The 43,845-nt window shown below is 62.5% G+C and carries 44 protein-coding genes and 2 pseudogenes; 13 read left to right on the forward strand and 33 right to left on the reverse strand.

What is annotated here, in order from left to right; genetic code table 11:
• Positions 1–262: 262 nt before the first annotated feature.
• The 14 genes from TY51_RS11985 to TY51_RS12050 all read right to left on the reverse strand — a co-directional run bounded on the left by TY51_RS11985 (position 263) and on the right by TY51_RS12050 (position 13,887).
• Positions 263–1,759 (reverse strand): amidohydrolase family protein, encoded by a 1,497-nt coding sequence (locus TY51_RS11985; RefSeq protein WP_042249955.1) that lies wholly within the window; start codon positions 1,757–1,759, stop codon positions 263–265.
• Complete coding sequence (locus TY51_RS11990) at positions 1,756–2,412, reverse strand: aspartate/glutamate racemase family protein (protein WP_042249956.1); 657 nt, start codon at positions 2,410–2,412, stop codon at positions 1,756–1,758. Before TY51_RS11990 ends, TY51_RS11985 begins: the two co-directional genes overlap by 4 nt.
• Positions 2,409–3,302 carry a polysaccharide deacetylase family protein gene (locus TY51_RS11995; RefSeq protein WP_042249986.1) on the reverse strand — a complete coding sequence of 298 codons (894 nt, stop codon included), beginning with the start codon at positions 3,300–3,302 and terminating at the stop codon, positions 2,409–2,411. The genes TY51_RS11990 and TY51_RS11995 overlap by 4 nt, the downstream gene beginning before the upstream one ends.
• On the reverse strand, positions 3,299–4,198 hold the full coding sequence (locus TY51_RS12000; protein WP_042249957.1) for a polysaccharide deacetylase family protein: 900 nt from the start codon (positions 4,196–4,198) through the stop codon (positions 3,299–3,301). The genes TY51_RS11995 and TY51_RS12000 overlap by 4 nt, the downstream gene beginning before the upstream one ends.
• Positions 4,195–4,992 carry a BtpA/SgcQ family protein gene (locus TY51_RS12005; RefSeq protein WP_042249958.1) on the reverse strand — a complete coding sequence of 266 codons (798 nt, stop codon included), beginning with the start codon at positions 4,990–4,992 and terminating at the stop codon, positions 4,195–4,197. Before TY51_RS12005 ends, TY51_RS12000 begins: the two co-directional genes overlap by 4 nt.
• Positions 4,989–5,882, reverse strand: coding sequence for a carbohydrate kinase family protein (locus tag TY51_RS12010; RefSeq protein ID WP_042249959.1), 894 nt, complete (start codon positions 5,880–5,882; stop codon positions 4,989–4,991). The genes TY51_RS12005 and TY51_RS12010 overlap by 4 nt, the downstream gene beginning before the upstream one ends.
• A 79-nt stretch (positions 5,883–5,961) precedes the next feature.
• Entirely contained in the window at positions 5,962–7,068 is a 1,107-nt protein-coding gene (locus TY51_RS12015) for an SIS domain-containing protein (protein WP_042249987.1), read from the reverse strand.
• A 17-nt stretch (positions 7,069–7,085) separates the two neighbouring features.
• Positions 7,086–7,889, reverse strand: a complete 804-nt coding sequence (locus TY51_RS12020) for an ABC transporter permease (protein WP_042249960.1) — start codon at positions 7,887–7,889, stop codon at positions 7,086–7,088.
• A complete protein-coding gene (locus TY51_RS12025; protein ID WP_052650111.1) occupies positions 7,886–8,803 on the reverse strand; it encodes an ABC transporter permease in 918 nt (305 codons plus the stop codon). The genes TY51_RS12020 and TY51_RS12025 overlap by 4 nt, the downstream gene beginning before the upstream one ends.
• Positions 8,796–9,842: an ABC transporter ATP-binding protein gene (locus tag TY51_RS12030; protein WP_042249961.1), complete on the reverse strand. Its 1,047-nt coding sequence runs from the start codon at positions 9,840–9,842 to the stop codon at positions 8,796–8,798. The genes TY51_RS12025 and TY51_RS12030 overlap by 8 nt, the downstream gene beginning before the upstream one ends.
• Positions 9,842–10,699 carry a carbohydrate kinase family protein gene (locus TY51_RS20335; RefSeq protein ID WP_081994954.1) on the reverse strand — a complete coding sequence of 286 codons (858 nt, stop codon included), beginning with the start codon at positions 10,697–10,699 and terminating at the stop codon, positions 9,842–9,844. The genes TY51_RS12030 and TY51_RS20335 overlap by 1 nt, the downstream gene beginning before the upstream one ends.
• Positions 10,696–11,772: an SIS domain-containing protein gene (locus tag TY51_RS12040; protein WP_042249962.1), complete on the reverse strand. Its 1,077-nt coding sequence runs from the start codon at positions 11,770–11,772 to the stop codon at positions 10,696–10,698. The genes TY51_RS20335 and TY51_RS12040 overlap by 4 nt, the downstream gene beginning before the upstream one ends.
• On the reverse strand, positions 11,772–12,815 hold the full coding sequence (locus TY51_RS12045) for a PotD/PotF family extracellular solute-binding protein (protein ID WP_042249963.1): 1,044 nt from the start codon (positions 12,813–12,815) through the stop codon (positions 11,772–11,774). Before TY51_RS12045 ends, TY51_RS12040 begins: the two co-directional genes overlap by 1 nt.
• A 25-nt stretch (positions 12,816–12,840) precedes the next feature.
• The gene (locus TY51_RS12050; protein WP_042249964.1) at positions 12,841–13,887 is read right to left on the reverse strand and encodes a PotD/PotF family extracellular solute-binding protein; all 1,047 of its coding nucleotides are present in this window, start codon (positions 13,885–13,887) and stop codon (positions 12,841–12,843) included.
• Between the two features lie 548 nt (positions 13,888–14,435).
• On the opposite strand from TY51_RS12050, the gene TY51_RS12055 reads away from it, so the two are divergent.
• Positions 14,436–15,113 (forward strand): hypothetical protein, encoded by a 678-nt coding sequence (locus TY51_RS12055; protein WP_156118000.1) that lies wholly within the window; start codon positions 14,436–14,438, stop codon positions 15,111–15,113.
• Between the two features lie 48 nt (positions 15,114–15,161).
• Positions 15,162–15,419, forward strand: a complete 258-nt coding sequence (locus TY51_RS12060; RefSeq protein WP_042249966.1) for a hypothetical protein — start codon at positions 15,162–15,164, stop codon at positions 15,417–15,419.
• 19 nt (positions 15,420–15,438) lie between these two features.
• On the opposite strand, the gene TY51_RS12065 is transcribed toward TY51_RS12060, so the two are convergent.
• The 16 genes and pseudogenes from TY51_RS12065 to TY51_RS12135 all read right to left on the reverse strand — a co-directional run bounded on the left by TY51_RS12065 (position 15,439) and on the right by TY51_RS12135 (position 31,224).
• Complete coding sequence (locus tag TY51_RS12065; RefSeq protein WP_042249967.1) at positions 15,439–15,879, reverse strand: hypothetical protein; 441 nt, start codon at positions 15,877–15,879, stop codon at positions 15,439–15,441.
• A 142-nt stretch (positions 15,880–16,021) separates the two neighbouring features.
• A pseudogene (locus TY51_RS21930) lies at positions 16,022–16,152 on the reverse strand (IS3 family transposase); the annotation flags it as partial.
• 493 nt (positions 16,153–16,645) lie between these two features.
• Positions 16,646–17,416, reverse strand: coding sequence for a fumarylacetoacetate hydrolase family protein (locus TY51_RS12070; protein WP_231559030.1), 771 nt, complete (start codon positions 17,414–17,416; stop codon positions 16,646–16,648).
• Complete coding sequence (locus TY51_RS12075) at positions 17,413–18,342, reverse strand: sugar kinase (protein WP_042249968.1); 930 nt, start codon at positions 18,340–18,342, stop codon at positions 17,413–17,415. Before TY51_RS12075 ends, TY51_RS12070 begins: the two co-directional genes overlap by 4 nt.
• A 1-nt stretch (position 18,343) precedes the next feature.
• On the reverse strand, positions 18,344–19,264 hold the full coding sequence (locus TY51_RS12080; RefSeq protein WP_042249969.1) for a 2-hydroxyacid dehydrogenase: 921 nt from the start codon (positions 19,262–19,264) through the stop codon (positions 18,344–18,346).
• The gene (locus tag TY51_RS12085) at positions 19,261–19,992 is read right to left on the reverse strand and encodes an amino acid ABC transporter ATP-binding protein (protein ID WP_042249970.1); all 732 of its coding nucleotides are present in this window, start codon (positions 19,990–19,992) and stop codon (positions 19,261–19,263) included. The genes TY51_RS12080 and TY51_RS12085 overlap by 4 nt, the downstream gene beginning before the upstream one ends.
• A gap of 55 nt (positions 19,993–20,047) precedes the next feature.
• On the reverse strand, positions 20,048–20,836 hold the full coding sequence (locus TY51_RS12090) for a transporter substrate-binding domain-containing protein (protein WP_042249971.1): 789 nt from the start codon (positions 20,834–20,836) through the stop codon (positions 20,048–20,050).
• 24 nt (positions 20,837–20,860) lie between these two features.
• Positions 20,861–21,514, reverse strand: a complete 654-nt coding sequence (locus tag TY51_RS12095; RefSeq protein ID WP_373960692.1) for an amino acid ABC transporter permease — start codon at positions 21,512–21,514, stop codon at positions 20,861–20,863.
• Positions 21,515–21,518: 4 nt separating this feature from the next.
• A complete protein-coding gene (locus TY51_RS12100; protein ID WP_042249973.1) occupies positions 21,519–22,187 on the reverse strand; it encodes an amino acid ABC transporter permease in 669 nt (222 codons plus the stop codon).
• Positions 22,188–22,256: 69 nt separating this feature from the next.
• Positions 22,257–23,249: a LacI family DNA-binding transcriptional regulator gene (locus tag TY51_RS12105; protein ID WP_231559031.1), complete on the reverse strand. Its 993-nt coding sequence runs from the start codon at positions 23,247–23,249 to the stop codon at positions 22,257–22,259.
• 1,027 nt (positions 23,250–24,276) lie between these two features.
• Entirely contained in the window at positions 24,277–25,749 is a 1,473-nt protein-coding gene (locus TY51_RS12110) for a carboxypeptidase M32 (protein ID WP_042249975.1), read from the reverse strand.
• Positions 25,746–26,663, reverse strand: coding sequence for an ABC transporter ATP-binding protein (locus TY51_RS12115; RefSeq protein ID WP_231559032.1), 918 nt, complete (start codon positions 26,661–26,663; stop codon positions 25,746–25,748). Before TY51_RS12115 ends, TY51_RS12110 begins: the two co-directional genes overlap by 4 nt.
• 101 nt (positions 26,664–26,764) lie before the next feature.
• Positions 26,765–27,730 carry an ABC transporter ATP-binding protein gene (locus TY51_RS12120; protein WP_042249977.1) on the reverse strand — a complete coding sequence of 322 codons (966 nt, stop codon included), beginning with the start codon at positions 27,728–27,730 and terminating at the stop codon, positions 26,765–26,767.
• Entirely contained in the window at positions 27,727–28,653 is a 927-nt protein-coding gene (locus TY51_RS12125; RefSeq protein ID WP_081994957.1) for an ABC transporter permease, read from the reverse strand. The genes TY51_RS12120 and TY51_RS12125 overlap by 4 nt, the downstream gene beginning before the upstream one ends.
• Positions 28,653–29,627: an ABC transporter permease gene (locus tag TY51_RS12130; protein WP_042249978.1), complete on the reverse strand. Its 975-nt coding sequence runs from the start codon at positions 29,625–29,627 to the stop codon at positions 28,653–28,655. Before TY51_RS12130 ends, TY51_RS12125 begins: the two co-directional genes overlap by 1 nt.
• Positions 29,628–29,829: 202 nt before the next feature.
• The gene (locus tag TY51_RS12135) at positions 29,830–31,224 is read right to left on the reverse strand and encodes an ABC transporter substrate-binding protein (protein WP_231559033.1); all 1,395 of its coding nucleotides are present in this window, start codon (positions 31,222–31,224) and stop codon (positions 29,830–29,832) included.
• Between the two features lie 249 nt (positions 31,225–31,473).
• Between TY51_RS12135 and TY51_RS12140 the strand changes: the two genes are divergently transcribed.
• From TY51_RS12140 to TY51_RS12165, 7 genes are read left to right on the forward strand one after another with little or no spacing between them, the layout of a single operon-like run.
• Positions 31,474–32,478, forward strand: a complete 1,005-nt coding sequence (locus TY51_RS12140; protein WP_042249979.1) for a GntR family transcriptional regulator — start codon at positions 31,474–31,476, stop codon at positions 32,476–32,478.
• Positions 32,475–33,176: a creatininase family protein gene (locus tag TY51_RS12145; protein ID WP_042249980.1), complete on the forward strand. Its 702-nt coding sequence runs from the start codon at positions 32,475–32,477 to the stop codon at positions 33,174–33,176. The genes TY51_RS12140 and TY51_RS12145 overlap by 4 nt, the downstream gene beginning before the upstream one ends.
• Positions 33,173–34,195: a ketopantoate reductase family protein gene (locus tag TY51_RS12150; protein ID WP_042249981.1), complete on the forward strand. Its 1,023-nt coding sequence runs from the start codon at positions 33,173–33,175 to the stop codon at positions 34,193–34,195. The genes TY51_RS12145 and TY51_RS12150 overlap by 4 nt, the downstream gene beginning before the upstream one ends.
• Positions 34,186–34,434: an SDR family NAD(P)-dependent oxidoreductase gene (locus tag TY51_RS23460; protein ID WP_231559034.1), complete on the forward strand. Its 249-nt coding sequence runs from the start codon at positions 34,186–34,188 to the stop codon at positions 34,432–34,434. The genes TY51_RS12150 and TY51_RS23460 overlap by 10 nt, the downstream gene beginning before the upstream one ends.
• The gene (locus tag TY51_RS12155; protein ID WP_231559035.1) at positions 34,332–34,940 is read left to right on the forward strand and encodes an SDR family NAD(P)-dependent oxidoreductase; all 609 of its coding nucleotides are present in this window, start codon (positions 34,332–34,334) and stop codon (positions 34,938–34,940) included. The genes TY51_RS23460 and TY51_RS12155 overlap by 103 nt, the downstream gene beginning before the upstream one ends.
• The gene (locus TY51_RS12160) at positions 34,937–35,839 is read left to right on the forward strand and encodes a polysaccharide deacetylase (RefSeq protein ID WP_042249982.1); all 903 of its coding nucleotides are present in this window, start codon (positions 34,937–34,939) and stop codon (positions 35,837–35,839) included. The genes TY51_RS12155 and TY51_RS12160 overlap by 4 nt, the downstream gene beginning before the upstream one ends.
• Entirely contained in the window at positions 35,839–36,765 is a 927-nt protein-coding gene (locus TY51_RS12165; RefSeq protein ID WP_042249983.1) for an isoaspartyl peptidase/L-asparaginase family protein, read from the forward strand. The genes TY51_RS12160 and TY51_RS12165 overlap by 1 nt, the downstream gene beginning before the upstream one ends.
• 568 nt (positions 36,766–37,333) lie before the next feature.
• Here TY51_RS12165 and TY51_RS21935 read toward each other — a convergent pair.
• Positions 37,334–39,214 carry a hypothetical protein gene (locus TY51_RS21935; RefSeq protein WP_156118001.1) on the reverse strand — a complete coding sequence of 627 codons (1,881 nt, stop codon included), beginning with the start codon at positions 39,212–39,214 and terminating at the stop codon, positions 37,334–37,336.
• Positions 39,215–39,427: 213 nt separating this feature from the next.
• Positions 39,428–39,589 (reverse strand): annotated as a pseudogene (locus TY51_RS12170) (IS5/IS1182 family transposase); the annotation flags it as partial.
• Between the two features lie 469 nt (positions 39,590–40,058).
• On the opposite strand from TY51_RS12170, the gene TY51_RS21940 reads away from it, so the two are divergent.
• The 3 genes from TY51_RS21940 to TY51_RS20345 all read left to right on the forward strand — a co-directional run bounded on the left by TY51_RS21940 (position 40,059) and on the right by TY51_RS20345 (position 43,306).
• Positions 40,059–42,182 (forward strand): ATP-binding protein, encoded by a 2,124-nt coding sequence (locus TY51_RS21940; protein ID WP_156118002.1) that lies wholly within the window; start codon positions 40,059–40,061, stop codon positions 42,180–42,182.
• A 377-nt stretch (positions 42,183–42,559) separates the two neighbouring features.
• Positions 42,560–43,036, forward strand: a complete 477-nt coding sequence (locus tag TY51_RS20340; protein WP_373960694.1) for a tripartite tricarboxylate transporter permease — start codon at positions 42,560–42,562, stop codon at positions 43,034–43,036.
• Positions 43,037–43,048: 12 nt separating this feature from the next.
• On the forward strand, positions 43,049–43,306 hold the full coding sequence (locus TY51_RS20345) for a hypothetical protein (RefSeq protein ID WP_052650119.1): 258 nt from the start codon (positions 43,049–43,051) through the stop codon (positions 43,304–43,306).
• Positions 43,307–43,354: 48 nt separating this feature from the next.
• Here the strand turns inward: TY51_RS20345 and TY51_RS24540 are convergent, their stop codons facing one another.
• Complete coding sequence (locus TY51_RS24540; protein WP_373960691.1) at positions 43,355–43,507, reverse strand: DUF1778 domain-containing protein; 153 nt, start codon at positions 43,505–43,507, stop codon at positions 43,355–43,357.
• A 134-nt stretch (positions 43,508–43,641) separates the two neighbouring features.
• On the opposite strand from TY51_RS24540, the gene TY51_RS21945 reads away from it, so the two are divergent.
• On the forward strand, positions 43,642–43,845 hold a 204-nt coding region (locus TY51_RS21945), incomplete at its 3' end, for a hypothetical protein (RefSeq protein ID WP_156118003.1).

Genomic DNA, 43,845 nt, shown 5'->3' on the forward strand with positions numbered 1-43,845 from the left:
GACGCGAAGGGCGGAAAGCGGACCGATGGCGGTGCAGCATGCCGACGGCGGCACTGGGCTAAAGCAGACCCTCATCATGCCGGACGCTAGGTGAGCGCTACCAGCGAGAAAATGGGCGGAGAGCCGACCCACGGCAGGGCAGCAGGGCAGCAGAAGCATTGAGCCAGAGCGGTCATTCCTTTATCGCACAGCATTCCTGAGAAAGGACCAGCGGTGCCGTCCGGAAATCGACCGGTGCAGGTGTGGCCTGACCGGGGACGCGCTACCTCCAGGTGCTGTAGTATTCGCGAACCAGATCAAGCGCGGTGTCCGCCAGTTCGGCCATCTCATCGTCACTCTTTGTCCGGGGGCGGAGGTGCCACTGGCGCAAGCGCTCCAATTCTTCTTTATGATCGACCTTCATGAAGGCTCCATCCTTAAAGATCTGGCGACCCGCGACAAAAACCTGCACAACCGCCTCGGCTTTTGCGCGACGCAACAGCACATCCGTGAAGCCAAGTCGGGGGTCCTGCCAAGGATAGGTCACCCGGTCCCAGTCCAGCACAACCAGATCGGCGGCCTGTCCGACCGCCAGACCACCGATGCGGTTGCGGAAGGGCGTTGTCGCGGCACCATGCCGGGTTGCCATCCGAAGGATCTGAGCCGCACCGGGCGCGGGTGCGTCATGCCCCGCAGGGCGATGCAATGTCAGGGCAAGGCGCATTTCCTGAAGCATGTCGCGATCATCGTTGATGCCGGCCTCGTCGATCCCCAAGGCGACGGGAAGGCCCGTGGACAGGAAGGCGTTCAGATCGGCCGTTCCGCTTTTCAGGCGCAGGTTCGACGAGCAATTGTGGCACAGGCACGCGCCTTTTTGCTGGCATAGCGCCAGATCGTCAGCATCCAGCCAGACGCCGTGGCCAATGGTCAGGTCAGGCCCCAGCAAGCCAAACCTGTCGATCTGTGCAACGGCGCTGCCGTGGCCGCGGCGTGCAGCATAGTCGCGTTGATAGGGTGTTTCCAGCAGATGCATGTGCATGGGCGCACCGGTCGCATCATGCAGACGAGCGGCCATCTCCAGCGCGGCATCCGACAGCCAGTGCAGATTGGCAGGGGCGATCTGGATGGCCACGCGGTCGCGGTTTTGATACTGCCTGCGCAATTCGTGAAACACCTGTGCCTGATCGTCCAGGCTGAGGCCGAAGCCCGCCAGATACCGTGCCGCGATCGGACGCATCGCGGCGGGCAGAAGGTCCAGAAAAACCTGATCGTCGTCATAGAGCACGCGGTTCTGATCGCGCATTGCGAATGAATAGCTGACGCGCATGCCCAAACGATCATAGGCCCCGATGATCCGGTTCGCCCGGTCCAGCACCGCCGTGACATCGCCCGGCGCGCGGCTATGCAGATGCTGGACGGTGGTGACGCCCGATGCGACCATCTCGAACCCGGAATAGAGCGTGTCCAGTTCAGGCGGCACGTCGCGCAGGCGCAGGCGCTCGGCGAACCACAGCTCCAGCGGCTGATCCCGCGCGCCCATCTGAAAGGGCGTGACGCCGACATGGTGATGCGCGTTGATCAGGCCCGGGATGATCGCGTGACCCTCGCCGCCGGTCACATTCGCGTCAGGATGCTTGCGGCGCATGGCGACGTTGGTTCCGGCGTCGGCGACATGGCCGTCGCGGATCAGCAGTGCGGCCTTTTCCAGCAGGATCGGCGCTCCGTCCGGATCGAACCCGGTCAGGATCGTGTCGGCCGAGATCAGCATGGGTGAGGTCATGTCGTGATGTCCCTGTGGTCGATGCGCGACCGCACGAGGCGCATCGCGGCAGGAATAGGCTGGATGATCGGCACCGACAGATTGCCGGCCAGTGCCTGTGCCGCCTCTGCCAGGGGTCCGCCGCCGACGATCAGTGCGCCGATGGCGGGATCGGCGGCCAGCGCCGCAAGGGCCGCATCGCGTAGGGCGATGAGCAGGCGGTCGGGGTCGGCGGTCAGGTCCGCCGGATCGCCCTGCGTGATCCAGCAGCCGGCATAGGCGGGACCAAAACCAAGATCGCTAGCCCGCTGACTGATCCGCGCGGTCAACTCCGGGGTCGTGGTCACGACGGCAAAGCGGGGTGCCAGCGCATGCGCCTCGGCCATGGCTGCCTCGGCGATGCCGACGACCGGCACCTGCAGGCTGCGGGCCAGCACCCCCTGACCGGGATCGCCAAAGGCGGACACCACGATGCCGTCATACCTATTCAGTTGCGGCAGGAGAGCATGCACGGCCAGCGCGGCCCGATCCAGCGCGTCGGCCGTGGTGATCAGCGGCGCGCCAAAGGGGGCGGTCAGGCCATCGATCGCGCCGCGAAAATGCGGCGTGGCTATTTGGACCATCTGCCCCGTGGTGGCAGTGCTAGTGTTGGGGTTGATCAGCGCGATCCTCATGTCGGCACCTGATCGGCAAAGCTGCGGGCGATCTGCGCACGGGTGCCGATGAACAGCTCGTCGCGCCTGCGCGCCAGTTCGGCCAAAACCCCCGTGAAGGCCGGGAAACGACCCGGGCGTCCGCAGATGCGCAGGTGAAATCCGATGTTCAGCAGGCGCGGCTGCCCGGCGCGGCCCTCCTCCATCAGCACGTCAAGCGCGTCGCGGACGTAATCGACCATTTCAGAAGCGCGGACAAAACCGTTGGGATGAAAGAACTTCATGTCATTGCTGTCCAGCGCATAGGGCACAACAACCAGATCGGGATCGACCGCATCCCGATAGGGCAGATCATCGTCGAACCCGTTCGAAGCATAGAGATACCCCCTTCGTGCCAGCAGATCCCGCGTCCACGGGCTTTCGGCGCCGCGACAGAAAAAGCCCACCGGGCGCTGCCCGGTCGCGGCCAGGATGGCGTCTTCGGTGCGGATCAATGCGGCCTCTTCGGCCTCGGGACTGTCGTAATCGGCATGCGGGCGCCACAGCCAGCCGTGCGAGGCAACCTCGTGGCCGTCGCGGGCCAGTTGCGCCAGACCGAAAGGTGCGCGTTCAGCGGCCCGTCCGCAGGCGAAGATCGTTGCCGGGATGGCATGATCGCGCAGGGCCTTCGCCATCCGCCACAGGCCGGCGCGCGGACCATAGGCAAAGATCTGCTCCTGACCGGGATCGGCGCGACCGTCGGGCACGACGCTAAGGACTTCTCCCATCGCTTCGGACCTGGCGTCGCCATCTCCGACCTGCATCTCGGCACCTTCCTCATAGTTCAGGACGACCGAGACGGCGCAGCGGTGCCCGCCGGGCCAGCGGATATCAGGCCAGACGCCGCCATAGCCCTGCAGATCTCGGCTCATGCTGACGCGCTCCACAGTGGCAGGCCGTGAGACGCGCGCCAGTGATGGGCGATCTGGTCGCGCCGCGCGAACCAGACACCCTCATGCGCCAGGGCGTGGTCCAGGAACTGCTCCAACCCCGCGATGCGGGCGGGGCGACCGATGATGCGGGTGTGCAGGCCAATGGACAGCATGCGCGGCGAATGGGCGGATTCTGCCAGAAGCCGGTCGAAGGCCGCGATGCAATAACGCGAGAAATCCTCAGCAAAGACAAAGCCCCCACGGTTGAAGAACCGCATGTCGTTTGTGTCGAATGCATAAGGCAGCACGACATGCCGCCCGTCGAAATAAGGTATATCATCGTTGTAAGCGTTTGAATCATATAGAAACCCGCCCTGTTCCAGCAGCAGCGCCCGCGTTTGGCCCGAGGTGGCCGAACGGGTGTGCCAGCCGACCGGCGGCGTGCCCGCCGCCTGCGCGATGGCAGCTACAGTCTGCGCGATCACCCCGGCCTCGTGGTCGCGGTCCATGCCCACATGGCGTTCCCACCGCCAGCCGTGGGCCGAGACTTCGTGCCCGTCGTCCACCGCCTCGGCGGCGATCCAAGGGGTGCGGGCGATCGCGCGTCCGCAGGCGTTCAGGGTCGCGGGAATGCCGCGCGCCGCCAACACCGCACGGATGCGGGGCCAGCCCGCGCGGGGGCCATATTCGAAATGGCTTTCCATACAGGGATCGATGACATCATCGACCTGCTCGACCGCCTCATAGATCGCCTCGTTCGCCTCGTCGCCGTCGCCGATGCTCAGTTCGGCACCCTCCTCGATGTTCACGACCACCGAGACGGCCAGCCCAGCATCCCCCGGCCAGCGCATGCCGGGCAGCGGGGGCGCGGGTGTGAAATCGCGGCGGTCCGTCATGCGAGCGCCCTGTCGCGCACCGTATCCATCAGGCGCGCAATAAGGTCACGGTCCCACCGGGCCGACAGCCCCCCCTGACGCGACATCAGCGAGGTCGACACGATGGCCCCGTCCGCCGCCGCCAGCGCCTGCACGATGTTGCCCTGATCCACGCTGCCCCCGATCAGGATCGGACGGCTGACGCCTGCCTGCCGCGCCGCGTTCACCCGCGCCACGCTGTCGGCAAAGCTGGACCCGGTCAGCACCAGCGCATCGGCGCCGTATTTCTGTGCCGCGACGGCAGCCTCGGCCGGATCCACGTCAATCAGCGGGCGCGAGGTCCGGTCGAACACATCGGCCATGATCGCAATATCGTTTGCACGCAGGTGGTGGCGATAGGTCACCGCACGCACGGCCAGTGGATCGCGGGCACCCTCGAAGGTCATCGCGGCGCCCACGAAGACCTTCAGGCGCACGAAATCCGCCCCGGATGCACGGGCGATTGCAAGAGGCGCCTCGGCATCATGGGCCTGCACGATGATGCCAAGCGACATCTGCGGAAACGCCCGCTTGAGGCTGCGCCCGATGGCGGAGGTCAGGGCGATCGTCTCGGGAACGGCGGGACCGGATTGACGCGTCTGATCCTGCAGCATGAGGCGGCGCATGCCGCCCGCCACGAACGCCTCGGCATTCTGCAGGGCAAAATCCTCAAGCTGGGACAGGGTCAGGTCGCGATTTACGGACAGGTCGGGCAGGTGCAGCGCACCGATCACCAGAGGATCGTCTTTGGAGTGGGCAAGGGTCGCGTGGGTCATGGAAAACTCTTCGTGGTCGGAATGAAAGGAGGGTGCCCGATCTGGGCCACAAGATCGGCAAGCCGGTCGTTTCGCTGATCCGATGGTGCCGTCAGCAGGGTATCAGGGCCGAACCCCTCGACGGCAAAGGATGCGGCGACAGTGCCCATGCAGGCCGCCATCAGCGGATCATCGGTCAGCAGCAACCCTGCCAGAAAGCCGCCGCAAAAGCTGTCTCCGGCCCCGGTCGGGTCAAGGGCTGTCACGGTAAGTGCTGGAATTGGGGTCAGATGTCCGTCGGGCTGACGCAGCAGGATGCCATCGCCACCCAGCTTGACGAGGGCCAGGTGTGCGCCGGCGTGATGCAGGGCCATCAACGCGGCCTCGCGTGGTTGCCCGGGCATCAGGATCCGAAGCTCTTTCAGACTGGGGATCACCGCCGTGACGGCGGCCAGAACCCTAGCCATGTCGGGATGGGTGGCCAGATCGGCGGCCCTGGCGCCGGGGTCCAGCGTTACCCGCGCCCCGCGCATCGCAACTGCCAGGTCCAGCGTTGCCGCCGGATCGTTTCCGGCCAGATGCATCCCCTTGGCTGCGAGCCATTCATCCGGGACATGCGCGGGCAGGATCGGATGGCTGCGGCGAAAGATCGGGAAGTCGGGATCGGCATCACCATCATCGGGCGATGACACCTCGTCGCGGCGGGATCCGTCCTGCGCATAGAAGAACCATTCGGGGCCGCGCACCCGAACCTGCGATCTGCCGATACCTCCGGTCAAAATCCCGGCGTCCCGGAGCCGGTCCAGCAGATGCGTGGGGTAATTCGCGGGCACATGGCCCACGATGCCCACCTGTCCCGCCCCCAGCCACAGACGCAGGGCGGCGGCGGCATAGACGGCATTGCCGCCCAAGGCGTTCTCGTTGACCCTGCCGCAGGCGTCACGACATTGTCGATCAGGATCCCTCCACACGCGATGGCCAATGGGGCGGTCATGGCGTCGCGATCAGGTTCAGCGGTGCGCCCAGCCCCCTCTCGGCGCGGATCACCGCGAGATGATAGGCCAGCAGATGCAGCGGCGCGATCGAAACTAGCGGCTCGAATCCCTCGGGCAGGTTTGGCAGATGCAGGCACTGGGCCCGGGTTTCGATAGCGGGCGCGGCGCCGGACAATATGGCGATGACGGGGGCGTCCGCATCCTCGGCGACCAGCACCGTGTCCAGCGCGCGTTCACGCGCCGCGGGATCGGTGGCGATCACGATCACCGGATCGCCGCGCTTGAACGAGCGGTAATGATGCACCTCCTCCAGCGGCAGCGCAAAGGCGTGGATGGGGGACAGTTCGCGGATCTTGGCGGCACCGATTGACGCGGCCGCATAGTTGGGACCAAGGCCGGTCGTCAGCACCAGATTGGCGGACGCGATACCCCCCGCCAAAGACCGGCATTGGCTGTCCAGACCGTCAATCTGCGCGTCGATCACGCCCGCCAGTTCGTCCAGCAGTCCCGCGCGGCTGCCCGCTCGTCCGATCCGCGCCGCAATCTCGACCAGCAGTGCCATGGTCGCGGACGTCGCTTGCGTGGGCCAGCCGCGCCGGGTGGCTTGGACTATCAGCGACAGGTCACACGAGTGGGTGATCGGGCTGCCTTCGGTATTGGTCAGGCCAAGGGTGATCGCACCCTGCCGCGCCGCTGCGGCCACGGCTTGCATCACAGCAGGTGTGTTGCCGCCCGAACTGATGCCGATGGCCAGCGTGCCCTGACCGACCGCTAGAGAGGGATAATGCGCGTGGTCCAGCGCCTGCACGGTCAGAACCGGCAGGCTCGACGCGGTCTCCATCGCATGGCGCATCGCCATGCCCGCAAACCAGCTGTCGCCGCACCCAAAAACGGCGATGTGTCGGAACGGCGTGTCGGCAGCCATCCGGGCCAGCCCGTCAAGGCCTGGCGCCGCGCTGGCCAGCGTGTCGCGGATGGCCTTGCCCTGCCCACCCATCTCGTCGCGGGTGCGCTGGACACGGCCAAGCCGCGCCTCGTTGCGGGCATCGTCGCGTGACGGTTCGGCAGTCAGCGCCCGCAGGCGCGCAGTGAAATCTGTCATCTCGTCGTCCATGATTGTTATCGTCCGATCCGATCCAGCCCGATGGTGCGGGCAAGGATGACCAGAACGATCAGTGAGAACCCGATCTGCAGCGCAGAGATTGCCGCGATCATCGGGGTGCTTTCGAACTGCACCAGATAATACAGCTCGACCGGCAGGGGCCGTGCCCTGACATCCGATGTAAACAACGCCACCGTGACATTGTCGAAAGCCTCGATGAAGGTGAAGGCTGCGGCAGCGATGGCCGAGGGCGCCAGTTGCGGCAGTGTGATGCGAAAGAATGTCTGCGCCCGGCCAGCACCCAGATTGGCGCTGGCCTCGTCCAGACCGGGATCCAGAGCAGCCAGCCGCGCCATGACGATCCGCACCACGAAGGGCAGGCAGAACACCGACAGGCTGACCACCAGCATCAGGTCCGACTGGCGCCATGCGAAATAGGCGCCAAAGAACAAGGTGGCGATGCCGATCACCATCCCGGGCATCATCTGCGGTGACAGCAGAAAGGCGTTCAGCGCACTTTTGCCGCCGAACCGTCCCCGGATCGCGGCGAATGCCGCCGGGATGCCCAGGGCCAGACAGACGAGCATGACCAGCCCCGCCACCCGCAGCGACGTCAGGAAGGCATCCATCAGCTGGCGATTCTGGAACACCTCGCCATACCAGTGCATCGAAAACCCCGATGGCGGAAAGGCGATGTAGCCTCTGGGTTCGAACGAGATGGCGATCACGATCAGGCTGGGACCCACCAGCAGCAGAATGGAGAGACAGGCCAGTCCGATCAGGACCGCCTTGCCGATGCGGTCGAAAAGCGATTGGGTCATTTGGGAACCTCGCTCCACCGCGTCAGGTGCGCCCCAACCGCGGTGATCAACAGGATCATAAGGAAACAGCTGCCTAACAGCAGCGTGGCCAAGGCGGCCCCGCGCGACCAGTCCAGCACCACGATGGTCTGTTCATAGACCTGCACCGCCAGCGTTGAATAATTACCGCCGCCCAACAATTGCGGGATGATGAAGTTGGTATAGGATACCGCGAACACCAGCGCAAAGCCCGCGACGATGCCCGGCAGGCTCATCGGGACGACCACCTTGAAGAAAGTGGCAACCTGACCGGCGCCCAGGTTCAGCGACGCTTCCTCAAAGCGGCGGTCACGTTCGGCCAGAACCGCCAACAGCGGCAGGATCATGAATGGCAGGTGGATCTGCGTCATGCCGATCAGCACCGCCATCGAGGTGTTTAAGATCTGCAGAGGCTGGTCGATGATCCCTGTGGACAGCAGTGTCTGGTTCAGCAGGCCCCGCCGCCCGCCCAGGATCACGATCCACGCATAGGCCCGCACCAGCGCCGAGGTCAGCAAGGGAGAGATGATCGCCACCAGCAGCAACGTGCGCCAGATGCCCTGCAGATGGCTGAACGCATAAGCGACCGGATAGGCCAGAAACAGCGTCAGGGTCGTGGCCACGACAGCCACCCAGAAGCTGCGCCAGGTCAGCCGCCAGACCAGCGGATCGGTCAGCACCCCGGTCATGTGTTCCAAGGTAAAGCTGCCATCGGCGACCTGTCCGCGATCCAATGTGACAAAGCCGAAGCCCAGCAGCGTTACGATGGGCGCGACCAGGAAGACCGCCAGATAGACCAGTGCAGGCACGGCGGGCCATAGGCCTCCGCCTTCCAGGATGCGCCTGCGCCACGAAAAGCGGCGGGGCGGCAAGGCGTCAAGCGTGACATCAGACATGCGCGGCCCCCCTGCCCAGCACGATCGCGCCGTCGGTGGATCGCAGGCGCAGCGTCACGTCGGTGCCCTGTGCCAGCGGTCCAGAACCGGGCGCCCGCGCCATCGACACGCGCAGTGCCTCGGGCATACCGCAATCGACCTCGTATTCGATCGTCGCGCCGAGGGCAGTCGCAAAGCCGATGCGCCCCGGCCAGCCGGCGACGTTGCCGGGCACGACCTCGAAGTTCTCGGGGCGCACGATCATCACCGCGGGGCCGTCGGGGCGGGGTGTGGGCACGGGCTGGGGCGTGTCGGTCCGCCCGGCGCGGACCTGGACTGGCATGATATTGGCGCGACCGATGAAATCGGCCACGAAGGAGGTCGAGGGGCGGTCATAGATCTGCAGTGGCGGCGCCAGTTGCTCGATTTGGCCGCCATGCATCACCGCAACCTTGTCGGACAAGATCATCGCCTCGGCCTGATCATGGGTCACGAAAATCGAGGTGATGCCGATCCGGTCGATAAGCTTGCGCAGTTCGACTTGCATGGTCAGGCGCAGTTGCGCATCCAGCGCGTTGAACGGCTCGTCCAGCAACAGGACCTTGGGTTCCAGCACCAGCGCGCGGGCGATGGCCACGCGCTGTTGCTGACCACCCGACATCTGCTTTGGATAGCGCCCGCCGAAATCGGACAACGCGACCAGGCCCAATGCCTCGTCGACGCGGCGGGCGATCTCGGCCCGGGGGCGGCGGCGGACGGTCAGGCCATAGGCCACGTTCTGCGCCACGGTCAGATGCGGGAACAGGGCATAGTTCTGAAAGACGTATGCCACCTCGCGCCGGTTGGGCGGCAGCATCGAGATGTCGCGCCCACCCACCATCACGCGCCCCGCATCGGGTTCGACAAACCCCGCGATGCTGCGCAAAAGCGTGGTCTTGCCGCAGCCACTCGGCCCCAGCAGGGTTACCACGGACCCGCCCTCGGCCATCAAGTTGCAGTCGGTCAGCACCTGCAGCTTGCCATAACGCTTGGACAGTCGGTCGATTTCCAGATCGCTCATCAGATCTCCTCCGGAAGGGTTTGGTCGGGCACGCGCAGGCCAAGGCCGGATGGACCAAGCCCGGAAACAGCCATCGCTCCTATGGCCATGGCCGCCTGCGCGGCGGCAAAGGGGGTCAGGCCCCGGGCAAGGCCCGCGGCGATGGCCCCGACGACGGCATCTCCGGCGCCGGTCGGGTCCACGACCTGCGTCGGATGGGCGGGCAAGCGGTTCAGAACGGTTCCCTGCACGACCACCAGCCCCTGCGCACCACGCTTCTGGACGAGGCAGGGCCCTAATGCCGCCAGCGCCAGCGCAGCCTGATCGTCGTCAAGGCCGGGGCACAGCAGCCGCGTTTCCTCGCAGCTAGGCGCGAACACGGTCAGGCGGGACAAAAGCGCGTGCAGATCGGCGGCCTGATTGGCGGCCACCCATTCGGATGTATCCGCAACGACGGCTCGGTCACCGGCGGCGTCCAGAATGCCTGCAAGGGCGCTGACCGGCATCGGCGTCGCCACCAGCACCCGGCCGTCCGCGCCCGAAGGGTCAGGTTGATGCGCCCGCGTCGCCGCCAGCCAGTCTTCGCGGCCGAAATGAGGCGATTGACGCAGCCCCGGTCCATGCAAGATCTGCGTCCTACGAGTCGGATCGGCGCGGCGCGTCACGCGATGGGTCATGATGCCGCAACCGGACAAGGCACGGGTCCAGCCTTTGGGCCAATCCGGTCCAACGCTGGCCACAATCGCGATTGTAGCACCCGCGCGCCGTGCGCCAAGGGCCGCATACAGTGCCGCCCCGCCCGGTTGCTGAACAGCGGCACCATCGTGGTGCGACAGGCTATCAATCGACAGATAGCCCAGAATGGTGACGTCATTCATGTGCCGCTGCCCAGCAGGGAACGTCGCGTCAGCAGGCGGCTGGTGCGGAAGCGGGCTTCGTCCGTCTTGAGGTGTAGGCGGCGGTTCGGATCCAGACCGTCGGCGGTGCCCACCGCATAGGCCAGATGCTGCAGCCCCGGCAGATGGCACAGCCCCGCGGGACCTGCCTGCGGAACCGTCAGGCGCATCGTCGCGCGCGACACAGGCGCATCGTCGCAATCGAAGGCCAGCGTCTGCGTGCCCATCTGCGCCAGGGCGTCAGCCGAGGCATCGGCATAGGCGGCCTCGGTCGCCGAGGTGGCGATTAGCACCACCAGATCGTGCGGCGACATGGTCCAGAACTGGCTATGGGCGAACTCCTCCAAGTCGGCGCTCCAGACGGGGCGTGCGGCGACCTCGACGCATTTGGCCGCGCCATACCGGGCGAGACCAAGCGTGGCGCCCGATGCCAGAAAGCGCAGTCCGGTCACGGCGCCCAGATCCATCCCACTGAACAGCTTGTTGGCGGCATGGTCTGCGCGCGCAAGCGTCGCGGCGCTGTTCGCCAAATCGGGGATCGTCCTTCCCGACAGGCCCTCGATGACCGTCGATAGCGCGGCAATCGTGGCGGTGAAACTGGCGGTGCCGCACAGGAAAGGCGCCAGATCGGGCAGATCCATGGACCACCGGTCGTGAACCAGCTGCCCCAGTCGCCCGCCGTCGCCATTGACAATCGCCAGCAGGCTCAGGCCGCGGTCATGGACCAGTTGCGCCGCCTCAACCGTGCGATCGACATTGCCGGACATCGACATCAACACCGCGATATCGCCGGGGCGGACGCGATCCGGTTCAACCAGCAGCTCCATCGGACCGACGGAGCACCAGTCCAGACCCGACCGGCGTGCGATCTGGGCCACCGCCTCGGCAGCGAACAGACCGTCGCCACAGCCGATGACCCAGACCCGGTCCACCGGTGCCACAGCGGCTATATCCCTTGCGCAATTATGCAGGGCCGCCAAAGCCGGGGCGAGGTCACGCAGGACATCGGGCTGGCGCCCGATGTCCTCTTTCATGAACAGATCAGAAATGGGCATCAGGAATAGGTCCTGTCAAAGCGGTCCACGATCTCTCCGCGTTGCGGCGCGATCACGGACCAGTCCACGGTCTGCAGCCGAGCCAGCGCCTCGGGGGTGGTGGGGGTGTATTCGGCGGCAGCATCCGGCACCGGGACACCGGTGACGGTGGGACCGAAGAAATACGGCGCATCCGCCGCACGGGCCTGATATTCGGGCGACAGCAGGCGGTTCATCCAGTCATGCACAAGATCGGGATGCTGCGTGCCCTCGATCTGCGAGGTCATCGACAGCACGACGATTGGGCCCGGATCGGGCATTATGAAGCGGATCGGCAGCCCCTTTCCAGCCGCTCCCGCGGCATCGTTGTTCCAGATGGGGGCCATGGCGATTTCCTCGCGTTCCAGCATCTGGATTAGCTGCGAAGGCGAGCGGCCGATGACCGGCTGCAACTCCTCCAACGCGGCCCAACCCGGCTCCAGATCGGATTCCGATCCGCCACGCGTCCGCGCCAGTGCCACCAGCGCGCCAAGGCCAAGGTTTGAGGAGGCCCGCGGGAAGCCGACCATTCCGCGCAGTTCCGGCGCGAACATGTCCTCCCACGACGTCGGCGGCGTCTCGACCAGCGCCTCGTTGTAGGCGATGCCGATCAGCGAGTAGCTGGTCGGCACGCCAAACCCGTTCGCCAGTGCCATGAAGGTGGGTTCGACGTTGGCCGCATTGGGGACGGCGGCCGCGTCCAAAGGCACGATATAACCCTCGGTCTGGGCAATCAGGTGCGGAGGCTCGCCGTTGGGCATGACATCATAGGGCGAAAAGCCCTGCGCGGCCTTGATCTGGGCGACGATGTCCTGGCTTTCGCTGGGCACAAGGCGCACGGTCAGGCCGGGGATCTCGGCCTCCATCTGGTCCGCCAGCCAGCGGTGCGGTTCCTGCAGTTGGCCGGCGAAGCTGACGACGATCAGTTCGCGCGACGACTGGGCGCGGACAAGGCCGGGCATCGCGAAGCTGGCAGCGCCGAGGGCAGCGCCAGTGCCCAGGAAGTGGCGACGGGAAAGGGTCATGGGGTTCATCCTTTTGATATCGGGATCAGATGGAGAATTCGCGGTCGAACCGGTCGACCAGCTCGGATCGCTGCGGCACGATCTTGGTCCAGTCGATGGTCTGCAGCGCGGCGATTTCCTCGGCCGAACTGGGGGTGAAGGCAGCCGCTTCGGGCGGGACGGTGACCCCGGTTACCGTGGGGCCGAAGTAATAAGGTGCCGCGGCGGCATGGGCCTGATATTCCTGAGACAGGATCCCGTTCAGCCATTCGGCGACCAGTTCGGGTTGGGCCGAATTGGCAAAGCCCGAAAAGAAGGACAGGATCGCCACAGGTCCGTCCGAGGGCTTCACGAAGCTGATGGGCAGGCCCATCTGCGAAAGTCCGGCGGTGTTGTTGTTCCACAGGGGCGCGATGGCGATTTCCTCGCGTTCCAGCATCTGGGTCAGGGCTGCGGGCGACCGGGCGGCGCGGGGGGCCAGTTCCTTCAGCTTCTGCCAGCCGATCTCTAGGTCGTCTTCGGATCCGCCAAAGATCTTGGCGGCCTGCACCAGCGTCGCCAGCCCCAGGTTTGACGAGGTGCGCGCTATGCCCACCTGCCCAGCAAAGCGCGGCGACCACATGTCGGCCCAGCTTTGCGGCAACTCGGGCACGACATCGGTGTTGACGGCGAGCCCAACCAAAGAATAGGTCGCGGGCACTCCGGCGCCTTGGCTTTTGGCGACAAAGTCTGGCAGCGCGTTTGCCAGATTGGGAATCGCGGCATCATCCCTTTGCGCCAGATACCCTTCGGACAGGCCGATCAGATGCGGCGGCTCGTCATTGGGCCCGGCATCATAGGGGACATAGCCCTGCGCGGCCTTGATCTGGGCCACGATGTCCTGACTGTCGGACGGAACCAGCCGGATGCGCAGGCCGGGATGCCGCGCCTCCATCTGATCGGCAAGCCAGCGATGCGGACCCGAAAGGGCCCCGGGATAGGTGACGATGACAAGCTCTCGGCTGGCCTGCGCCAAGGCCGATGTTGCACCGCAATAGGCTATGGCGATGCCAGAGCCCGCCATGCCAAGCATGGTGCGACGGTTCAGGTCCATGCCTGAATACTCCCTGTTGAGGATGGAGGAGGAAAGGATGCGGAATCCTAAAGCCGTGTGACGGCCTGTCCGTTCAGGACTTATTTTGTGTCAGAATTCCGCAGGTCGGGGTTGCCCCGGTCAGTGTCTGTCGTTGCCGATCGTGTGCAACAGCGTGACATAGAGGCGGCAGGAACGCGATTTCCAGCTGGGAAGGCGACGCCGAGATTTGCATGCCGTCACCGGACTGCTGCAAGAGCCCCCCAAGACAGCGATTCTCATGGCGACGGAATGTTCCATAACCCGAGTGAAGCAAAGAAACCGCGCACGGGCAAGCATTCATCCCGAGGGTGACGCTGTTTGAACGCATCGGAGGCGTTCAGTGCGTGAATGATTGGCAGTATCGGGTCGGCTCGAACGCAGTTCTGTCCTTGGTGGCGGGGCGGATCGCCGCCGCATCGGGGACTGTCGTCTGCGTGCCAGCGTTCCAGCCTGCGCTTGACCCCTGCCTCTATACGAGGACTATGGCTGCTGCCGACCAACGCGGTCGAAGAGCGATAGGGCGGCATATGACGCAAGACAAGACGGTCATGCCCGCGGCGGTCGGTCAGGTGGCGACCCTATTGCGACTGCTCGGAGGGATCGCTTGCGGCCTGGCGGTTTCCGTATCCGCAGTTTCCGCACAGTCACCCGGGCCGGAGGCACCATTGACGACCGAGCAGACCCTCGCCTTGCTTCCGGATCCCGAACGCTATCGGCTGGTCATCCTGGACGATGGTCTGACACCTCAGGCGGTGCAGGACATCGGCACCATGATCATCGACGGGATTGGCGAGGACCATTTCTTCGGGGCGATTGCGGCGCACGTGCCCGCGAACTCTCAGCAGCTGGCGGTCAGCGTCCGCGCCAAGTTTCACTCGCTGGAAGCCGCCGAGCGGGCAGCGTTGAGCGATTGCGAGGAGGAGCGGACCGAGGAAGCCTCAGACTGTCGCCTGATCGGCCAGATCGAGCCGGAAGAGTGGGACGAGGATACGCCGCAACTGTCCCACGATGTGATGTGTGCGCTGGACCAAGGAGCTGGCGAGATGGACGGCCCTATCTTCGTCGCCCGATCGCGCAACACGGCGGCTTTGGCCATCTGGAGCGGCGATGACACCCGCCAGTCGGCATTGGACGAGTGCAATGATGCAGCGAGCGCCACAGGGGCCGAACCGGATTGCGACATCGTGGTCGATGATGCGCCATGACGATCGGACGGTTTCAGGTTAAAGGGCCATACAAATCGGGACCCGACCATGCCAAGCGGGCTGGCATCTGATTACCTGGGCAGCCTCGGGATCGTCGGTGCTGCGATCATCTCGGGGGCCGGTCTGGGTCTATACGGTGGTATGGTGGCGCTTGAGGTGGCCACGGGGGATGCGCGGGGCTGCGAGATGCTGTTCCTCGGACTGGTCATCATTTCCAGTATCGGTGCGAGCTTTGTCGTGGGGCTGGTCCTTGCGTTCCGCTGGCTGCGGTCCCGACCGCGCCGGCAGGGCGGAACCGCGACCTGACGCGGTCGTCAGGACAGGGTCAGCTGGCCTGATCATCATCCAGAAGGGTCTGGATCTCGACTGCCGTCGATATCAGATCTTCTGTCCTGATATCGACGCTGCCCGCGTCACCCATGCCCAACAGGGAAAACAGTTGCCCCGGCAGCATGGGCGGCCTGCCGTCCAGCGCCGATATCAGCGAGGTCAGGGCCGAACGGGTAAGCGAAAGACCGGCTGGAGCCGTCCCGATCGTTTCCAGATCATGCCGAACGCAGCCCGTGAAGGGAATTGCGGATGCCAGAAGCCACTGGTCCCGGATCGTTCTGCTGTCCTTTCCCTCCGACCCCGGCCATGGCTCGGGAAGATGCAGAGCCAGAAGCCGCAGCAACAGTTGCAGGATCGAGTCGTTGACCCAGATCCCGGTCCGGCGATCCGCCCCACCCGGATGGCCTGCAAGGACCGTGACGTAACTTGTTCCCATCGGATCCGATCCCTTTTGTCCTCTAACCCCTGAAGCCCAAGTCAGTAAAAAGACCTGATCCGCAACACATAGACCCATCCATGCCAGCGCTCGTGGGCAGGGGTGAACCGCTCCGGGTTTGTCGGAGGCTGATTACTGTTAGTCACGCTGCCATGATTTCGGTTTCCAGAGCCGCGTAGCAGTTTGCCTCTCTTCCGTCGGAGGGATGTTCCCGACGGGCCAGAGCAGGCGGCGGTTGTTGAACCGATCGACCCATTCGAGGGTGGCATGGTCATCCTCCCCGTTCTAGCGCGCCGCGACCGTAAGAACTTACGCGATCATTTTCAGCTTCATGACTGGGGTGAGCCCGCCGATGCCCAGGTTGGGGCATTAATTATTTTAGGTCCGGTGCCATTCACTGGCGATCTGCTGCCCCTCTGCGCCCTGCAGCAACGTCGGGTTTGGCGAACCTGCACCGCAGCATCTCGCGGCCACCGACCGTCCGCAAAAGGCCGAAGGCGCGGGTCGGAGGCTGCCCCGCATCCGTCCCGTCACCAAGGGCAGCGGATCAACGCACGAGGCCCTTTGCTCGATCACTCTTGCCAAGGCGAGGGGTCCCGTGAATGACGGTGCAAGAAGTCGAGCGCTTTCAGCGAGGTCGATATTCGTCATCTCAAGATAAATGACTCCCGCGTCTCCTGCTGAGCGAAAGTCGAGTCCAATGCCTTCACCTGCGCCGTCGCTGGCAATCATGATCAAACTTGGAAAGAACTTGGTAAAGGTGCCATCAGCTAAGGTAACAATGACTCGAGCTTTGCGGCATCCGAGAATGCGGCGCCAACCGCGAGCGGTCCTGCGCTGGCCGTTGCCTCCCGGGCGCTACCAAGCGGGATTGGGCCGAGACGGCGCCCGAGATGATCACCGTCCCCGCCACCAGCGGCAAGCCCATATCCGCCGCACGGGTCGAGAGCCAGGCCAGGAAATCGGCGGTCTGGGACAAGGTCGCGCCCTGCTCGGTCGCGGCGACAAGCTGTCCGTCCAGCGACAGGTTCAGGTCCAGCGGCCCGTTCAGCCGGTCCCGCCAGTCGGGAATGGCATCGCCCAACACGATCCCCGCCGAGTTGAAGCAGTCGGCCATCGCCTCCAGCGGATGCACGAGGGTCCGGTCCCGATAGCGTGACGACACGATCTCAAAGGCCAGTCGCACCTCGGCGACGGCCGCAAGTGCGGCCTCGGGCGTGCTTGCGGCGGGCAGGTCGGCGCCGAGGACGAAGGCTGTCTCGACCTCGATCGCGGCATCGGCGGGCAGCGGTGCCAGCGCCGCACCGCTGGCCACGACCTCGTTGGCAGGCATGGCGGCGGTGTGACGGTCACGGCCCGCCAGAAGCGCCATCTTCCAGCTGGCCGGTCCCGACAACTGGCGCATGACCGCGGCCTGCACGGCATAGGCTGCGTCGGGATCAGGGGGCGTGGCAGGCAGCCCTACAGGGCGCGCACCACCGCCGCGCACCTCCAGAAGCACCCGGGCGGCGGCTTCGGCGTCGAAGATGGGGGTCATGTAGCAGTCTCCTCGGGCGATAGCATGTCATGGCGCGGCAGGATCGCACCGGGATGAAGGACGACCTGCGCTGCAAGGGCCGCCGCGCGGGCGATGGCATCGGCGGGGGCCGCACCGGTCCGGCGCGCCGCCAGCCAGCCGGCGTTGAAGCTATCGCCCGCGCCGGTGGTGTCGACCGCCGCGCGGAGGGGCGACAGGGGCCAGCGGTCGACGCCCTCCCCCCCGGCCGTGCGGTGCATGACCGCGTCGCCGCCGGTGGTCAGGACGATCTCTGCCTCGGTCATCGCCATCAGCCGTTGCATCGCCGCAAGGGGATCGGCGACGCCGAAGCAGGCCGCCATGTCATCAAGCGACGGCAGGACCAGTGTGGCCAGCTGGGCGGCCCGTCCGATGATTGCCTGTGCCACCTCCACATCAGGCCAGAGCGCGGGACGGTAGTTCGTGTCCAGCACAATCCGCGCGCCCCGCGACCGGCAGCGCGCCAACGCCTGTAGCAGCGCCTCGCGCCCCTCAGGCAGCAATATCGCCAGCGTCACCCCCGACAGGACCAGCGTGCCCGCCCCATCCAGCGCAGCCAGCTCCTCGGGCACCGCGAACAGGCGGCGGGCCGGGGACTGGTCGCGCCAATAGGTGAAGCTGCGCTCTCCCTCTGCATCGGTGGTGATGAAGCTGAGGCCGGGACGCCCGCCCGGCTGTGTCGCGCACAAATCGGCGATGCACTCTTCGGCCAGCGTGGCCCTCAGAAAGCCGCTCATCGCGTCATCGCCAAGGCGGGACAGATAGCCGACCGTGCCGGAGCCGCAAAGCCGGGCGAGATAAACGGCAGTGTTCAGCATGTCGCCGCCGGCGCGGCGGTCGAAGCGTCCCGGTGTCACGGGATCGCCGGTGAACTCGACCAGCGGCTCGCCGATGCAGAGAAATTCCATTTCAGCCCCCATAAGGCGTCGGAAGCGGACGGCCCGCGACATGTGCCGCGATGTTCTCCAGCACCAACGCAGCCATGGCGGCGCGGGCCTCATCGGTGGCTGAGCCCAGATGCGGGGTCAGCACGCAGTTCGGTGCCTCGATCAGCGCGGGCGGCACGGTGGGCTCGTCGTCGAAGACGTCCAGCCCCGCCCCCGCGATGGTGCCAGTCTGCAGCGCCTCGGCCAGTGCCCCGGCGTCCACCACCGGGCCGCGCGCGACGTTGACGACGATGCCCTCGGGGCCAAGCGCCTTCAGGACGGCTGCATCGACCAAACCCCGCGTCTCGGACCCACCTGCGGCGGTTACGAACAGCAGCGAGCAGTCGCGCGCCAGCCCCTGCGCATCGGGGCTGAACGCGTCCGGCGCATCGAGCTTTTCGGCGCGAGCGGTGTAGAGGACCTCCATTCCCAGCCCGCGCAGCAGGTCGGCCAAGCTGCGCCCGATGCGGCCGTAACCCAGAATCCCTGCCCTGCCCCGGATCACCGGACGGCCCAGAGTAGGCTTTCCGCCCGCGGCCCATGACCCGGCCCGGATGAAGCGGTCACCCTCGGCGATGCGGCGCCCGACGGCCAGCGCCAGGCCAAGCGCCATCTCGGCCACGGCATCGGACAGCACGTCGGGCGTGGTGGTCACGCGGATGCCCCGGCGGCGCGCCTCGGCCAGGTCGACGGCATCGACGCCGACGCCGTTCACCGCGATCAGCTCCAGTGCGGGCAGCAGCGCCATCTGCGCCGCCGACAGCCCGAGGGCGCCTGAGGTCAGCACGATCCGCGCTCCGGCGGCGTCCTCGATCGCGGTCCGCAGGTCGTATTCGGCGGACAGCCGTTCCTGCATCGCGGCAGGCTTCAGCGTGGCCAGCGCCAAGACCGTGGGACGCCTCATGCGATCTGCCCGAGGAACGCTTGCAGACGTTCGTTGCACGGGTTGGTGAAGAAGGGCTCGGGCGCGTTCTCCTCGACGATGGCACCGCGATCCATGAAGATCACCCGGTCGGCCACGGCGCGCGCGAAGTCCATTTCATGCGTGACGCACAGCATGGTCATGCCATCGCGGGCCAGGTCGATCATGGTATCCAGCACCTCCTTGACCATTTCGGGGTCCAGCGCGCTGGTCGGTTCATCGAACAGCATGATGCGCGGCTTCATGCACAGGGCACGGGCGATGGCCACGCGCTGCTGCTGACCGCCCGACAGTTGGGCGGGATACTTGTCGGCCTGTTCGGGGATGCGGACACGCTCCAGATACTGCCGTGCGGTGGCCTCGGCCTCGGCGCGCGGGACCTTGCGGGTCTTCATGGGCGCCAGCATGCAGTTCTCCAGCACGGTCATGTGCGGGAACAGGTTGAACGACTGAAAGACCATCCCGACATCACGGCGGACCTTGGCCACATTCTCGGCCCCCGACAGCGCGATGCCGTCCACGACGATCTGGCCGGACTGGATCGTCTCCAGCTGGTTGATGGTGCGGATCAGGGTGGATTTTCCCGACCCGGACGGACCGCAGATCACGATCCGCTCTCCGCGGTCGACGGTCAGGTCGATATCGACCAGCGCATGATAGGCGCCGTAATACTTGTTGACGGCGCGCATGGTGATGGCGTGTTCGGTCATCGGGGCTCCCCTGAGGCGCAAGGGCGCCCGGCCGCGCGGGCCGGGCGCATCCGGGTCACTGGTCGGTCTTGACGAAGTCGGGCAGCGGCTCGCCCAGCCATTTCTCATGGATGGTGTCGAGCCTGCCGTCCTCGCGCGCGGCGGTGACGAAGGCGTTGATCTCCTCCAGCAGGGCGTCCGAGTCCGGCGCAACCGCGATGCCCTGCACCTGGCTGGACAGGTCGAACTTCTTGTCGAAACGGTCGCCCGCCACACCCGAGATCTGCGAGAAGACCACGTTCGACAGACCGATGGTCTGCACCTGCCCCGACATCAGCGCCTGCACGGCGGTGGCGTCATCGTCGAAGCGGCGGATCTCGGTCCCCTCGGGGGCGACCTCGGTCACGCCAGTGTCCTGGGTCGAGGCGCGGGCGACGGCGATCGACTTGCCGTCCAGATCCTCGGGTCCCGCGACCGCAACGTCGGTGCCTCCGTAGACGCCGATGGCGATGCCCGCATAGGGGATCGAGAAATCGACGCGCTCTGCCCGTTCGGCGGTGATCCCGAGCGATGCGACCAGCACGTCGACCTGGCCCGACAACAGATAGGGGATGCGGTTCGGTCCGGTCACGGGCACGATCTGCGCCTCGACGCCCAGATGTTCGGCCAGGGCCTTGGCCACGTCGGCATCATAGCCGTCCGGCGTGCCCGAGGCGTCCTGGATGCCGAAGGGCGGGAAATCGACTAGCATGCCGACGCGGATCGTCCCGGCGTCGCGGACCGCCTGCAGTTCGGTGGCAAGCGCCGGTGCGGCCAGAAGGGTCGTGGCGGCCAGGGCCGCGAACAGGCGACGGGTCAGTGTCATGGTATCCTCCTCCTCAGTGAAAACTCAGCGCGTGACGGCCAGGCGCATGCGCGCCTCCATCCGCCGGGCCAGCAGCGACAGCGGCCAGCACAGAATGAAGTAGAACACCGCGACCGTGCCGAAGACCAGGAAGGGCTGGAAGGTCGCGTTGTTGACGATCTGGCCCGCACGCGTCAGCTCGGTGAAGCCGATGATCGAGGCCAGCGACGTCCCCTTGATCAGCTGCACCAGGAACCCGACCGTGGGCGCGGTGGCGGTGCGCATGGCCTGCGGCAGCACGACATGGCGCATGCGGTCGCCATAGGACAGGGCCAGCGCGGTCGCGGCCTCGGACTGGCCCTGAGGGACGGCTTGGATGGCCCCGCGCCAGATCTCGCCCAGAAAGGCGCTGGCATGCAGGGTCAGCGCGACGGCCGCGGCCAGCAGCGGGTCGATGGGCAGGCCCAGCACCGCCAGCCCGAAATAGACCAGAAACAGCTGCATCAGCAGAGGCGTGCCCTGAAAGACCTGGATGAAGGCAATCGAGATCCAGCGCAGCGCCCGTGCCTGCGACGTGCGCGCCAAGGCCAGCGCCATGCCCCCCACCGCGCCGCCCGCGAAGGCGATGAGCGACAGGATCAGCGTCCAGCGGATGGCCATCAGGATGAACAGCACGTCGGCGGAGGAGAACTCACGGATCATGTCAGCGCCCCGCCGGATAATCGAAGAACACCCGCCGCAGCGTCGCGAACAGGGTCGAGAAGCCCAAGGCCAGCAGGAAATACAGGACCGTCAGCACCAGATAGATCTCGAAGCTGGCGAAAGTGCGGGCGTTCAGGTCCGCCCCCGCCGCAGCAAGGTCGGTCGCCGAGATGACGGACACCACGCTGGAGGTCAGCATCAGATAGATGAACTGGCTGGTCAGCGACGGATAGATGTTGCGCAGGGCGGGCTTCAGCACGACGTGGCGGAAGATCTGCACGGGGGACAGGGCCAGGGCGCGTCCGGCCTCGATCTGGCCCTGCGGGATCGATTCGATGCCTGCGCGGATGATCTCGGTCCCATAGGCGCCGACATTGACCACCAGCGCCACGAGGGCCGCGGTATTGTGCGACATGCTGATACCCAGGGCGGGCAGGCCGAAGAAGATAAAGAAGATCTGGATCAGGAAGGGCGTGTTGCGGATCACCTCGACATAGGCATCGACGATCCAGCGTAGCGGTTTGATACCAGACGTCTTGGCGACCGCCCCGAGGACCGACACAACCAGCCCGATGGCCATGGCCAAGGACGACAGCTGGACCGTCAGCCAGGCCCCGTGGGCCAGCATGTCCAGATTGTCGAACACCGGCTGAAAGTTGAAGCGATACATCTGCCCTCCCCTGCGGATGTGCTCGATCTCACGATTTAGAACGATCTAAAACGCAGCCATGCAGATGTGTCAAACGATTTTTGTCCCGGAACTCTCGCGCACCATCAACGTGGGAGCCTGAAGGAACCGTTCAATCGGGCGCCCCGGTTCTGCCAGACGTGTGGTCAGCAGCCGCGCAGCCTCTGCGCCGATCGCCGCCGGGCACATGGCGACGCTGCTCATCGGCGGATAGGTCAGTTCCGCCAGCGGCAGATCATCCAGGCCAACCACCGCGATGTCCCGTCCCGGCTGACGATCCGCACGGCGCAGCCCCAACATTAGTCCGGCCGCCAGAACGTCGTTGAAGCATAGGACGGCCGTTGGCCTTGACCGCAGGGCCAAAACCCCATCGGCGGCGAGAGCTGCACCCTCCCAAGTCAAGTCGGCCTCCACGATCCCCGCATCGATGGCGCCGGTCCGTGCCAAACCCAGTGAAAAGCCCTCCAGCCGTTCCGCCTTGGCCGAGGTCATGGCGCGCACCGACAGAAAGGCGATGCGTCGGTGCCCCAGATCCGAAAGATGCTGAAGCGCCAGGCCAACCCCGGCGACATAGTCGGCGCCTGCATAGTCCGTCTGTTGCGTGCCGACCTCACGCAGCGCCTGGACCATCGGCAACCCCCAACGCTGCATCCGCGCCGGCAACGCCGCATCCGTTCCGGCAGCGGGGCAAAGGATCACCCCGTCCACGCCATGACCCCGAAACCGCTGCAGGATCTCGTCTTGGCGCTGCGGCTCATCCTCGCTGTTGGCCAGCAGCACGACGCGGTCCTGCGCACGCATCACCTGCTCGACGCCGGTCAGGAACTCGGTGAAGAACGAGTTCACAAGATTGGGCACGATCACGCCGACTGTCCGGCTGCTGTTGTTGCGCAACCGGGCGGCGCCGATGTCTCGAACATAGTCGAGATCCGCCATGACCCTTTCGACCATCATCCGCGTGTGTTCGGCCACGAGAGGAGATTGTCGAACGACCAGGGAAACCGTCGCACGCGAAACGCCCGCGACCCGGGCTATGTCTTCCAACGTCGGTCGCTTTGTGCTCATTGCGCATCTCCCACGATTAAGCTTCATCTTGCTGTCGGGTCTGGGGACGACGTTGATGTCGTCGCTCGGGCAACAGTTCAACCTCAATCTGGATGAGGCAGGAGCCGAGCACCACTGACAAGGATGATTTAAAGACGTTCTCAGCGAGAATGACTGCGTCGGAGAAGAAGCAGCGTGATGGCGGTGTGGAATGGATATTCCGCATCACGTCGCGGCGCCGTTCGTCCGTGCCGCAGCACCACTGACGCCGCTATCTACCACAAGGGCGGGAAGCAGTCTGACCGCCGAGCGGCAAGCCAAGGGTCTCAGGACGCAGGAGCAGACGCTTGTCGCCGACGCAGCACGGCCAGCGCCTAGTCCGTCACGAAGGGCGGTGAGCGGACTTGCGGCGGCGCGGCTAACCAGCGGCCCTAGAACGCAGGAGCGGTCATTCGTTGCAAGCGCAGCACCGTTGGCGCTTTGACCGACTCGAAGGGCGGAAAGCAGCCTGACAGCGGTGCGGCAAACCAAGGCTCTCAGGATGCCGAAGCGGACCTTTGGTGCTGGCATCGCAGGTCCGGCGCCTGATCCGTCAGCAAGGGCGGCAAGCAGCCCGACGGTGGTGCAGTATAGCAGTCGCGGCATCAGCCCAAAGCGGACGGTCACCCTATCGAACGTCAGGTGAGCACCCTTGTCGATGGGAGGGTTGAAAAGCGGCGTGTTGGTATTGCACCGAATTAGCTTATGTATATGCGAGAAGCGGCCATTCGTATGCGGAGCAACATCTCTTGCGGCAGGATCAGCCTTGATGGTGAAAACTAGCTGACCGGAGTGCCGAATTGCCGCAATAGCTCAGCCACCGCAGGGCAACCACTCTCCGAAGCGAACCGGTTAGGTAGCAAATCGAGGTCGAATATGACAACTTAAGTCATCGAGTTGCCTCAATGACATTGATGGACATGCGCCCGGCCGATTATCGGCCTTGCAACGGTTTCCGCGTCGCGGCCAAGCATATTCGAACAGTTTGTCAGCTGAATTTGTGGTCCAAGTATTCGAGATAAGCGAAAGGATTGTCACTCGCCAAGCCGAGGCGGTCCAATATTTGAGCACGTGTCAATGACCGCCCGTGATTCCAAACCGCCTCTCTCAAGCTGCCTCGGAGTGGTTCTAGATTGCCCTCGTTCACCGCGCTGATGACCCCTGGCGATCCTTCTCCAAGGTGCCGCATCAACTGTGCGGCCGTCATATTGCCAATCGTGTAGGTCGGAAACGATCCTATATATCCGGATGACCAATGAACGTCCTGCAAGCACCCGTGAGCGTCACAGTCGATCTCGATCCCCAGATCAGATTTCATCGCCTGGTTCCAGGTGTCGGGTATGTCAGCCACCTCGAGGCTGCCCTCCATGAGGGCCATCTCAATCCGGACGCGCAGCATGATGTGCAAGTCATAAGTCAACTCATCAGCCTCAACACGAATGGGCCCCGGTTCGACCCTGTTGACCGCAGCGACGAACTCTTCCGTCGTCACGTCGGAAAGCTGGTCAGGAAAGGTATCGCGAAGATGCGGGAAATGCGCATGCCAGAAGGCCGGACTGCGCCCAACGTGGTTTTCCAGAAGACGCGACTGGCTTTCATGCATGCCGAAGCTGGTGCCGCCCACGGCGTAGAGCCCAATCATGTCGGTTGCAAAGGCGCTGCGTGTGTGGATCGGGTCAACGCCCTGCTCATAGAGCGCATGGCCAACCTCGTGGATGGTGCCGAAGATCGACATCGGCAGATAGTTGCGGGGCCACCGTGACGTGATGCGGACATCATTGCGAGTAAAGCTGACCTCGAAGGGGTGGACGGCGGTGTCTAGGCGGCCCCGGTCGAAATCATAGCCCAAAGCGTGGGCGATCTTGGTCGCGAACTGCCTCTGAAGCCGCGGATCGTAGTCCCGATAGAGGAAATCCGTACGGGGTGCGGGTCGGGCGCGTGCGCGATCCAGGATGGGAAGAATGCCCGCGCGAAGGCTGTCGAACAGTGTCTCCAAGCTGGCCGCCGTCTCGCCCGGTTCGAAGACCTGCACCATGGGATCGTAAGGATGCCCCTGATGACGAAGAGCATCGGCAGTCCGACGTGCCAAGGTCACGACCTTTTCCAGATGCGGTTGGAAGATTGCAAAATCACCTTGTGCGCGAGCCTTTGCCCAAGCTGCGCCAGCGACTGTCGCATGCTGTGCCTTGGCCTGCAGCAGATCCGCCGGCAAGCGGGCGTGATGGTCGATGGCCTCCCGCACGGCATAGGCCTGAGGGTCGTCGCCGGCCGCATCAACAGCATCCTGCATGGCCGGGTCGAGGATCATCTGACGCGCGATACCCATCAGCGTTGCAACCTGGTGGCCGCGCGTTTCGGCACCCCCCGAGGCCATTTGCGTGCGTGCGTCCCAATTGAGCATGTTGACCGTGCAAAGGACGTCGTTCAGCTGTCCGATCCGAGTGCGTAGATTCGTAATCATGCGGCACCTTTCTGCATGTCGACCCCGCCGTCGTTCAGATGGCACGCCACCGTTCGCACCGGCCCGGCCGTGGTCAGCCTCGGCACCTCGGCGCGGCACCTCGGGCCAGCGAAGGGGCAGCGCGGATGGAAGGCGCAACCGGGTGGCGGTGCTATCGGAGACGGGATCTCTCCCTTGATGGCCTCGAACCGGCCGCGGCCGGTGCCCACGGTCGGGATCGAGGCGAACAGCGCCCGAGTGTATGGGTGGCGGGGATCCGCATAAAGCTGATCGGCCGGTGCCAACTCGACCAAGCGGCCTAGATACATGATCGCCACGCGGTCGCAGACATGACGGACAACTGACAGATCGTGACTGATGAACAGCGCGGTCAGGCCCAGATCGTGGCGCAGGTCCATGAACAGGTTCAGCACCTGCGCCTGGATCGACACGTCGAGCGAGGCCACGGCCTCATCCAGCACTAGCACCTCGGGCTGCATCGCCAAAGCGCGGGCAATGGCGATCCGCTGACGCTGGCCGCCGGAAAACTGGTGCGGCAGCCGGTCGGCATACGCTGCCTCAAGCCCTACCTGCTCCAGCAGGGCTCGGATGCGGGTGCGCACCTGATCCGCGGGGATGATGCCATGATAGCGCGGACCTTCTGCCAGCGTCTCGCCAACCTTCATCCGCGGGTTGAGGCTGGCGAAGGGGTCCTGATGAATCATCTGGACCTGCGTCGTCAGCTTGTGGATGTTGCCCCGCCGCTGATCGGCGATCTGCTGACCGTTCAATGTCACGCTGCCCGAGGTGGGGGCATGAATGCCCGCAATCACTCGACCCAGGGTCGATTTCCCACAGCCGGATTCACCGACGATACCTAGAACCTCGCCCTTAGCGACCTCCAGTGACACGTCAGTCAGCGCATGCACGGTCACGGGTTTGCCCCCGCCGGTAAATTTTCCGGCCAGACGCTCTGCGAGTCCGGGCCTGCGGGTGAACCGTTTAGAGACGGCATCAATCATGAGGATCGGAACGGTCATACGCCCTCCAACGGGTGATGGCACAAGACGGCCTGCCCGTCGCGGACATCCAGCGGCGGCTCGGTGCGGCACAGGTCGGTCGCACGGGGGCAGCGGGGCTGGAACGGGCACCCTTCCGGTAGACGCGAAAGCTGTGGCGTCGATCCGGGGATCTGCGGCAGCTTGCGCCCGGGTTCGTGCCGCGCCGGGATCGAATCGAGCAACCCTTGGGTATAGGGGTGCCGCGGCCCCCCGATCACTTGTTCGGCAGTGCCGCGTTCGACGATGCGGCCCGCATACATCACGCAGATATCGTCGGCTAGGCTGGAGACGACGGCCAGATCATGCGTGATCCAGACGATGGCAGCGCCAGTCTCGTCTGCCAACTCGCGCACTTCGGCCAGGATCTGGCCCTGGATCGAGACATCCAGTGCCGTCGTGGCCTCGTCGGCGATGATGACGGACGGGCTGTGCAGCAGCGCCATGGCGATCGCCACCCGCTGGCGCATGCCGCCGGACAGCTGATGCGGATAGGCCTTGAGGCGTTCCGCGGGGGATGGAATGCCCACCACCTCCAGGGCCTTCCGTGCGTGCTGCAAGGCATCCGATTTGGACATGGGCTGATGCACCCGCACCGCCATCGTCATCTGGTCGCCCACGCGCAGGACCGGGTTCAGGGTCATCATCGGATCCTGAAAGACCATCGCGACCTTGCGGCCGCGCATCTTGCGCAGGTCCTCCGTGGACAGCTGCCGCAGATCCACACCGTCGACCAGGACGGCTCCTGCCGTCACCTCTCCTGGTGCGTCGATCAGGCCGAGGATCGAGAATCCGGTGACGCTCTTTCCAGACCCGCTTTCGCCCACAAGGCCCATGATCCGACCGGGCTGCACGGCAAAGCTGACATCGTTGACCGCCGTGACATGACCTGCGCGGGTCTCGAACCGCGTGGTCAGTCCCTTGACGTCGAGTGCTGCGGTCATCTGCTGTTCCTCGGGTCAATCACTGTCCTGACCTGATCGCCGACCAGATTGATGGCCACGACCGTGATCATCAGGAAGACGCCGGGATAGATGGACAGCCATGAGCGCCCGGCATGAATATACTTAAAGCCGTTGGAGATCAGCGACCCCAGTGACGGTTCGGTCAGCGGCAGGCCGACGCCCAGAAAGGACAGCGTCGCCTCCAATGAAATGGCGCTGGCAACCTGCACGGTGGCCACGACGATCAGCGGTGGCAGGACGTTGGGCAGCAGATGCTTGAACAGGATCCGCCAGGTTGGAAGCGGGGTCGACCGGGCGGCCTCGATATAGTCCTTTCGACGCTCGACGGACGCGGCGCCATGGGTCGTGCGGGCAAAGTAGGCGTATTGCGCCACCACCAAGGCCAAGATGATCTGCGGCACTCCCTGCCCCAGAACGGCGGCCATCACCAAGGCCAGCAGGATGGCGGGCATGGACAGCTGAAGGTCCACGATCCGCATCAGCAACGCCTCGATCCGGCCGCCGAAATACGCGGCCGTCAGGCCGATGCTGATCCCCAGGGTCAGCGCCAGCACCCCGGCCGAGATCCCGATCAGGAAGCTGGTCCGCAACCCATAAAGGATCGCGGAAAGCATGTCGCGACCCGCATTGTCCGTGCCGAGCAGATGGACATAGTTGCCGGATCCCGTCTGACCCGGCTGCAGGAAGGCATCCGCCCAGTCCAGTTGCCCCAAATCATAGGGATCCTGCGGCACCAGCCAAGGTGCCCCAAATGACGCGACCAGCAACGCCACGATCACCACCAGCGCGCCGACCGCCACCCATGACCGGCGATAGTCGGACCAGAAGTTGCGCAAGCGCATCACTCGCGTCTCTGCCGGGGCCGCGGAAGGGACCACGAGGACGTTTCCGATATGGGCCATCAAGAGCCTCCCTTCAGACGGACGCGGGGATCAAGCTGCGCATAGATCAGGTCGACGACCAAGTTGATCATCACGAACAGCAGCACGACCATCACCAAGTAGGAAACCATGACCGGTCGGTCCAATTGCAGGATGCTGTCGATGATCAGCTTGCCTACGCCCGGCCAGTTGAAGACGGTCTCGGTGACCACCGCGAACGCAAGAGTCGAGCCCAGTTCCAGCCCGAACACGGTGACCAGCGGGATCGAGATGTTGCGCATGATGTGTCCGAACACGATCTGCCGGTCGGGCAGTCCCTGCGCGCGCGCAAAGCGGACGTAATCCGTTCCCATCGCCTCGACCATGCCGGCACGGGTCAGTCGGATCATCAGGCCCATCTTGAACAGCGACAGATTGACCGCCGGCATGATCACGTGGGCCCAGCCATCCGAGGTCACCAAGGACGTCTTGAACCACAGGACATGCCCGACCTCTCCGCGCCCCCCCGAAGGCAGCCAGCCGAGATTGACGGCGAACCCCATGATCAGCAGCATCCCAATCCAGAAGGTCGGGACAGAAAAACCCAAGACGGATAGCGCCATGATCAGCTTGGCAGGGATGCCGTTCGGACGGTAGCCCGCATACATTCCGGCAGGCACACCAATCAGCGTAGCGATGCCTACGGACACCAGCACCAGTTCCAGCGTTGCAGGCAAGCGCGAGAAGACAAGCGACGTGACCGGGATGTTGTAGACCATAGACCGGCCCAGATCGCCTTGGAACACATTGCCGACGAAGGTGAAATACTGTTGCCACAGGGGCTGGTCGAACCCGTATTGCCGGATCAGGTTCTCGCGGATCTCCTGGCTTGCGCCAGGGTCGATCATCACGTCGATCGGGTTGCCGATCGCGTAGACGCCAACAAAGACGATTACCGACATGACGAACACGACCATCATCGCCTGTATCAGTCGACCGACAAGATAGCCAAACATCGCAATCCCCCGTTTTTTCCCTGCCCGATATCGCCCGACAGGGGGCGTCGGCGGCGCGCCTCGTAAAAGGGACGCGCCACACGGTTGTCAGATTACTCTTTCGGGGTGATCGCGTAGGCCCGGGTTTCCTGGTCGACGCGAGGGGTGAAATCGACCATGCCCGCCTTCGATGCCCACACGCTCTGCAGAATTACGGTAGGGATCAGCGCACGATCTCCATCGCGATCTCGGACGCCTGCTCGTAAAGTTCGCGGCGCGCGTCCGTATCCAAGGTTTGGCTTCCCTCGCTGAAGATCCGGTCGAATTCGGGGTTCGAATAGCCGGACCGGTTGAAGTTGCCAAAGCCCTTCTCGGCGTCTTGGGTATGGACAAGCGCGCCATAGGTATAGGCCGCCTCGCCGGTTAGCGTGCCCCAGGCGGACATGGTCATCGTGTATTCTTCTCGCTGCGCCGCCGGGAAGAATACCGTGCCGTTCAAGGCCTGCGCGTTCACCGTCAGACCCAGGCGCGACCACATCTGGGCCAGCGCCTCGCAGACCACCGCGTCGCCGGGAACACGATTGTTCGTGCAGGTGAAGTCGATCTCGAACCCGTCGGGATAACCTGCCTCGGTCAGCAGCGCTTTGGCCTGATCGATGTCATGGGCCGGCGCCGGGATGTCCGACGAATAGCCGAAGAACCCTTCGGGCATCAGCTGGTTGGCCGGCGTGCCCAGACCCTCCAGCACCACGTTCACCAGGACGTCGCGGTTGATCGCTAGATCTAGCGCCTTGCGGACGCGCACGTCCTGCAGTGGGTTGCCATCGATCTCCTGCCCGTTGACCTTGATGGGCTGCGGCTCCTCATCTTTGACAGACGGCGCGATGTTCAGGATGTAGATTGAATCCGATACGAACGTGTCGAGGCTGCTGTCAGCCTGCATCGACAGGTAATCCGTGGCTGGCACATAGTTGATCATGTCAACCTGTCCGGATTTGAGGGCCGCGACGCGGGCGGCATCATCGGGAATCTCGCGGCGCGTCACCGTCTCCCAAGCCGGGGCGTCGCCCCAGTAGTCATCGTTGCGCTCGACCACCAGATCGCCCTTGGGCTGCCAGCTGACGAACTTGTAGGGGCCGGTGCCGATTGCCTTCTCGCCGGAATTGAATTCCTCGTTCCCTGCTTCCATCCCGGTCTCGGACGGAACGACAAACAGGCGCGTGAAGTCGTTCGGCAGGGACGGTGCCATCCCGTTGGTCGTGATGCGCAGCGTATAGTCGTCCACGACTTCGACCGACGCGACATATTTGGTATAAAGGGTCATAGGCATCGGGCCGGTGACGGCAGGAATGCGCTCGATCGAGAACTTGACGTCCTCGGCGGTGAAGGGGGTGCCGTCATGGAAGGTCACGCCTTCGCGCAGCTTGAACTCCCAGGTGGTGTCGTCAATGGGCGTCCAGCTGACGGCGAGGCCCGGCTGCAGCTGCAGCGTCTCATCAGCATCGACCAGCGTATCGAAGACGTGGCGCAGCGCCTCGGCCTGACTGCCCAGGGTGGACCAGTGCGGGTCGATCGAATCCGGTCCCGCGCGCAGGCCGATCGTCAAGTCCTGTGCCATGACTGCCGGCGCCGCGGCGAGCAAAGTGATGAGAGCGATACCCGAGCAAAGAGCATTTTTAGCCATTTCCGAACCTCACCTGTTATCATTGACTATAACACTAGATGAGATTTTTTTTGCACGTCAAGCAATTTTAGCAACGAAATACCATTCAGAGCACTGTTTGCGAAGCTTATGGCCATGAGGATCGGCTATTATTATGCAAAAAACACTCTTGAGTGGCTAACTGTTATCATTCAATGATACGATATGAGCACCGTTCCCACCCCTGACCTAGACGCCGCCCTGCTGCGGATTGCCCAAGCCATCGACCCGACCTCTTCGGTGTCGGTCTCCGTGCAACTGCGCGGGGCACTGGAATATGGAATCGCCGCGGGGGACATCCCGTCTGGCAGCCGCCTGCCGTCGGTCCGAAAGCTTGCTGCGACACTGGGCCTGTCGCCCGTCACGGTCAGCAACGTCTTTGCCGCCCTCCAGGAGCGGGGCCAGATCGAGGGGCGGGTCGGATCGGGCACCTTCGTCACAGACCGCGGCATCCCCTGCGCCGCGCGCGCGCGGCAGTTGGCAGCACTGGAACGTCAGATCGCCGCGCTCGTCGCCGCTGGGCGTGAACTGGGGCTGACAGCGCAGGATATCGCCTTTCGCGTGACGATGGCGGCGTCCGCCGCGCCGCGTCCCCTGCGCGTCATTGTATTAGGGACGTTCAGCGATGCGACCGCGGCCTATTCCCGGGATCTGACGCCGTATTTGTCGCCCGACGACGTCGTCATGCCTTGGACCATCGACCGGCGGGACGACCTGCCTGCCCGCGTCGATCTGGTCGTCTCTCCGCGGACGCTTGCGACACAGGCGGCCGATTTGTTTCCGGGCATCCCGCAGGTCAGCATGATCCTGATCCCGAACGAGGCTACACGCGTGGCCCTTGCCGGCATCCGACCAGATGCGCGCGTGCTGCTGGTCTCGTATTTCGATGATTTCCTCAGCGTGCTGAAGTCCGGCGTCGGTCGGTTCGCACCGCATCTGGGTCGTGTGACTGCCGTCGCACGCAACGCCGAGGATCTTGATCGCCTGCTGGCTGACTGCGACGTGCTGATTCACGCGACGGGGGCGGACTATCTGGGATCCCACCTTGGCCCCCAGCAGACCACTATCGAATATCGCCACACCCCCGACAGCCATGCCGTGCAGACCCAACTGTTGCCGGCGCTGGAGACCCTCCGCACGGCTGGCGCCATCAAAGGAGAAACGCCATGAAGATTTCCGAAAGCTCGTGGTTCGACATCGAGGCCTATCTGCAGAAGGACGACCGCTGCATCCTGCCCCTGGGCAGCACCGAACAGCATGCCCATCTGAGCCTGTCGGTTGATTCAATCCTTTCGGAGAAGATCGCCACCGATGCAGCCGCACCTTTGGGCGTCCCGGTCTTTCCGGCGGTGCCTTATGGACTGACGCCCTATTTCATGGCCTTTCCCGGCACCGTTTCCCTGAAGCTGTCGACCTATGCAGCACTGGTGCGCGATATCCTGGACAGTCTCTACGACACAGGCTTCCGACGTGTGTTGATCGTGAACGGGCATGGTGGCAACAGCCCGGTCCAGCCGGTCTGCGCCGAATGGATGCAGGCCCGTCCCGGCGCGCGGTGTCGGTTCCATGACTGGTGGCGGGCGCCGCGCACCTGGGCTGCCGTGCAGGCCGTCGACCCGGTGGCCTCCCACGCATCATGGATGGAGAATTTCCCTTGGACCCGACTGCCGGGGCGCCCGGTGCCGCCGGAGCAGAAACCCTATGTCGATTTCGACCGCTTGCGCGATCGGAACGCAAAAGGCGTGCGCGACCTAATCGGAGACGGCAATTACGGCGGCCACTATCAGAAGTTAGACGACCAAATGGACGACATCTGGCAGGTCGCCGTCGCGGAAACCCGTGCCCTGATCGAGGGCGATTGGGCATGACCGCAGGTGAACCCGTCCTGATCTGGGGCGCAGGGGCCATCGGCGGCATTCTGGGCGCCTATGCCGCCCGCGCCGGCCACCCTGTGCAGATGGTCGACATCGAGGCCGATCATGTCCTGGCCATCCGCCGCGACGGTCTTCGTATCGAAGGTCCCGTCGAGGCGTTCGTCCAGATCCTGCCGGCCCAGACCCCCGCCACGCTGACCGGCACCTATCGCCGTGTGATCCTGGCCGTGAAGGCGCATCACACCCGGCAGGCCATGCGGATGCTGATGCCGCACCTTGCGCCAGACGGCTTCGTCGTGTCGGCGCAGAACGGCCTGAACGAGCGCGTGATCGCGGACATGATCGGCGCCGATCGCACGGTCGGCTGCTTTGTGAACTTCGGCGCGGACTGGCTGGAGCCGGGCCGCATCCTTTACGGCAATCGGGCTGCGGTCGCCTTGGGCGAACTGGACGGTCGCATCAGCCCGCGGGTGCGCGAGATGCACGCCCTGTTCGCCCTGGTCGAACCCGAGGCGGTCGTGACCAACAACATCTGGGGCTATCTGTGGGGCAAGATGGGCTATGGCGCGCTGCTGTTCGCGACCGCGCTGACGCCGGAATCGATGTCCGACGCGATGGACCCTGCCCCGTGGCGCCCGGTCTATGCCGCCCTGGGCCATGAGGTCATGCGCCTGGCCCAGGCCGAGGGGGTGACGCCCCTAGGCTTCAACGGTTTCGATCCGGACGCATTCCTGGCCCGCGACGCGGCGCGGATGGACGCCTCGATCGATGCCATGGTGGCGCACAATCGCAAGACGGCGAAGACCCATTCCGGCATCTATCGCGACCTGGCCATCCGCAAGCGCAAGACTGAGGTCGATGCGCAGATCGGCGTCCTGATCGAGATCGGTCGTGGACACGGCATTCCGACCCCTGCCCTGTCGGAACTATGTGCCCTGATCCACGGCATCGAGGACGGCACCCGGACGCAATCGACCGCGCTTCTGGACCGGATGGTGGCGACATGCAGCTGACCCTGGCTGGACAGGTCTTTGCCGTCACGGGGGCGGCACAGGGCATTGGGGCGGCGATCGTGCGGACCCTAACGGGATCGGGCGCGACCGTGGCCGCGATGGACATCGACGATGCCGGGCTGACGCCGCTGGCCGGCTGCCGGGCGTCAGCTGTCACGCAGGTGATCTCGGGCGGCAGGAGAGCGCCCGCGCGCTTTGTGAAACGGTTCTGGACCGGCACGGTCGGGTCGACGGGCTGATCACCGCCGCCGGCGGTGTCCGTGGTCAAGTCGGCCGGCCCCTGGACACCGTGGACGAAGCCGACTGGCGGGCCATCTTCGCGGCCAATGTCGACGCAGTCATGTGGTGCGCGCAGGCGCTGACCCCCGGAATGAAGGCGGCGGGCGCCGGCCGGATCGTGACCATCTCGTCTGGCGCGGGTCTGAAGCCCAGCCTAACGGGCATCCAGGCCTATACCGCCGCAAAGCATGCACTGGTCGGGCTGACCAAACAACTGGCGCTGGAACTAGGGCAGTCGGGGATCACAGTAAATTCGGTAGCGCCGGGTTTCATCCTGTCCAATCCCTCGACCGAAAAGCAGTGGCAGGCCTTCGGGCCCGATAGGCAAAAGCGCATTATCGATAGCATCCATCTCCGTCGTCTTGGGCAGGCCGACGACATCGCCAACGCGGTCGCGTTCCTGTGCTCGCGGCAGGCGGACTGGATCACTGGACAGATCCTGCAGGTGGACGGAGGACACGGATGATGGACCCGCACGAATGGCCCGAGGACGTATGGCGCACCAAGGTCGGCGCGGTGCGCGCGGGCCGCAGCCTGCTGCCGGACCGATGGCCGGGCGGTGCGCGCTGCGCCGTGGCACTGTCCTTTGACAGCGATCACGAGACCAACGAACTGCGCGACGGCGGCAATTCCGTGGCCCGTCTCAGCTGGGGCGAATTCGGCGCGCGGCGCGGCATTCCCCGCATTCGGCAGGTGCTGGACCGCCAAGAGGTCAAGGCGACCTTCTTCGTCCCCGCGGTCGCGGCACTGCTGCATCCGGATGAACAGCGCGCCCTTGCGCAGGACGGGCACGAGATCGGCTTGCATGGATGGATCCACGAACTGAACACCACACTGGACGCCGCGACGGAGCGCGAACTGATGATGCGCGCTGCCGACACGCTGGAGCGTGTCAGCGGCCAGCGCCCCGTCGGGATGCGGACGCCGTCTTGGGATTACAGTCCCGCCACCCTGTCGATCGCACGAGAGATGGGGCTGCTCTATGACAGCTCGCTGTTCTCGGACGACGACCCCTACGAGATCCTGCAGGATGGACAGCCGACAGGTATGGTCGAGTTGCCGGTCGAATGGATCCGCGACGATGCGGTGTATTTCATGATGAACCGCTTCGGGGCGCAGCGCCCCTATACGCCGCCCGCGGATGTGCTGGACATCTTCCTGCGAGAATTCGAGGGCGCCTATGCCGAAGGTGGGATGTTCCTGCTGACTATGCACCCGCATGTTACCGGATACCGGAGTCGCATCTTCATCCTTGAGCAACTTCTGGAACGGATCGTAGCCAAGGATGACTGCTGGATCGCCACACATGCCCAGATCGCGGCCTACTGCGCGGAACAGGCCGGACTGAGCAACGGAGCCTCCTGATGACCAAATTTTCACTCGCAGTGCATGGCGGGGCCGGCACGATCCTTCGCCACACCATGACCGATGACCTGGAGGCCCGGTATCACGCAGGTCTGCGCCGCGCGCTGCAGGTAGGGCATGATGTCCTAGCGCAGGCCGGCAGCGCGATGGACGCCGTCACGGCGGCGGTTTGCGTGCTGGAGGACGAACCGCTGTTCAACGCGGGCCGGGGCGCGGTCTTCACGTCGGACGGCCGGCAGGAAATGGATGCCGCGGTCATGGACGGCGCCACGCGCAAGGCGGGCGCCGTCGCGGGCATCATGGGGCCGCGCAACCCGATCCTGGCTGCCCGATCGGTGATGGAGCGGACCGATCATGTGCTGCTGATCGGCCCCAATGCCCTCCAGGTCGCACGCGATGCAGACCTGCCGTTCGAGGATGCACCCTATTTCTTTACCCAGCAGCGTTGGGACGCTCTACAGGCGACGTTGCAGATGCGCCGCGACGGCATCGACGATACCGACCCTGCCCGTCGCCACGGGACCGTGGGTGCCGTAGCACGCGATGCGCACGGCAACTTGGCCGCAGCCACCTCGACCGGCGGCATGACGGCCAAGTCGCCCGGACGCGTCGGCGACACCCCTGTCATTGGCGCGGGCACCTATGCGGACAACGAAACCTGCGCGGTATCCGGCACCGGGCATGGCGAGATCTTCATCCGGTGGCATGCCGCGGCCGAGATTGCGGCCCGAATGCGTCATGCAGGGCAGACGCTGGCGGACGCGGCGCACCATGTGGTCATGGAGGACCTTGGATCGAATGACGGATCCGGTGGTGTCATCGCCGTCGATGCCCAGGGAAACCTGTCCCTGCCCTTCAACTGCGAAGGCATGTATCGGGGCACCGTCACACAGGACTCCGACTTCAAGTCGTATATCTATCGCTGAAGTTTGCTTCCAATGCGAAAGATCCGCCACGTAGCGTGGTGATGGGCTGTTTTGGGCGGGAAGCGGACCGATGGCGGCGCAGCATAACTAACGCAGCGTTGCAAAAGAGCAGACATCTGGCCTGTCTGGGGTTTGCTAAAGCGAACCCATCAATGTAGATGGCCGAAACTGGACAGACGGCATACGGTAAGGCCGCTCCATAACTAGCCCGAAGAGGATTTTGTTGTCATGCCGAGAGTCTTTCACCTCCATCCACCAGTTTTTCGATTACTTTAGTAATCCGCAGTTTTCGCGAATTGATTGGCCTGACAAGAGGCCAACACATTATGATACGGCGATAATATTAATTACAAACTGACCTCCCTGAAGCAGATGCCGCGAGCGATCCAGATGGATAAGTCGATCTCGCAAGGTATTTACTTATCGGTGACTTATTACCGATCCAGTTTTTACACTTTTCTTCACTGCAGTTTTGCCAAGCGCTCCTCGAGCCATTGAAGTGATCGACGATAAAGCGCAAAATCAGCAATATCCCATTCCTTGGCATGGGCATCGGGTCTATCATTAATTAAAATTGAGTTCTCATCAAATAATTTTTGATCACCAAAAACCGCCTCAAAGGAGACCAATTTTTTTTCACGAGCGCGGTAAGCTCAGGCCACATCATTTTGTGAAAAAGGGCGTCCAAGGGTAAGCCAATAAGTTGCTTTCGACGGTGCTCTGGTAGGCTTCCTAAGATATGCTCCGCTAGCCCATCAAGTTTTTTTGACTGCAACGCCTGCATTCTCAGAAAGTTAAGAACAATGCTGCGAAGTTTTCTCTCAATTAAATTTCTTCTCTGCCCTAGCGCTGCCAGATCCTCTGCCCAGTCTTCTAATCCGTTCCTCTCATTGCTCACGACTACGTCGCTATATACCTGCGATGTCGTTCCAGTTTGCACTATCGAGCTAAAGGCTTTACGGATCATACTTCCGGAAAATTCATCCTTTAGGTTTATTACGCCATACTTTCGCAACGTGCGCCGTGTCGCTTCTGGAACAATGCCTGCTTCCCCGGCAGATATACTAATACTTGCCGCCTTCATCTCTGGATGCACCCGGAAAAGATGATTCAGCGCTACCTCAGCGATCGGACAGCCCTCATTTTCGACGAATGTTTCAACCAGTGGCGCGACATCCTCCTTGCTAATAGTAACCGGTCGGCTTCCAACGGGAATTTGCCGCTGGATAAATGAACAACATTTACGAGCCCAATATGGCATGTTTCCGGTCTCTTCCGAGATCCAAAAAGCCGCATCATCAGAAAAATGTAATCCGGCGATTTTACCAAGTCGCCTCAACATTGCTACCGTGGCACCCGATGGCATTGGACTCAGAAACTCTTCAGGAACGAATGCCAATGCGGCATTTTCAACTCCATTTATTTGATCGACCGTAAACCAGTGTGTAGACACACCTCCAATAAGAAGCGAAAACGGCTTTCCTTGCCGGTCACATTCCTGGTAAACTGACCGAATATTTCGCCAAAAACGATTAAAGTCTTTTTTCCAGTGGTCGACCGTTGGACTTCCTGGCGTTATGTAATCTATTTCATCAAACACGATAAGGACGACGCTTTCAATTTCAAGAACACTATTTTCGAGATTGATACGTGCTACAGCTAAACTTTCGTTATTTTCGCTAGCTTGGAGCACTAGGTAATCCTCACTCTTTTGCTGCATTACTTGCAAAGTTTCCGAAATAGACGAAAGTAATCTTTCTGCGGTCATTTCAAAAACATCATCTTTTGAGCAGTCGATCATTATCGTCTTGCAGTCAAAGTGAAGCGGTATTTCCTTAAGAACACGATTGATAATGGAAGTCTTTCCAACTTTCCGAATTCCCAAGCAAGATCTTATTTGACCCTGTTGCAATTTTCGGGCAAGGTCTATTGCTTCGTCTCGTCTACCAAAAAATTGATTATCGCCTGACACTGGCCCCGTCACGTCAAATGGATCATGAGAAAATAGCTGCGCAGAAATTTGCTTCTCGATATCGCGAGCTTCTCCCAAATCGGCGCGGCCATCGATTGGTAAGAGCGAGATTCCTATTTCTCTACCCCAGTTCCTAAGCTTGATATTTCCATTAGGATCGAGGTGAACAACAATAGCGACACTGCGCTCCAAACGGCCAGACGAGTTGGCTATTTCTGCCTGAACAAATTTAATGGTTCTCGTTTGCTGATCTGTGAAAGTGGAGGCAACTACCAATAGCTCGCGGTCAACAGCGAGCGCTTGCTTGAGGCGCCTTGATAATGTGACATAGGCACATGAATATCTTCCCCCTTCGAATTCTTTCATGTAGCCTTGATTTTTCCTAAACAAATCGCCCGACGCATCTAGAAATTTCTCTAGCAAATCATTGAGCTTTTGGTCTACTTTATCGGGGGTAATCAAGAAATTGTCTGACATATTATTCCATAACAAATTAATTGCTTGATTTTCTTTGAGCCGCCACGAGCCGCTTCGAATCGATGTTATCGTAAAGCTTATCTAGGCGACATTGGCATCGATCAGCGATTTTGTAGGGGAACTGCAAATTCTCAAGTGCAGCTCGGCATTCTGTGGAGCTTGTCTTTATGCTAATATTGCTAATCAATGAGTGTCAACTTCATCCGCTCTAGCACGGCCGAAATCGGCATAGAGCGTCGTGATATCTATATCGAGGCTAACCAAGGCATTGTTAACCACATGCCGGATCTTGCGCAGCGGATGCCGCGCCGGAATGCGATCCTCAAGATTGACGTAGCTGAACAGCGATCCGCTCGTCTTGTCGACACCCCGCATCGCCTTCCCCCATCAACCCACTTGGAAAGTGAATCATGTGTCAGTTTCAGCGTCCAGCAGGACGTTTTTCAGCAGCGTTCTAAGACGATGTGGCCCCTATCAGCTGAACTTGTCCCGCAGAATCAATGATACATGAGAGCTTGTGCTACGCCGATCATCAACGTCCGGTGTGGGAAAGCAACACCGCAGCGCCCGCCGTGTGCCGATCGTCCGGTATGGGCCCAGTGCGCTGGTCAGGGGCTGCCTGGACCGTTGCCGGCACCAATGCGGCAGATCGACGTTAAGGAGCCCCTCTCTGACGTTTGTCCGTCCCGCAGCGAATGCAGGCGCAGCAAGAGCAGTCGGCCAGAAGCGGACGTTCACCACGCACATGAATTGCTGCAGCCCGATGCATCCGCAGAGTCGTTCGACCATGCGTGACAAGTGATGGACGAACTGCAATGGTCGGTTTGCTACTTGAGGAATTCACATGCCTACGATGACCGAGAACTTACCCAACAGGGTTCGGAAGCTGACTAAGCCAAGAAATTATGCGCAAGCCATGCAGCCCTTCTTGGAGGCCGTTAGTAATTCGATCATGGCAATAGATGACCGATGTCAAGAACTCGAAGGCCTTTCGAATGGCGTTGTTAAGGTAGTAATTTCGGATATTGGGGCAGATGATATCTGTATCGAAATATCAGATAATGGTATTGGCCTTGATAAATATCGGTATGATGCATTTTGTGAGATTGACACCGATTTCAAAAAAGAACGTGGCGGCAAGGGAGTTGGTCGCTTATATTGGCTAGATGCTTTTAATAAAATCGAAGTTATCTCTCAGTTCAAAACTGATACTGGCATCTCAAGGAGATCCTTTGAGTTTCGTCTGGCACAGCAAGACCAGGTAGTCGAAAATGGCAACCTTCAGCATGACCTAATGCCAGATGCTACAGGAACTATAGTTAGATTCAAAGGGCTTCGTCAGGGACCTTATTTGGATCTCTTCCCTAAAAGAGCAGCAACTATCAATGATTACTTGGCAGCAGAGTTTATCTCGAATTTTCTGAGTAAGGTCGGTCCAGTGGTTACCTTATCTGCAACCACAAAAGGCGGCACTTTGCAGACTGCGACTTATCCAAAGGATGTTTCGGAATTAGTTGCAAGAGGACCCGAAGCAGTTAGTGATATTTGCGTGCAAGATGGCTCAAGCCTGGCTGTGACTTGCTTTCTTTGTGACAAAAAAGCCAGCTCTGGGTTGGCGGGACGCCATCAAGTTCATTTGCTTGGCAACAGCCGAACGGTTGAAAGTCGAAATGTCGATGATCTCATTGCGATTGGTCCGCTAAGGGCTGGACATCTTGATGACTTGGCGCTTCATATTTTGGTAAGCGGCGAACTACTTGATAATAGTGTTGCTGAAAGCCGCACATCATTTACTCTGCCTGAAGCCGAAGTTTCTGAAATTGTAAAGGGCGCAGTTAAAGCTGCTCGATCAGAGTTCATCTCGGACCAGTTGAGCGAGTTTGATAAAGCACGCAGAGCGGAATTCGATAAGTTCCTGCGTCATCAACCTATTTTTGGATTTGCCAACAGTGATGAGATTTTTGCATCGTTACCTGCGAACGCGAAGAGCCCGGAAGATTTTGTAAGCAGACTAGCGCTTCCTCGCTTTCGTGCGGAGCAGAAGAGAGAAGAAGCCCTTTCATCTCTGGTCGAGAAGATCGTTGCTGGTGATCAAGTGCCCGAGAATTTTGGTGAAGTAGTGCGCCGAGCTGCTGAGGGGGTGCAGGATAACGAAAGAGCCGCCCTAGGTCACCATGCAGCAAGAAGGAGGGTTGTTTTAGACTTAATGGATCGCTTGATTAGGCGTCTCCGAACCAGCCCCGACAAGGACAAGAACCATGTAGAGAATACCCTGCATACTCTGCTTGCCCCGATGAAGATAAATTCATCTAATCCTGAAGATGAAGAGCGTGCGGCTCACGACCTTTGGCTGCTTGACGAACGCCTAGCATTCGCTTCTGGATTTTCATCTGACAAACGATTGGCTGCGGTTCTTGCGGAAAATGACAGTGACCTGAGGCCTGATATATTCTTATGGGACGTGCTCTATGCATTGGGACCGGTAGGTAATCAGGGGGGCGCTGAAGATGTCGAGGACACTGAACCTCTTTCTACGGTGTTTATTGTTGAGCTAAAACACCCTGGACGCGAAAACTATAAACCGGATGAACGAATAGAGGACCAAGTTCGGAGATACGTAACAGAGATAAAGGGCGGGAAAATAGAAGGTTTTGGGCGCAGAAGAATTCGTGTTTCAGACGACTGTCAGTTTCATTGTCTCGTTGTCGCCGATTTTCATGGGAAGCTTGCAGAGGAGGTTTCAGGTTGGTATTACGTCCATAATCGTCGAGGACGAGAGAGAAGGCTTGGTGGAGATCATTCGAGCGTTATCATCCAGGCAGTCGAATGGGATTATGTCCTTTCAACATCGCGCCAAGCGAACCGAGCGCTGCTAGATGCCGCAGGGCTTGTTCGTCCTCGAACGACAAATTTCACCCAAAGTACTTTCGAAAATAATACTGAAGAGGGTCAGAGGGCCGCAGAGTAGCTGTCTCAATGCGTGCAGTCGGCACACGTTTTGCTTCTGCAGCGAAAGGCTGCTCCCCGCCCTCGTCCGCGCACTACTCGCGGTAGAGGTGATTGCGATGCAACTGCGGCGAATGGCTGGAAATCCCGCATAGCAGACTTTGCCTGTGAGATCTCGCTGCGCCAAGCGCGAACGTCCGGTCTGGGGATGCTGCAGGGCGCCGCCACGCCGGCGCTGTCAGGCCGCAATGGGCCGGGTACGTTCGGACCAGACTTGAGTATTAGGTAATTAATACCAGTGTGATCGCTCGATCCAAATTGACAATTGGTGGAAAGCAACTTCAAGCGGCACACCCGCCTGCTCACCATTGACGCCCCGGCCGCCAAGGGCAACTGACGCTGGACGACCTGCGGCGGATGGTGGCGCCCATCACCCGCGGCACTGCGCTTGGCGGCTTCTTCAGCGCGCTGCCGGGCATCGGCTCGACCATCTCGTCCTCCCACAGCTACGCGCTGGAGCGGCGCGTCGCCCGCCGGCCCGAACGCTTTGGCAAGGGCGCCATAGAGGGGGTCGCTGGCCCCGAAGCCGCCAACAACCCAGCCTCGATCACCGCCTTCGTCCCGACACTGACTTTGGGCATTCCGGGCGATCCAATCATGGCGCTGATGCTGGGTGCCCTGGTCATCCATGTCATACAGCCTGGCCCGATGATGCTGCAGGCCCACCCGGACATGTTCTGGGGCCCCGTTGTCTGCTTCGGGATCGGAAGCCTGTTACTTCTGGTCCTGAACCTGCCGCTGATCGGGATCTGGGTGTCGATGCTGCGCGTTTCGTTCCGCTGGCGTTACCCGGCGATCATCATCTTCGTCTGCTAGGGCGTCTATTCCGTGCGCGGCTCGACCTTCGACATCGTCATGGTCGCTGCCATCGGGATCATCGGTTATGTGCCGATGCAGGCCGCCTTCATCCCTGCACTGCTGCGCCTAGGCCTCGTCCTCGGCCCGCTGATCGAGACGAACCTGCGCCGCGCCCTATTGGTCTCACGCGGGGATCCGATGATTTTATTGGAACGCCCCATCGCCTGCGGTTTCGTAATCGCAACGACTGCGCTCCTGATCTACAGCTTATTGAAGCGCCGCAAGTGATATTACACTCGGTGCCCAGGTGCGTAACAGCAGGCACTACTGCCCATATTACTTCTGCAGATAGCCGGTATCCTTGAGGTGCTGAACAAGTAGCCGGTCGATATACGATGCGACTGAGCGGTCATCGATGCTCGCTGCCTTTTCGACAGCTTCTTTGGTCTCTTGCGAAACGCGGACCGATATTGCTGCTGTTTTTGCCATGATTCACATTGTGTGCAGTTGACATCGTAATTTATTCGATGCATATTAAACTCAGTTGCACACATTTGCAACGGACCAAGTGAGGGTTGCACCCCTCAACCTGGCCCTAACCGAAACCGATCAGATGGAGATCGATGATGGCTAATCGCAGCCTTACCACGCCTGTCGGCGTGACGGAACCGGCATCGCGCCACTTCACCCACACGCCGATCTCGCGCGCCTTCTCGGGGCTTCTGGCGGGGCTTGCGGCCCATGTCGAGTTTGAGCGCGACATCAGCGCGGCCGACGTCCGGGACCCGGGCTTCGCCGCGTCGCTTCGCGAGGCCGAGGCGGCCCGC

The sequence above is a fragment of the Paracoccus sp. PAMC 22219 genome (assembly GCF_000787695.1).
GTDB lineage: Bacteria > Pseudomonadota > Alphaproteobacteria > Rhodobacterales > Rhodobacteraceae > Paracoccus.

Coding starts and splice junctions, on each gene's coding strand:
- TY51_RS11985 (WP_042249955.1), bottom strand. CDS start 1,759: ATGACCTCACCCATGCTGATCTCGGCCGACACGATCCTGACCGGGTTC.
- TY51_RS11990 (WP_042249956.1), bottom strand. CDS start 2,412: ATGAGGATCGCGCTGATCAACCCCAACACTAGCACTGCCACCACGGGG.
- TY51_RS11995 (WP_042249986.1), bottom strand. CDS start 3,302: ATGAGCCGAGATCTGCAGGGCTATGGCGGCGTCTGGCCTGATATCCGC.
- TY51_RS12000 (WP_042249957.1), bottom strand. CDS start 4,198: ATGACGGACCGCCGCGATTTCACACCCGCGCCCCCGCTGCCCGGCATG.
- TY51_RS12005 (WP_042249958.1), bottom strand. CDS start 4,992: ATGACCCACGCGACCCTTGCCCACTCCAAAGACGATCCTCTGGTGATC.
- TY51_RS12015 (WP_042249987.1), bottom strand. CDS start 7,068: ATGACAGATTTCACTGCGCGCCTGCGGGCGCTGACTGCCGAACCGTCA.
- TY51_RS12020 (WP_042249960.1), bottom strand. CDS start 7,889: ATGACCCAATCGCTTTTCGACCGCATCGGCAAGGCGGTCCTGATCGGA.
- TY51_RS12025 (WP_052650111.1), bottom strand. CDS start 8,803: ATGTCTGATGTCACGCTTGACGCCTTGCCGCCCCGCCGCTTTTCGTGG.
- TY51_RS12030 (WP_042249961.1), bottom strand. CDS start 9,842: ATGAGCGATCTGGAAATCGACCGACTGTCCAAGCGTTATGGCAAGCTG.
- TY51_RS20335 (WP_081994954.1), bottom strand. CDS start 10,699: ATGAATGACGTCACCATTCTGGGCTATCTGTCGATTGATAGCCTGTCG.
- TY51_RS12040 (WP_042249962.1), bottom strand. CDS start 11,772: ATGCCCATTTCTGATCTGTTCATGAAAGAGGACATCGGGCGCCAGCCC.
- TY51_RS12045 (WP_042249963.1), bottom strand. CDS start 12,815: ATGACCCTTTCCCGTCGCCACTTCCTGGGCACTGGCGCTGCCCTCGGC.
- TY51_RS12050 (WP_042249964.1), bottom strand. CDS start 13,887: ATGGACCTGAACCGTCGCACCATGCTTGGCATGGCGGGCTCTGGCATC.
- TY51_RS12055 (WP_156118000.1), top strand. CDS start 14,436: ATGACGCAAGACAAGACGGTCATGCCCGCGGCGGTCGGTCAGGTGGCG.
- TY51_RS12060 (WP_042249966.1), top strand. CDS start 15,162: ATGCCAAGCGGGCTGGCATCTGATTACCTGGGCAGCCTCGGGATCGTC.
- TY51_RS12065 (WP_042249967.1), bottom strand. CDS start 15,879: ATGGGAACAAGTTACGTCACGGTCCTTGCAGGCCATCCGGGTGGGGCG.
- TY51_RS12070 (WP_231559030.1), bottom strand. CDS start 17,416: ATGACCCCCATCTTCGACGCCGAAGCCGCCGCCCGGGTGCTTCTGGAG.
- TY51_RS12075 (WP_042249968.1), bottom strand. CDS start 18,342: ATGGAATTTCTCTGCATCGGCGAGCCGCTGGTCGAGTTCACCGGCGAT.
- TY51_RS12080 (WP_042249969.1), bottom strand. CDS start 19,264: ATGAGGCGTCCCACGGTCTTGGCGCTGGCCACGCTGAAGCCTGCCGCG.
- TY51_RS12085 (WP_042249970.1), bottom strand. CDS start 19,992: ATGACCGAACACGCCATCACCATGCGCGCCGTCAACAAGTATTACGGC.
- TY51_RS12090 (WP_042249971.1), bottom strand. CDS start 20,836: ATGACACTGACCCGTCGCCTGTTCGCGGCCCTGGCCGCCACGACCCTT.
- TY51_RS12100 (WP_042249973.1), bottom strand. CDS start 22,187: ATGTATCGCTTCAACTTTCAGCCGGTGTTCGACAATCTGGACATGCTG.
- TY51_RS12110 (WP_042249975.1), bottom strand. CDS start 25,749: ATGATTACGAATCTACGCACTCGGATCGGACAGCTGAACGACGTCCTT.
- TY51_RS12120 (WP_042249977.1), bottom strand. CDS start 27,730: ATGACCGCAGCACTCGACGTCAAGGGACTGACCACGCGGTTCGAGACC.
- TY51_RS12125 (WP_081994957.1), bottom strand. CDS start 28,653: ATGGCCCATATCGGAAACGTCCTCGTGGTCCCTTCCGCGGCCCCGGCA.
- TY51_RS12130 (WP_042249978.1), bottom strand. CDS start 29,627: ATGTTTGGCTATCTTGTCGGTCGACTGATACAGGCGATGATGGTCGTG.
- TY51_RS12135 (WP_231559033.1), bottom strand. CDS start 31,224: ATGGCACAGGACTTGACGATCGGCCTGCGCGCGGGACCGGATTCGATC.
- TY51_RS12140 (WP_042249979.1), top strand. CDS start 31,474: ATGAGCACCGTTCCCACCCCTGACCTAGACGCCGCCCTGCTGCGGATT.
- TY51_RS12145 (WP_042249980.1), top strand. CDS start 32,475: ATGAAGATTTCCGAAAGCTCGTGGTTCGACATCGAGGCCTATCTGCAG.
- TY51_RS12150 (WP_042249981.1), top strand. CDS start 33,173: ATGACCGCAGGTGAACCCGTCCTGATCTGGGGCGCAGGGGCCATCGGC.
- TY51_RS23460 (WP_231559034.1), top strand. CDS start 34,186: ATGCAGCTGACCCTGGCTGGACAGGTCTTTGCCGTCACGGGGGCGGCA.
- TY51_RS12160 (WP_042249982.1), top strand. CDS start 34,937: ATGATGGACCCGCACGAATGGCCCGAGGACGTATGGCGCACCAAGGTC.
- TY51_RS12165 (WP_042249983.1), top strand. CDS start 35,839: ATGACCAAATTTTCACTCGCAGTGCATGGCGGGGCCGGCACGATCCTT.
- TY51_RS21935 (WP_156118001.1), bottom strand. CDS start 39,214: ATGTCAGACAATTTCTTGATTACCCCCGATAAAGTAGACCAAAAGCTC.
- TY51_RS21940 (WP_156118002.1), top strand. CDS start 40,059: ATGCCTACGATGACCGAGAACTTACCCAACAGGGTTCGGAAGCTGACT.
- TY51_RS24540 (WP_373960691.1), bottom strand. CDS start 43,507: ATGGCAAAAACAGCAGCAATATCGGTCCGCGTTTCGCAAGAGACCAAA.